Below are 54,693 nucleotides of genomic sequence, written 5' to 3' on the forward strand. Positions count from 1 at the left end.
GGGTGCGGTCCTCCAGCCAGCTGTCGCAGTCCGGCGTCAGGGCTATCGCGGAGGGCGGCGGTACGTCCATCCGGTCGGCCAGCTCCCGCACCAGCCGGTAGAGATCGGGGGCGGCGGCCTCGGGAACGGGCACCGTCGGCGTCACGGCGGGGCCGGCCCGCAGCACCACGGCGGCGAAGATCCCGCCGACCAGCAGCACCAGCGCGGCGACCGCGCACACGGCGAGGGTCACCGCGGGCCAGGGGTCACCGGCCAGCCGGCCCGTCATCCGGGCGGCCACCAGCACCACCGCGAGGGCGGCGGGCAGCAGCCCGACGGCCAGGGCTCTGCTGCGCACGCGCAGCACGGCCAGGGCGCGGGACCGCGCGGACGGCACGCCCGCCTCCATGATCGAACCGGTTCCGGACACGGCCGGACCTCACCCCCTCTGCCCTGCGGCGGCTTTGCTCACTCCCCCACTGTGACACCCGCCACTGACATCGCAATGCCGGTGGGCCAAGTGCCGGAATGCTTGCGCCGCACCCTAGTTGGGGTACGCCCGGCCGTCAGGCGGACCGGGTGACGATCACCCGATGGAATGGCTTTGGGTAAAGCTGGGTGCGTTCGAACAGGGATCGAGGCACTCACGCACGGACACGCCCGCGGGCCCGGGCAGCACCTCGTGCGCACCGGGCCCGCGGATCTGCGGAGTCGCTGGTCAGCGTCCTTCGGCCGCCTTGGCGGCGATGTCCGTGCGGTGCTGCGAGCCGTCCAGCCGGATCCGCGCCACCGCCTTGTACGCCGTCTCGCGGGCCTGCGCCAGATCGGAACCGGTCGCCGTCACCGACAGCACGCGGCCGCCCGCGCTGACGACCGCGTCGCCCTCGCGCCGGGTCCCGGCGTGCAGCACGTACGCGTCGGGTCCGTCCTCGGCGGCCACGTCGGCCAGGCCCTCGATCACGTCGCCGGTGCGCGGGGTCTCGGGGTAGTTGTACGAGGCGATGACCACCGTGACGGCCGCGTCCTCGCGCCAGCTCAGCGGCGGCTCGGCGTCCAGGGTGCCGTTGGCGGCGTTCAGCAGCACGCTCGCGAGCGGGGTGCGCAGCCGGGCCAGGACCACCTGGGTCTCCGGGTCGCCGAAGCGGGCGTTGAACTCGATCACCCGGGTCCCGCGGCTGGTGATGGCGAGGCCCGCGTAGAGCAGCCCGGAGAAGGGGGTGCCGCGGCGGCGCAGCTCGTCCACGGTCGGCTGGAGGACCAGCTCCATGACCTCGTCGACCAGCTTGGGGTCGGCCCAGGGCAGCGGGGAGTACGCGCCCATGCCGCCGGTGTTGGGGCCCTCGTCGCCGTCCAGGGCCCGCTTGAAGTCCTGCGCGGGCTGGAGCGGGACGACGGTGACGCCGTCGGTGATGGCGAAGAGCGAGACCTCGGGACCGTCGAGGTACTCCTCGATGACCACCCGGTCGCAGGCGAGGGCGTGGGCGCGGGCCGCGGCGCGGTCCTCGGTGACCACGACGCCCTTGCCGGCCGCGAGGCCGTCGTCCTTGACGACGTACGGGGCGCCGAAGGCGTCGAGGGCGGCGTCCACCTCTTCCGGGGTGGTGCACACGTAGCTGCGCGCGGTCGGGACCCCGGCCGCGGCCATCACGTCCTTGGCGAAGGCCTTGGAGCCCTCCAGCTGGGCCGCCTCGCCGGACGGGCCGAAGACGGGGATGCCGGCGGCGCGCACGGCGTCGCCGACCCCGGCGACCAGCGGGGCCTCCGGGCCGACGACGACCAGGTCGGCGCCGAGTTCGGTGGCGAGAGCGGTGACGGCGTCGCCGTCGAGGGCGTCGACCGGGCGGAGCTCGGCCACCTCGGCGATGCCGGCGTTGCCGGGAGCGCAGTACAGCGCGGAGACGTCGGGGTCGAGGGACAGAGAGCGGCACAGGGCGTGTTCGCGGGCGCCGCCGCCGATGACGAGGACCTTCACGCTGCTCAGACTAGCCCGGACGGCGCGGCCGGTTTCGTGCGGCCACCCAACTGGGCGGGACTACTCATTCGTGTATTCCTCCACAACGGTGGCTCCGAGCTCGCGCACGATGAGGTCGTGTCCGGTCAGGGCGCTCTCGACGAGGTCGGGATCGTCCTCCTCCGCGAAGTCGTCCTCGGGCGCGACCGGGGGCGCCTGCTGTACGGGGGGCTGCGGGGCGGAGGCCGCCTGCTGGGGCGGCTGCTGCTGGTACTGCGGCTGCTGCGGGGCGGGGGCGGACGGCGCCTGGGGCGGCGGGCTGTAGGCCGGGGCGGGCGCGGCCGGTGCGGCGTACGAGGACGTCTGGAGCGGGGCGGGCGAGCCGCCGCCGACGACGGCGTCGATCTTCCAGTTGACCTGGAACTGCTCGGCCAGGACCGCCTTGAGCACGTCCTCGCTGCCACTGCTCGCGAAGTTGTCGCGGGCGCCGACGTTGGGGAAGCCGAGCTGGAGGGTGGTTCCGTCGAAGCCGGTGACCTGGGCGTTCTGGCTGAGCAGGATCCAGGTGAAGCGGCGGCGGTTCTTGACGGCCTCCAGGACGCCGGGCCACATCGCCTGGACCTGTCCGGCTCCGGCGGCCATGCCGGGGGAGGGCGCGGCGGCGGGAGCCGCGGCGGCCGGGGCCTGCTGGGCGGGGGCGGGCGCCGCCGGGACTCCCTGGCCGGGGGCGGCCGCGCTCGGCCAGGCACCGGCGGCGGGGGTGGCGGGGGCCTGGGCGGCCGGGGCCGGGGCGGCGGCTCCCGGCCAGGCCCCGGGGGCGCCGCTGCCGGGCTGTGCGGCTCCGGGCCAGGCCCCGGGAGCGGAGGCGGCGGGGGCGGGGGCGGGGGCCTCGGGGGCGGGGGCCTCGGCGGGAGCGGCCTGAACCGGCGCCTCCGGCCGCGCGGGAGCCCGTACCGGTTCGGGGGCTGCGACCGGCGCGGCGGCCGGAACCGGCGCGGGGGCCTGTACGGCGGCACGCGCGGCGGCGACGCCCCCGCCGGGACCGGCGGGCGCCATGGCGTGCGCCTCGGGCCCCGGGACGTAGCCCATGGCGGGCGGCGCGGCGAAGGCGGCGGCCCCGCCGCGCTCCAGCCGGTCGAGCCGGGCTTGGAAGGACCGCTCGTCGTCGAAGGCGGCGGGCAGCAGCACGCGGGCGCAGATGAGCTCCAGCTGCAGCCGCGGCGAGGTCGCGCCGCGCATCTCGGTGAGGCCGGTGTTGACGAGATCGGCGGCCCGCGACAGCTCGGCGGCCCCGAACACGGACGCCTGGGCCTGCATCCGCTCCACGACGTCGGTGGGGGCGTCGATCAGCCCCTTCTCCGCGGCGTCGGGCACGGCGGCCAGGATCACCAGGTCGCGCAGCCGCTCCAGCAGGTCTGCGACGAACCGGCGCGGGTCGTTCCCGCCCTCGACGACCCGGTCGACGACCTCGAAGGCGGCGGCCCCGTCACCGGCGGCGAAGGCGTCGATCACGGAGTCGAGCAGCGACCCCTCGGTGTACCCGAGCAACGAGGTGGCCATGGCGTATGTCACACCGTCGTCGGCGGCGCCGGCGAGCAGCTGGTCCATCACGGACATCGAGTCACGCACGGACCCGGCACCGGCGCGCACGACGAGCGGCAGCACGCCGTCCTCGACCTTGGCGCCCTCGCGCCCGCAGACCTCGCCCAGGTAGTCCCGCAGGGTGCCGGGCGGAACCAGCCGGAAGGGGTAGTGGTGCGTCCTGGACCGGATGGTCCCGATCACCTTCTCCGGCTCCGTGGTGGCGAAGATGAACTTGAGGTGCTCCGGCGGCTCCTCGACCACCTTCAGCAGGGCGTTGAAGCCCGCCGAGGTGACCATGTGGGCCTCGTCGATGATGTAGATCTTGTAGCGGCTGGAGGCGGGCCCGAAGAAGGCCTTCTCCCGCAGGTCACGGGCGTCGTCCACACCACCGTGGGAGGCGGCGTCGATCTCGATGACGTCGATGGACCCCGGCCCGTTCCTGGCCAGGTCACGGCAGGACTGGCACTCCCCGCACGGGGTCGGGGTGGGACCCTGCTCACAGTTCAGGCAGCGGGCGAGGATGCGCGCGCTGGTCGTCTTTCCACACCCGCGCGGCCCGCTGAACAGGTACGCGTGATTGACCCGGTTGTTCCGCAGGGCCTGCATCAGCGGGGCAGTGACATGCTCCTGCCCGATGACCTCGGCGAACGACTCGGGGCGATAGCGGCGGTACAGCGCAAGGGACGACACGTCTACGAGGTTATCCGGGCCCGCCGACAACGGCGGCCCGCCGGCGCCACCACGGCCCCTCAGAACGCAAAGCGCCCCCCACGCACCCGCCAGAGCCCACTTACCCTTGCTGCCTTCCGGCCCTGGGGGAGTTGGGTGAGATAGCGCCACGTGAGGGGCTGAGCCCACCCTAGCGGATGGACACCCCTGGAATCGAGCCCGGCCCCGGCCCGGCCTCCCGCGGACGATCACGTTCGCGAGCACCCCTCAACGTCTTGTATTGTTTGCGGCGGAGGATTCGCCTAGTGGCCTAGGGCGCACGCTTGGAAAGCGTGTTGGGGGCAACCCCTCACGAGTTCGAATCTCGTATCCTCCGCCAGTGCCTCACCGGGCACTTGAAGGCCCCGACCGGGAAACCGGCCGGGGCCTTCTGCGTTCCGTGGTCTCAGTTCGAGTCTCATCTATGCGCCTCGCAGCCCGACATTCCGTGCGTTCCGGCCTCGATGGCCTATCCCTCGTACTCCCAAGGGTTCAGCAGGAGTGCGCCTGATCGCGCCAGATGCTTGATGTTGCGACTCACCAGCGTCCAGCCGTTCGCCAGGGCGGTGGCGGCGATCAGCGCATCGGGAGGATCGATGCTGGTTCCGGCACTCTTGAGCCTCCGGTAGAGCGAGGTAGGCGAATGCCTCCCGCTCGCCGACGGCGGCGATCCGGTCACGGTACTGATCGCGGATGTCCGTGAGCGCCCGCTCGAAAGCCGTACGCCGCACCGGATCAGGTGTTCCCTCAATGCCTGCTTCGATCTCCGCGACCGTGATGACGCTCAGGTAGAGGGCAGGAGACGGAACCGAGCGAGCCCAGGCGACGACGGCCGGGGCAGGCTTCGGCCGGGTGGTGATCTCGGCGACCACATTGGTGTCGAGCAGATAGATCACTCGCCGTCCGCCGCATCGTCATAGGACCGCTGCCCGAACTCCAGACCCTCGAACGGGGCCGCCGTAAGTCGCTCAAGGAACCCGTCGCTGCCCAGGGTCGCCCAGCGGTGAAGCATGTTGGGCAAGGCATCGATGTCGGTGTCGGCGAGTTCGGCATCGAAGTGCCCGAGCTGATGCTCGGGCAGGGACTCCCGGATCTCCCGGATCGTCCGTAGCGGATGGGACTGAGGACGGGACTCCTCGGGTCTGCGCGGCGGGAGCGGCAGATTCGGGGCAGTGCTCATGATCGGCTCCTCCACGCTGTGGTCACGGGCTCATGCCTGAAGACCACCCTAGGCCGGGCGGTCCTGGAGAGGGTCGGAAACGACCCGAATCCGAGCTTTGACGGGACCCGTCCGCCGAGTCGCCGCCAGCTGTGCCTGGCAGCCGCCGTCTGCCAGCGACGGCAATCCGAGACTGCTCGGACGGGTCTGGACCGAACGCGCCGCCGCAGGTCAGGACGCCCCTGACCTCCCCCGGACCCCCTTACGAACATGTGGGAAGCGTGTTGGGGGCAACCCCTCACGAGTTCGAATCTCGTAGTCCTCCGCCAGTGCCTCACCGGGCACTTGAAGGCCCCGACCGGGAAACCGGCCGGGGCCTTCTGCGTTCCTTGATCGCGTCTCAGTGGTCCGGGCGGCCCGAGTGGGCGAGCTCGTCCTTGTACGCGCCCTTGTGGGCGTCCTTGTGGGCACCCTTGGAGCGGCGGAAGTCGGGGACCGGGGCCGGCGTGAGTTCCGTCCAGGTCGCTCCGGTGACGGGGGCGAAGTTGGTGCCGCTGATGTCGAGGGCGAGCTGGTACACGCGGCCGTCCACCGTCAGTACCTTGATGAACGCCCTGTTCGCGAATCCCTCGATGGAGATCCCGCAGGCCTCCCCGAGGGGGTAGCCCTCGATGTCGGAGAAGTCCTGCCAGGCCGGCGAGAGACCGGGAGCCGACGCCCGGCCGCCATACGCGTGACCGTCGGTGAGCGCGGCACTGAAGGCCTCGGTGTTGCTGGGCATGTAGCTGTCGACGGCGTTGCACGGGCCGGTCGCACCCGTGGCGCCGGCGGCTCCGGTGCCGCCCGTGGCTCCTGTGGCGCCGGTCTGACCGGTCTGGCCCGTGTCCCCCGTGGCTCCCGTGGCGCCGGTCTGACCCGTGTTCCCCGTCGCCCCCGTCGCCCCCGTCGCACCGGTCTGACCGGTGTTCCCGGTGGCACCTGTGGCACCTGTCTGACCCGTGTCCCCCGTCTCCCCCGTCGCACCGGTCGCGCCCGCCGGACCCGTGTCGCCCTTCGGGCCCCTGGGGCCCGTCGGACCCGTCGGGCCCTGCTTGCCCCGATCGCAGTCGTCGCCGCCACCACCGCGCGGACCGGCCTCGGCCGCCGCTCTCCGGTCGTGGTCCGGCTTCGTGTGCTTCGCCTCGCATTGGTCCCCGCCCGTCGGGGTCGCGGCGTTGACCGTCCCGGCCGCCCGCATGCTCTGGGCCGTGGCGAGCGCCGGGCCGGCGATCCCCGCCATGACCAAGGCAAGCGAAGCGAGGGTTCCGCCGGTCAGCCAGCCGCTCCGCCTCGGTAGCGGGCCGAGTGCTGACCTTTTCCTGTTCTCGGGACTCATGTGCGCCCCTCCTTCTCCGAACCGGATCGAACGATGTGCGATGGAGCCGCTCGGGCCATCTCGGTCATCGTGGGGATCGCGGTCGCGAGCAGGCGCGTGCCTCGCGCAGGCGTCAACGGTTCAGCCCACACTCACCCCACCAACGGGCCTCGGGAGTTGCGGGAACGGTCCGGGCATGGATCAGAAGCCGAGGGCGAGGGCGGCGACGGCCGGGGCGGCGTAGATGAGGGGGAAGGGGATGTGTGCGTACGAGCGGGCCCGGACGACGGTGATGACGGCCCCGGTGTAGTAGAGGGCGAGGCCGATGGCGGCGGCGATGCCGAGGGCGGGGACGAAGAGGCCCGCGACCAGACCTGCGGCTCCGGCGGCCTTGGCCGCGCCGAGCCAGGTCCACCAGGTGCGCGGGACGCCGTACGCGGCGAGGGGCTCGACGACCCACTTGGCGCCGGTGAAGACCGAGACCGCCGAGAAGCCGGTCATGAAGGCGGCGACGAGGGTGACGACAACAGCGGTGGTGGACATGGGATCTGCTCCTCTGGTGGATTCCCTTGCGTGCGTCTCACTCCAATGACCCGCCGCGCCACGGGAGTGTGACCGGCTCGCGAAAAAAGATTTCAGCGCCGCGTACAGACCGATTGGAGCCCGGCCGCCACCGTCCAGCCCCGCGCCCGCCAGGGTCCGGCAGGTACGGCCGCCAGGCGTCGTACGGGGAGCTCTCGGCCTCGATGCCCAGCGAGACCCCCTCGCGCCCGGGTACGGCCACCGCCCGCCCGGCGGGGAGAGCGGGCGCGGACGGCGTACGGGCGACCGTACGGCCGCTTGCGGTGAGCAGGGAGCCACTGGACCCGACAGGTGCGCGCGGGCCCGGTCCAGAGCACGGAGGGTCCGGGTCGGCCGGCGGCTCAGGTCGCCCCAGTGCCGCGGGTATACGCATCGGCCGCTATGCGGTCACGAGCGAGATCTCGGTGGCCTTGATCAGCGCGACCACGGAGGAGCCGACGGACAGGCCGAGCGCCTCGACGGCGTCCTCCGTGATGGCGGCGATGATGTCCTGGCCGCCGTCCAGCCGGACCGTGGCCATGGCCTCGCCGGTGGTGACGGCGGTGACGGTACCGGCGATCTGAGCGGCTCGCCGCTGCGGCTGCCGCTGCGGGGTGTCATGTGTCAGGTGTGCTGGGGCACCTCGGGCTTCAGCAGGCCGCGGAGCGTGTCGCGGAACTCCGGCGTGTCCGCTTCACCGTGCACGGCGACGGCGTGCTGGACGGCCGCGCCCATGACTTCGTCTTCCTCACCAGCGATGGTCAGGGTGCACCCCACCTCACTGGGGTACTCCCTGCAGTCCATGACCTTGCGCATGGTGTGCCTCCCGTCGTGGCTATGGCTACAGGCCACTCCCCACGATCCTCCGCATGCCCCCGGGGCGAAACCCGGGCCGGTCGCGCCCCCACGTGTTGTGGTGCCACTCGTCAGAACCAGCCGACGGAGTCGGTCACGTAGAAAGCCGCCTTCTCGCGTCATGCCCCTGGATCTCGTGGCCTGACAGCGTCCGCCAGGCGCCAGTCTCCTAGGCCTCGCGTGCGTACGAGACGAAGCCCGCCCAGGCCTGGGGGGTGAGGGCGAGCTGGGGCCCGTCGAGGACCTTGGAGTCCCGCACGCGCACGGCCTCGGGACAGGCCGCCACCTCGATGCAGTCGTTGATGTCGCTGCTGCTGCTGTAACTGCTCTTGAACCAGTCCAGCTCGACCTTGTGGATCATGTGTCTCCCAGCAGTTGCTCGATAAAGGCGCGCGACTCCCAGGGCGTCAGAGCCTGGGCCCGGAGCATGCCATACCGCAGGTCAAGGGTCCGGAGCCGCTTCAAGTCGGATACAGGGCGTCCGTTGAATGCTCCTTCGGAGCGTCCCACCGCCGTACTGTCAGCGAACTTCAGCAGCTCGATCCGACCTTCCATCCCCGCGTGGGCCTCACGGTCCATTGGCAGAACCTGAAGAGTCACGTTCCGCAACTCCATCAGTTCCAATAGTCGTTCGAGCTGTCCACGCATGACCATTGTGCCCCCGATCGGACGGCGAAGGCTGGCCTCTTCTTGGACGAACCCGAGCGTCGGCGCAGGCACCCGCCCGAAGATCGACCTGCGGGCCAGGCGCCCGGCGACTCCGCGCTCCACTTCGTCGCGCGAGTAGGCGGGCTGCCTCATCTCGAACAGCGCACGCGCATAGTCCTCGGTCTGCAGGAGACCATGCAGGCCCTGGATGGTGAAGGCGCCGACCTCGACGGCCAGGGCCTCCATCTTCGCGAGCTCCCGGACCTTCTTCGGGTACCGGACCCGCCCCAGGTCCTCCGCCATCGCCCGGATCAGGCCTCCGGCCTTCAGCGCGTCGTCCACCTTGTCCAAGTACTCCGGCTTGGCGATCCGCTTGCCGCCCTCGACCTTGTAGATCAGGGCCTCGCCGTACTGGATCGCCGCCGCCAGGTCGCCGACCCGCATCCCCAGCGCCTCGCGCCGCGCCCGCATCTGGCGGCCGAGCGCCGCGACCACCGCCGCGCCCTGCTCGTCCTCGGGGTCCACGGACCAGCTGTGTCCTTCCGTACCGTCACCGTCCACGCCCATGCGCGCCCACCTCCTCAACGCGCCCTACCCGTCACTCGCGTTGGGGCAGTCTCGACAGCCTTGGACAAAGCCGTGGACATGCGTGCGGGCCGGTCGCGTCAGCGGGTCGCGATGGAACGGGACCCGGTGCGTCACGACCTTTCTTTCTTTGCAAGAACTTCAGGAGAAAGAACTCCGACCCCACCCTTCCAGCCTCCCCGGAGCGCCGCTCACTCACACGGGTGAACCGGGCCAACTCAGCTGGATTTCATGCCGGTTGCCTGGCATATGCTCGCCCCGACAACTCCAGACACAGGACGGCCCCCGCCGGGATTGCACTCCCGACGAGGGCCTGACCACGAGAAGGATCCAACTTCCCGATGGCTTTCCAGCACTTTAACGCGCCCTCGCGCGCCACGTACGGCGTTCAACACGCCAACGTCCGGCAGACCCGCAATTTCACCGTGGTCAGCAACGGCCTGATCCGGCACCCGCACCTGTCGATGAACGCGCGGGCCCTCGCCTCGTACATCCAGTCCGTGCCCCCCGGCACCCCGGTCGGCATCAAAGCCCTGGCCAGGCAGCTGCCGCTCGGGGAGACCGCAATCGGCAAGGCGCTGCGCGAGCTGGAGGCGTACGGGTACCTGCGGCGGCTCCAGGAGCAGCTCCCGGACGGGCGGATCGTCACCCGTACGGTGTTCTACAACGAGCCGAGGGCAGCCACCCACGAGTCCGCAGCGGCCCCCGCGGACCCGGAGCCCGAACCGGACCCAGACCCGGACCCGGAGCCCGAACCGGACCCAGACCCGGAGCCGGAACCCGAACCGGAGCCGGAACCGGACCCCGAACCGGCGCCCTCTGCGTCCCCGAAGCACCGGGCGGCGGCCGTCCCTGCGCCCCGCAACCCGGACAACCCGGCCCGTCGGCAGCTGGCAGAGGAGCTCCTGGCCGAACTCCGCCGGGTCGATCCGCGCCTGCTCCTCGGCGAGCGGGACATCCAACGCCTCGCCGGCGGCGTCGAGGCCTGGCTGGAGCGCGGCGCCACCCATCAGGCGGTGACCAGCGCCCTTGCGGCGAACCTCCCGGACCACCCCCGCAGCCCGGCCGGCCTGATCGCCCACCGCCTGACGACCCAGCTCCCCCCGCTCCTGGCACCCCGGGCCCGCAGAGAGCCCTTCGTCCCGCCGGACCCCTTCCAGACCTGCGAGACGTGCGACCTCGCCTTCCGCAGCCCGGCCCCCGGCACGTGCAACGGCTGCCGGACATACGCGGGAGAAGCGGTCTGAGCGTACGGCTACGCGTCGGACATCTTCGGCATGTCACCCGTCGTCGTCGACATGTCGATCACCGCGAACGCCGCACCCTGCTGGTCCGTCAGCGCGGCGAAGCGGCCGAAGGGGCTGTCCATCGGGCCGAAGTGGAGGTGGCCGCCGTGCTTCTTCGCCTTGGCCACCGCCTCGTCGCAGTCCGGGACCGCGAAGTAGACCTGGATGTACGGGGGGATCTGGGGCGGGAACTCGTCGCCCATGCTCATCCGGCCGAGGACCGGATTCTCCGTGCCGCCGACGCTGAAGATCTTGTAGTCCATCCCGGCCATCTCCGGGTCGTCGGACTCCATCTTCTGGGCGCCGTACGGGAAGACCTTCGGGAGGAACGCATCCACCTTGCCCAGATCACGGGTGAAGAGCTCCGCCCAGGCGTACGCGCCCGCCTCCCCGGTCTTCTCGAAGCCCTTGTGCTCGCCCGGCTGCCAGACGCCGAAGACCGCGCCGCTCGGCTCCTTCGCGATCAGCATCGTGCCGAAGCTGCCGACCTGCATCGGCTCCATCACCACCTCGCCGCCGGCCGACTTGATCTTCTCGGCGGTGGCCGCCGCGTCGGGTGAGGCGAAGTACAGGCACCACTGCGAGGGGGCGTCCGCGCCGGGCATCGGCGGCACCACGGCAGCCACCGCCTTGCCGTCGGAATACGCCTGGGTGTAGTTGCCGTACTCGCTGCTCGCCTCGCCGAAGGTCCAGCCCAGCACATCGCCGTAGAAGCTCTTCGCGGCCTCCACGTCGGCGAACATCGCGTCCGCCCAGCACGGCGCGCCCTCGGTGAACTCAACCATGATCGATCGACTCCTCGACTCGTACCCGTCCTCGTACCTGCCGTCGTACACACGCTAGGCGCGCGGTGCGGCGGCCGCGCGGGGAACGCGTCCGCGCGGCAGGCTGGATCCATGGACAAGGACATCACCATCCGGCTGGCCCAGCAGCCGGAGGCCGACGCGCTGCTCGGCCGGAGCCCGCTCGCCGCGCTCGTCGGAATGCTGCTGGACCAGCAGGTGCCGATGGAGTGGGCGTTCTCGGGGCCCTGGACGGTCGCCCAACGGCTCGGCTCCGACGACCTGGACGCGCACGCCATCGCCGCGTACGACCCGGAGGCCTTCGCCGCGCTGCTGTCGCAGAAGCCCGCCGTCCACCGGTATCCGGGGTCGATGGCGAAGCGGATCCAGCAGCTGTGCGCGTACCTGGTGGAGCACTACGACGGGGACGCCGCCGCCGTCTGGGCCGACGCCACGACCGGGGAGGAGCTGCTGCGGCGCCTCAAGGAGCTGCCGGGATTCGGCGAGCAGAAGGCGCAGATCTTCCTCGCCCTGCTGGGCAAGCGGTTCGGCGTGCGCCCGAAGGGCTGGCGGGAGGCCGCGGGCGGCTACGGACAGGCGAACGTGTACCGCTCGGCGGCCGACATCACGGGGCCCGAGTCCCTGGCCAAGGTCCGGGCGCACAAACAGGAGATGAAGGCCGCGGCCAAGGCGGCGAAGGCCTCCGGCGGCTCGTGAGCCGGCCGGGGCACGGCGGTCCGGCCGACCTGACGGACTCCCCCGAATCTGCGGCACCGGGCCGTCCGTGCCATGAAAAGCTGGGGACATGACAGAGATCGCGACTCGCGCCGCCACCGCCGAAGCCATCTACGACGCCCCCGGCAGCCTCATCACGCTGCTGACGGACACCGCCGAACTCACCTGCAACACGGCCACGTTCGACGAGGGCGCGGCCGGGGCCCCGGTGCACTTCCACACCAAGGCCACCGAGTTCTTCCACGTCACCGCCGGCCGGCTCGACATCCTGGTCGACGAAGAGGTCCAGACCCTCGAAGCCGGCGACTTCATCGCGATCCCGCCGGGCGTCAAGCACGCCTTCGCCCCCGCCGCCGGCCACACGGCCAGCGTCTTCGTCGGCTTCACCCCCGGCATGGGCCGCTTCGACTACTACCGCCTCCTCGGCCGGGTGAACGCGGGCGAGGCCACCGTGCAGGACATCAAGGACAGCTCCTCGACGTACGACAACCACTACGCGGAGAGCGCCGCCTGGAGCGGCCGCCGCCGCAGCGCGGAGCCGTAGGTCACGTCCGCGTCGAGGCGCCGCAGCTCCTCCGAGATCAGCTCGGCGCCGCTGCGGATCTTCAGGGCCACCCTGCGATCGGGGCTCCCCGGCAGCATCAGCGTGGCCAGCGCGCCGGCCGGCCGGTCGATCCGGATCTCGCCGCCCGTGGTCTGCAGCACCACGCGGGTGATCACCGGGCCGTCGCTCGCCACCCGGTCCACCGGCGTGCCGAGCCGGTCCTCCAGCCAGCGGGCCAGCAGCTCGGCGCTCGCGTTGTCGGGCTCGCTCTCCACCCTCGCGCCGGTCACCGGCAGCGGCTTCTGGTCCAGGGCGGCGGCGAGCAGGGCCCGCCACGGCGTCAGCCGGGTCCAGGCCAGGTCGGTGTCGCCGGGCCGGTAGGCGGCGGCCCGCTCGTCGAGCGCGCCGACCGGGTCGGCCGCCTCGGCCGCGTCCGTGATCCTGCGCTGCGCCAGCGCGCCCAGGGAGTCCCCGGCCAGGTCGGCGGGGGCGTCGGCCGGCCACCACGCCACCACGGGCGCGTCCGGCACCAGCAGCGGCAGCACGACCGAGCCGGCCTGCCCGGTCAGGTCCCCGTGCAGGCGCAGCAGCAGGGTCTCCCCGGTGCCGGCGTCCGAGCCGACGCGCAGTTCGGCGTCGAGCCGGGTCGCGCGGAGCTTGTGCGAGCCCCGGGAGGTCCGCTTGATCACCGCGATGATGCGGCACGGGTGTTCGTGCGAGGCCTCGGAGGCCGCCCGTACGGCGTCGTAGGCGTTCTCCTCGTCGGTGACGACCACCAGGGTCAGCACCAGTCCCGTGGTGGGGCTGCCGATGGCCCGGCGGGCCTCGAGCAGGGCCCGGTTGATCTTGCTGGACGTGGTGTCGGTCAGTTCGGTCCGCATGGAACGAGTCTGTCAGCGCGCGCCCCGGTCCGGGCACCCGGTGCGCTCGATTCCGCCTCGAACGGCGTTCCTTGGCCGCTCCTTTGCTCTGTCGGCCGCGCCCGGGCGGGCGGGCGGGCGGCGTCATCTGCGCCGGCGGGCCGTACCGAACACCGAGCGCGAGATCTCGCGGCCCAGCTGTGTCCCGATCGACCGGGCCAGCGAGCGGAACAGCCCGCTCCCGACCACCTGCTCGGCCAGTGAGGGTTCCGGCTCCGGGGCGCCGCGCGCCGCCCTCGCGGCCTCCTTCTCGGCCTCCTTGGCCTGCTTCTCCGTCGCCTTGGCCTGCTTCTCGTCCGCCGCGGCCGCCGCGGCCGCCTCCGCCCGCGCCTCGGCGGCGGCCTGCTCGGCGCTGATCTTCTCGTACGCCGACTCGCGGTCGACCGGCTCCGCGTAGCGCGGCCAGAGCGGCGAGGACTTCACGGCCCGGTCCAGCGCGGCCGCCTCGATCGGCCCCATCAGCGACTGCGGGGCGCGCAACCGGGTCGCCGCGACCGGGGTCGGGGCGCCGTTCTCGCTCAGCACGGTGACGACCGCCTCGCCGGTGCCCAGCTGGGTGAGCAGCTCCTCCAGGTCGTACGCGGAGCGGGGGAAGGTCCTCACGGTCGCCTTCAGCGCCTTCGCGTCGTCGGGCGTGAAGGCGCGCAGCGCGTGCTGCACCCGGTTGCCGAGCTGGCCGAGCACGTCCGACGGCACGTCCTTGGGGGTCTGCGTCACGAAGAAGACGCCCACGCCCTTGGAGCGGATGAGGCGCACCGTCTGGGTGACGGAGTCGAGGAAGGCCTTCGACGCGCCGTTGAAGAGCAGGTGCGCCTCGTCGAAGAAGAAGACGAGCCTCGGCTTCTCCACGTCGCCGACCTCGGGCAGGTCGTTGAAGAGGTCGGCCAGCAGCCACATCAGGAAGGTGGAGAAGAGCTGCGGCTTGTGCGAGGCCGCCGGGAGTTCCAGTACGGAGACCAGTCCGCGCCCGTCCGCGGCCGTCCGCAGGAACTCGGCGGTGTCGAACTCCGGCTCGCCGAAGAACTCCGCGGCCCCCTGCTGCTCGAAGGCGGTCAGCGCCCGGAGGATCACCCCGGCCGTCACCGTGGACAGCCCGCCGATGTCCCTCAGTTCCGGCTTTCCCTTGTCGGTGACGAGGAAGGCGACGACGGCGCGCAGGTCCTTGAGGTCGATCAGCTCCAGGCCCTTGGTGTCGGCGTAGTGGAAGATCAGGCCGAGCGACTGCTCCTGCGTCTGGTTGAGCTGGAGCACCTTCGACAGCAGCACCGGACCGAAGCTCGTCACCGTGGAGCGGATCGGGATGCCGGGGCCGATGCCGCCGAGCGAGTAGAACTCGCTGGGGTATCCCGTGGCCTCCCACCGCTGGGCCACGACCGCGGCCCGCTCCTCGGTCCTCGGGTTCGACGCGCCCGGGACGGAGATTCCCGAGACGTCTCCTTTGACGTCCGCGAGGAAGACCGGGACGCCGTTCGCCGACAGCTGTTCGGCGATGAGCTGGAGGGTCTTGGTCTTGCCCGTGCCGGTGGCGCCCGCGACCAGCCCGTGCCGGCCCAGCATCGTCAGGGGGATGCGGATCTGCCGGTCCGGCAGGCAGGCGCCGTCCCAGAGCAGGGCTCCCAGATCGAGCGCGGGTCCGGTGAAGGCGTACCCGGCGGCGATCTTGTCGGCCGGGTCCGTCTGATTCGCCGAGGCGGCGGCTTCGGTGCTCTCGCTCATGCATCACTCCCGAATTGGCCCCGTACGCCACTTTTGCACCCGCGCTGCGAGGCTGCGCCCGCAGGGCCGGGCCCGGTAGGCTTTCCGTGTGATCTTCAAGCGCATCGGTAACGGAAAGCCGTACCCCGACCACGGCCGGGAAAGCACCCGGCAGTGGGCGGACGTCGCGCCGCGCCCGGTCCGGCTCGACCAGTTGGTGACGACCAAGGGGCAGCTCGACCTCGAAACGCTGCTCGCCGAGGACTCCACGTTCTACGGCGACCTCTTCGCCCACGTCGTCAAGTGGCGGGGCGACCTCTACCTGGAGGACGGACTGCACCGCGCCGTGCGCGCGGCCCTGCAGCAGCGCCAGGTCCTGCACGCCCGCGTCCTCGAAATGGACTGACGCCCCGCCCCCGGAACGGGCGTCGGGGCGGACTCGGGGCAGGCTCGGGACCGACCTCGGAACACCCCCGGGACAGGCCGCCGTTTCGCGTAGATTGCGCCTTTCGGGTCAGTATTGACCTATCAGCAGATCATTTAGTAGGCATCGTCGGCGGGCGGCACTACGCTGCGCCCATGAGCATGCTCACTCCCCCCGGCATGGGCGGAAAGTACCGCGTCACGGGAGCCGCCTACCCCCGCATGAGCCGTAAGCGGAGCCGTCGTCGGATCGTCCTCGCCGTGTGCGGCTCGGTCCTCGCACTGGCCCTGCTCGGCTATGGGGCCCTGCAGCTCATCGACGTGTTCCAGGGCAACAGCCCGAAACGGAATACCGCCGCTGGAGCCAAGGACTGTCCGACCGCGACCGCTGATCCCGCCACCAAGGCCGGCCCCGAAGCCGTCTCCGCCGCCTCCGCGGCGGCCCAACCGGCAGTCGTGCTGCCCAAGCCCGGCGACATCACCGTCAACGTCTACAACGCGACCCCGCGCGCCGGGCTCGCCAAGGCCGTCGGCGACGAGCTGGCCAAACGCGGCTTCGTCATCGGCAACGTCGGCAACGCCCCGCCCACCTTCGACAAGAAGGTCCCCGGCGCCGCGATACTGCTGGGCTCCCCCGCCACCGACAAGGGCGCCTTCTCCGTACTGGGCACCCAGCTCGTCGGCGCCACCCAGCAGACCGACACCCGCGAGACCGCGGACATCGACCTGATCCTGGGCGACGCCTTCAAGGAGCTGAGTACGAAGGAGGACGCGGACAAGGCGCTGGCCCTCCTGGCCAACCCCGTGCCCGCGCCCGCCAAGAAGTGCTGATCGAGCCGGAAGACCGCTCCGCGGAGAACTACTCCGCGGAGCCGTACATGCGGTCGCCCGCGTCCCCCAGGCCCGGGACGATGTAACCGTGCTCGTTGAGCCGCTCGTCCACCGCGGCGGTCACCACCGTCACCGGTGTGCCCGCCAGCTCGCGCTCCATGATCTCGACGCCCTCGGGCGCGGCCAGCAGCACCACGGCCGTGACGTCGTCGGCGCCGCGCTTGATCAGCTCCCGGATCGCCGCGACGAGCGTGCCGCCGGTGGCCAGCATCGGGTCGACGACGTAGACCTGCCGCCCGGAGAGGTCCTCCGGCATGCGCGTCGCGTACGTGGAGGCCTCCAGGGTCTCCTCGTTGCGGACCATGCCCAGGAAGCCCACCTCGGCGGTCGGCAGGAGCCGCACCATGCCGTCGAGCATGCCGAGGCCGGCACGCAGGATCGGCACGACCAGCGGGCGCGGGTGCGAGAGCTTCACACCGGTGGTCGGGGCGACCGGGGTCTCGATGTCGGCCTGCTCGGTGCGCACGTCCCGGGTGGCCTCGTACGCGAGCAGGGTCACCAGCTCGTCGGCGAGCCGCCGGAAGGTGGCGGAGTCGGTGCGCTTGTCGCGCAGGGTGGTGAGTTTGTGCGCCACCAAGGGGTGATCGACGACCTGCAAACGCACAACATCCTCCAAAACTCGGCCTGCGACCTGCAAAAACGGCCGCACGACGCGACCTGCACCCAAAAGGCTACGCGCTGACGCGGCCCCTTCGTGTCCGAAGCCGCAGCCACGCCCGCGACTGCCTGCGGATGCGACCCGCCCGGACGCCCAGCACGCTGGACTGATGAGCAACGCACCGGTGATCGCGGCCGTCGACGGATCCGACCACAGCCTGAGGGCCCTGGAGTGGGCCAGGACCGCGGCGCTGCTGCACGGTTGCGGGCTGCTGATCGCCCACGTACTGCCCGACCACGCCCAGCTGTACGCGGGGCGCCGGACCTCGCTGCACGACGCCTCACAGCCGGAGGAGTTCGCCGACCCGGTGAGCGACCAGATCGTGGCCCTGCTCGGCGGCCGCTCCGGGCTGCCCGAGGGGGTCGAGTACGTGTCGCTGGAGGGCTCCGTCCCCGAGGCGCTGCGGGTCATCGGGGCGGAGGCCCTGATGCTGGTGATGGGCTCCCGAGGGCGCGGCGGCTTCGCCAGCCTGCTGCTCGGCTCCAACAGCCGCGCCGTGGCCGCCACGGCGCCGTGCCCGGTCGTGGTGGTCCCGCACGCGGAGCGGAGCGCGGGGGCGCGGGACGCCGCCGCCGGGCAGTCCGCCGGGCAGTCCGCCGGGCAGGTGGTGCTCGGCCTGCACGCCGCCGAGACGCCCGACGACGTACTGGCCTTCGCGTTCTCGGAAGCGGCCGTGCGGGGGACCACCGTCCAGGTGGTGTCCGCGTACGCCATCCCGCCCGCGCCGACCATGGTGATCGACAGCCCCTTCGTGGTGATCCCGCCGGAAGGGCTGGCCGACGACGGGGACGCCGTGCCCGCCGAGCGGGAGATGCTGCGGTCCCAGACGGAGCGGCTCGCGCCCTTCCGCACCCGGTACCCGGACGTCCGGGTGGAGCAGGCCGCCGTGCCCGGGGACGCGGCCGGCCGGCTGGTCATCGCCTCCGAGTCGGCGGCGCTGGTCGTCGTGGGACGCCACCACCCGCGGCGCTCCGCCATGTCCCTGCAGATCGGCTCGGTGGCGCACGCGGTGCTGCACCACGCGCACGGCCCGGTGGCCGTGGTCCCGACGCTGTCGGACGACGTCTGACCTGCACAGGGGTGGCATCAAACCGCCCGTCCGGGGGAAGCTGGGTGCAGGGGGGAACGACCGACCAGCCCGGGGTGGTGGCCGATGCCCGACACGCAGCCGAGCGACGACGCGCCGGAGACCGCCGCGCAGCGCCGAGCGCGCCGCGCCCAGTTCCTGCGCGATCTGATGGAGGCGCGCGCGCTGCGCGACCGCGTCCAGCCCCGCCGCGCCCGCGCGGCCCGCATGCGCCAGCAGATGCGCATGCGCACCTTCCGCTGGTAACCGCGGCCGGCGCCGCACCCGGGCCCGCGACACGACCGGGCGCGGCGGCCTCCGCGAGGGAGCCGCCCCGGCCCCCGGCGGCGCCCGGCAGCCGTACGGCACCACCGCCGCGCACCCCCCGTCCGGGCCGCGCGGCGCACGGCGCGGGACGACGCAAGCGCGGAAGACCTCTCGCAAAGCCGCTGTTTCTGCCACGATGCCGATTGGGCGGGGTACGGACGGCGAGCACGACAGCCGTTCGACCCCAACCTCCGGCCGGGGGGACCTCCAACCGGCACGCCTAAGACCAGTGGGAGAGTCACGGTGTATTTCGCCGCACTGCTCGCGCGCACCGAAGACGGGTGGGAAGCGAGCGACATGGAACTCGACAACGTCGAGTCCCTCAGTGATCTGATCGATCTCGCCCGTTCCGCCGCTGTCGACGACGACACGGTGGTCGCCCTCATCGAGCAGGAGGACGCCTGGTTCGGCGTCGTCCGCGTGGACGGCGAGGAGGACCCGCGGTACTTCGTATCGAACGCCTCCGCGGCCGCCCGCAGCTCCTACGGCTCGATGCTGACCAAAGAGCTGCTGGGCAGCGACAAGGAGGACGACGAACTCGACGAACTGGACCTGGACGGAACCGAGGACGGCGAGGAGGAAGCACTCGCCTCCTTCACCGACGAGGACGACGACGAGGACGCGGCGGGCGGGAGCGGCTCGGAGCCGGTACCTGCCGGTCCGCTCGGCGACCCCCGGCTGCTGGACGACCTCGGGGTGACCCACAAACAACTGATGACCCTCGACGGGGACGCCCTCTCGGAGATCGCCGACGCGCTCGGCGCCACCGAGGTCCTGGAGGCCGTCCGCTAGTGATCCACACGTACGACGCGCACACCCCCGATCCCGTACGGGATCCCTGGCGGGACTCCATGCGCCTGGCGCTCCAGGAGGCCGCCCGGGCGGTGCCGGCCGGCGATGTGCCGGTCGGCGCCGTCGTGCTCGGCCCGGACGGCGGGATCCTCGCCACCGGGTACAACGAGCGCGAGGCGACCGGCGACCCGACGGCGCACGCCGAGGTGGTGGCGCTGCGCCGGGCCGCCGCCGCAGTCGGGGAATGGCGGCTTCCGGGGTGCACCCTCGTGGTGACCCTGGAGCCGTGCGTGATGTGCGCGGGCGCGCTCGTGCAGTCGCGCGTCGCCCGGGTCGTCTACGGCGCGGACGACGAGAAGGCGGGCGCGGCGGGCTCGCTGTGGGACCTCGTACGGGACCGCAGGCTCAACCACCGGCCCGAAGTGGTCCGCGGCGTCCTGGCGGCGGAGTGCGCGCAGCAGCTGACGGACTTCTTCCGCGACCTGTGACGACGGCCGTCCGACGGGGCCGGCAGCCGACGCGGGATGCCGATTTCGGCGAATGCACCTCCTTAGGCTAGGATCCATCTCGGTAGTGTGTCCGAGTGGCCGAAGGAGCTCGCCTCGAAAGCGAGTATGGGGCAACCCATCGGGGGTTCAAATCCCTCCACTACCGCTCCGATCGAAAGCCCCGCCCCGCAAGGGTCGGGGCTTTCGGCGTTCGTACGGCTCACAGCATGTGGTTCGGCTCCCGACGTTCCCCGCTCCGCTCTCCGGAGTACGGCCGCGTGACCGCCCGCCCCCTCGGCCGTTGTCACGGCATGACCAAGACCCAGCGCATGCTCGCCGCCTTCGCCCTCGCGGGGGCCGCCGCGGGCCTCGCCGCACCCGCCGCCTCCGCCGCACCCATCGCGCCCCTCACCCTCCCGGACCTCCCGACGGCCGCCCCCGGCATGCCCGCCGGGGCCACGCCGTCCTCCATCCAGGAGATCGGCGGGAAGCTCAGCGAAGGAGCCAACCAGCTCAACCAGCTGATGGAGCTGCCGAACCAGCTCTCGCCCGTGATCGCCCCCGTACAGCCCCTCACGGACCTCGCCGGCGGCCTGCAGTAGCCGCAGCGGGCGCCACGGAGCGGGAACCGCGAAGAAGGCCCCGAGCGGAGCCGGGACCTTCCACGTGTGGGACGGGGGAAGTGGCGTCGCGGGGACAAGCCACTTCCCCCGACGAGGACGGAACCTGCCAGTCCGGGCCGCGGTCAGGGGAAAGCGCGCGGCTCGGACCCCGCAGTGAGGTCCTGTCCCTCACCCGCCGGTCTCCTGCCAGAACCGGTGGGCGCACACCAATCGCGCGCCCCCCGCAACCGCCGGCATCCCGGCAAAGGACCCGGAGTACCGGGTCATTGGTCCTTAAAGGGCGGGTGAGTGTCCAAACCTGACCGGTTAGACTCACCCGACTTTGCAGGACCGGTTGGGGAGGCCGTCACCGCTCATGGACACCAAGAAGCTCATCACGGGTGCCCTCACCGTCTTCGTCCTGTTCGTGATCATCACCCAGCCCAAGCGGGCCGCCGAGATGGTGGGAATAGGCTTCCAGGGCATATCCGATGCCGCCTCCGGCATCGGCGAGTTCATGACCGAACTGGTGCGCTGAACCCGTACGCTGAAGCGGCTTCCGGACTTCCCGGCCCCCCACTCCGACGGGTGGGGGGCTTTTTGCATACCCATCACTAGGCACAATGCCCCAATATGCCCAACTTGCCCTCAACACGGTGATATACGGTGCTTGCACACAGTGCACATGTCTTGTGATGCTATGACCGCTTTTGACGGATGAGTTGACTGAAGGGGTGGCGTGACCGTGCCGGCCAGTACAGCGCCTCAGGTGCCACCCCAGCAGGACCCCCAGGTGCCGCCCCAGCACGAACCCCAGTACGAACCCCGACGGGAGTCCCGGCAGGAGACCCGGCAGGAGACCCGGCAGGAAGCGGTCCAGGGGCCCCGGCAGGAAGCGCAGCAGGAGGCCCGGCAGGAGGCGGCCCCGGAGACGGCCCAGGAGAAGCCCCAGGAGGAGCCCCCGCCCGCCCTGGCGCCCCAGAGACCGCCGAGCCGGGGCGCGGACACCCGGGCCCTCACCCAGGTCCTCTTCGGGCAGCTGAAGAACCTGGAACCGGGCACCAGCGAGCACAACCGGGTGCGCGGAGCCCTCATCGAGGCCAACCTCCCGCTCGTGCGGTACGCGGCCGCCCGCTTCCGCAGCCGCAACGAGCCGATGGAGGACGTGGTCCAGGTCGGCACCATCGGCCTGATCAACGCCATCGACCGGTTCGACCCGGACCGCGGTGTGCAGTTCCCGACCTTCGCGATGCCGACCGTCGTGGGCGAGATCAAGCGCTACTTCCGCGACAACGTCCGCACCGTCCACGTGCCGCGCCGCCTCCACGAGCTGTGGGTGCAGGTCAACGCCGCCACCGAGGACCTCACCACCCTCCACGGCCGCACCCCGACGACCCCCGAGATCGCCGAGCGGCTGCGCATCGGCGAGGACGAGGTCCTCTCCTGCATCGAGGCCGGACGGAGCTACCACGCGACCTCGCTGGAAGCCGCCCAGGAGGGCGACGGGATGCCCGGCCTCCTCGACCGCCTCGGCTACGAGGACCCGGAGCTGGCCGGGGTCGAGCACCGCGACCTCGTCCGCCACCTCCTCGTACAACTGCCCGAACGTGAACAAAGGATCCTGCTGCTGCGGTACTACAACAACCTGACGCAGTCGCAGATCAGCGCCGAGCTGGGCGTGTCCCAGATGCACGTCTCCCGGCTCCTCGCCCGGAGCTTCGCCCGATTGAGATCCGCAAACAGGATCGAGGCGTAACCGTAACGAGTGGAGATCATCCACGCGTTTCCTGACAGAACGGGGCTGATCCCCTTCTGACCTCTTCTGTCGCTGGAGATATATGTCGACTTGGCGCTACAGCGTGTTGCCGACATGTGACATTCTGCTTGAACCGCGTTTGCCGCAGCCCCGCCTCCGGTATTCAGGTGGAGGCTGCGTTCCTCTGACGGGCGCGCCGCACGCGACCGTCCGCGACCTCAAGGGGGTGGCATGTCCGTAGACCAGGGCAGCTCCAAGGTGCTCACGCTCGTCAAGAGCGCGACTCCGGCAGTAGCCGACCGCTCGGAAGCCATCGACACCCGCACCCTCTCCCGCTCCCTCTTCCAGCGCCTTGCCGCCCTGGACGCGGACAGCCCCGACCGGGCGTACGTACGCGACACCCTGATCGAGCTGAACCTGCCCCTGGTCCGGTACGCCGCCGCCCGCTTCCGCAGCCGCAACGAGCCGATGGAGGACATCGTCCAGGTCGGCACCATCGGCCTGATCAAGGCGATCGACCGGTTCGACTGCGAACGCGGCGTGGAGTTCCCGACGTTCGCGATGCCGACCGTCGTGGGCGAGATCAAACGGTTCTTTAGGGACACCTCCTGGTCCGTCCGCGTCCCGCGCAGGCTCCAGGAGCTGCGCCTCGCGCTGACCAAGGCCAGCGACGAGCTCGCCCAGAAACTGGACCGCTCGCCGACCGTGCCGGAGCTCGCCGCCGTGCTGGGCGTCTCGGAGGAGGACGTGGTCGACGGTCTCGCCGTCGGCAACGCCTACACCGCCTCCTCGCTCGACTCGCCCTCGCCCGAGGACGAGGGCGGCGAGGGCTCGCTCGCGGACCGCCTCGGTTACGAGGACACCGCGCTCGAAGGCGTCGAATACCGCGAGTCACTGAAGCCCTTGCTCGCCAAACTCCCGCCCCGGGAGCGGCAGATCATCATGCTGCGGTTCTTCGCGAACATGACGCAGTCGCAGATCGGCGAGGAGGTCGGCATCTCCCAGATGCACGTCTCCCGGCTGCTCACCCGTACCCTCGCGCAACTGCGCGTAGGCCTCATCGGCGAGTGACGGGGCGTTGAACCGTCCGCAAGGGCTTTCCAATTGACGGAGCGTCAGTAAAACTGGCGCGATGCGAACGGGATCCCGCAGGGCCGCCCCGGCTGCCCTCCTCGCCCTGTGCTGCACGGCCGTCGCCGGCCTCACCGGCTGCGGCGGCCCGGCACGGGACGGCTATGTCGCCGTGGGCGCCGCGGCCCCGGGTCCCGAACGGGGCGCGGGGGAGAACGTGGCGCCGCAGGGCCAGGTGGAGTTCCAGCAGCTCGGCGGCCCGTCCGCGGCGGGCGGCTCCTCCGTGTCGTCCGGTACGTCGGCCAGTACTCCCGAGTCCCGGACACCCGGCGGCTCCGCCCCGGGCGGAGCGACGACCACCGCCCCCGGCGGCTCCGGAGCCACACCCGGGATCCCGCCCGGTGCGGGCCCGTCCACCACCCCACCCGGCACCCCGGACTCCCCGGGCACGCCGGGCACGCCGGGCGCGCCGTCCGGCCCATCGAGCCCATCGAGCCCGTCCAGCCCGTCCACCAAGCCCGGCACGACCCCGCCGGCGCCCCCGGCGACCCCGGCGAGGCTGACGCTGTCCACCCCGGCCAGGGCGGCCGCGGCCGACCGCTGGTGCGAGCGGGTCACCGTCACCTTCACCAACACCGGCACCACCGCGGCCCGTTCGGGCACGGTCAGCTTCGCGACGCACATCATCGGCGCCCTCGGCGTCGACTGGGCCACGATCACCACCACCCAGCCGCTCCCCGCGCCGATCACGGGCGGAGCCGCCAAGACGCAGACCTACACGGTGTGCGTGGAGGCCTGGCGGGTGCCGCTGGGCATGCACGTGGACACCCAGAAGGTCACCGCCACCTGGAGCTGAACCCGCGCGGGCGCGGCGGTCAGTGCAGGACGACCCACAGGGCGGCGCCGAAGGCGAGCACGAGCGCGATGCCCACCCCGAGCCACGCGCCCTTCTTGGAGCCGGCGGCCTGCTGCCCCTCCTCGCGGCGCTGGCGACGCGAGCCGGTGGGCGTCTGCCGGGCCGGTGCGGCCTCCTCGACGAAGGCGCGGAACATCTGGGTGCTGCCCGCGGGGTCGTAGTTGCCCTCGGGGACCTGTGAGTTGCGGTTGTCAGCCATGGAGCAGGACCCTAGCCGGTTTTCCGATTCCTTTACCGCCCCCTCCCCAGATTCATTTGCCTGTAGCAACCATCCTCTTCTATGGTTGCTCTAAGCAACAAGATGGGGGGTCGGCCGATGACCACGCGGTACGAGGAGCTGGCCCGCCGGCTCACCGGGATCGGCGCGGTCAAGCGCGAGCTGGCCCGCGCCCTGCCTTCGGACTGCCCGCCCGGCGCGGCCGCCGTCCTCACCGTGCTCGAACGGCACGGAGAGATGCGGCTGAGCCGGCTGGCGGAGCTCATGGCCGTCGACATCTCGGTGACCAGCCGGCACGTCACCCACGTCGCCGAGCGCGGCTGGATCGAGCGCGAGACCGACCCGGGGGACGGCCGCTGCCGCATCCTGCGGCTCACCCCGGCCGGACACGCGCTCCTCGCCGAGCTCGGCGCCCGGTACACGGCGGCACTGGAGAAGGCGCTGGCCGACTGGTCCGCCCAGGACATCGACGTACTCAACACCCTGCTGGCCCGACTCCGATCGAGCTTCTAGACAGAAGGAAACACATGGCCACGTCGGAGACGCCGACAGACGGCACGTCCATCACCCCGTCCGTGACCCCGGCCACGGCTCCGTCCATGGCCCCGGCCATGACCCATCCGCAGATCATGAAAGCGCTGTCCGGGCTGATGCTCGGCATGTTCGTGGCGATCCTGTCCTCCACGATCGTCTCCAACGCCCTGCCCCAGATCATCAGCGACCTCGGCGGCACCCAGTCCTCCTACACGTGGGTGGTGACCGCGGCCCTGCTGTCGATGACGGCGGCGACCCCGCTCTGGGGCAAGCTGTCCGACCTCTTCAGCAAGAAGCTGCTGGTCCAGATATCCCTCGTGATCTACGTGCTGGGCTCCGTGGTCGCGGGCATGTCCCAGAACACCGGCATGCTGATCGCCTGCCGCGTGGTCCAGGGCATCGGGGTCGGCGGCCTGTCCGCCCTCGCGCAGATCGTGATGGCCGCGATGATCTCCCCGCGCGAGCGAGGCCGGTACAGCGGCTACCTCGGCGCGGTCTTCGCCGTCGCCACCGTCGGCGGGCCGCTGCTGGGCGGTGTCATCACCGACACCGAGTGGCTGGGCTGGCGCTGGTGCTTCTACGTCGGCGTGCCCTTCGCGGTCATCGCCCTGATCGTGCTCCAGCGCACCCTGCACCTGCCGGTCGTGCGCCGCGACGTCAAGGTCGACTGGCTGGGCGCCTTCCTGATCAGCGGCGCCGTCTCGCTGCTGCTTATCTGGGTCACGCAGGCCGGCGACTCCTATGCGTGGATCTCCTGGCAGACCTGGGCGATGACCGGCGGCGCGGTGGCGCTCGGACTGCTCTTCGTCCTCGTCGAGTCCCGTGCGAGCGACCCGATCATCCCGCTGCGGCTGTTCCGCAACAAGACCATCACCCTGGCCTCGGCGGCCTCGCTGTTCGTGGGCATCGCGATGTTCTCGGGCACGATATTTTTCAGCCAGTTCTTCCAGCTGGCCCGGGGCGAGTCCCCCACGATGTCCGGAGTCCTCACGATTCCGATGATCGGCGGGCTCTTCGTCTCCTCCACGGTTTCCGGTCTGGTGATCACCAAGACCGGCAGGTGGAAGGCCTGGCTCGTCTCCGGCGGTGTGCTGCTGACGGTCGGCCTGGGGCTGCTGGGCACCCTGCGGTACGACACCCCGTACTGGCACATCGCGCTCTACATGGCGCTGACCGGCCTCGGCCTCGGCATGATGATGCAGAACCTGGTCCTCGCCACCCAGAACCAGGTGGCCCCCGAGGACCTGGGCGCGGCCAGCTCGGTCGTCACCTTCTTCCGCTCGCTCGGCGGCGCCATGGGCGTCTCGGCGCTCGGCGCGGTGATGGCGCACCAGGTCACCGGATACGTGAAGGACGGCCTGGCCGCTCTCGGCCCGAAGGCCGCGTCGCTCGGCCACGGCGGCACGGGCGGCGGCGCCATCCCGGACCTCGACAAGCTGCCGGCCCCGTTCCGTACGGTCGTCGAGTCGGCGTACGGGCACGGCGTCGGCGACGTCTTCCTCTACGCGGCCCCCACCGCCCTGCTGGCGCTGCTGCTCTGCCTGTTCATCAAGGAGGTCGCGCTGAAGTCGAAGCCCGCGGCCCACTCCCCGGCGGCGGCGTCCGCCGACGCCTCCGCCCCGGCATCCGCCGGGACCCCTGCCGAGGCCTCCGCCAAGGCCTAGGCGACGCTTAGGCGGCGGCCTTCGCCTCGATGCCCGCGATCAGGACGTCGAGCGCGAGACAGAAGTCGCCCTCGGGCGCCCGCCGGGCCGCGCCCCCGCAGCCGTGCAGGAACTGCGAGACGGCCAGGTGGGCGCCGGTCCGGGCGGAGCCGGCGAGGCCCGTGGCGTCCAACAGCCGCTGGAGGGCGGCGTCGAAGGCCCGGGCGTGCGGGCCGATGTTCGGATAGGCGGCGCCGAGCGGGGCCGCCCAGGGGTGGTCCGCCAGCACCCGCCGGTAGCCCCGGGCCAGCGCACGCAGCCGGCCGGGCCAGCCTTCCGGCACCGGCCCGGCCGACAGGGCCAGCTCGCCCAGGGCGCTGTCCAGGGCGAGTTCGAGCAGATCGTGCTTGGTGTCCACGTACCAGTACAGGGACATCGCGGTGACCCCGAGCCGGGCGGCGAGCCGGCGCATCGAGAACCGGGCCAGCCCCTCGGCGTCGAGCAGCCGCACGGTGGCGGCGGTGATCCGTTCCCGGTCGAGCCCGGAGGGCGCCTCGCTGCGGCGTCTGGCGGGTGCGGCGGGTCTGGCGGCCAGCCACACACTGGACTCGGCCGGGAGCGGATCGCCGGAATCGGCCGCGGTCGCCATGGAGGCACCCTCCTCACACCAGGTGGATCAGCCCGGAATGCCCGGTCCGCCCTCTCGATGCTAGGTCCTGTCGTCGAAGCAGGGCCTTACCGGCGCTCCTTTGACGACCGGGCCTGAGGTTCCGCGTGGTCGGGCCGGATCAGGACGTGGGAGCCGTGAGGTCGTAGACGGTGGCTCCGCCCAGGGTCGACTCCTCGAACGTGGCCTTCACCCAGCTTTCGATCGCGCTGCTGGTGCCGCCGCCCGGACCGCCCTGCCGCATCCCGCCGGCGGCCTCGGCGGACCCGCCTGCCTGGCCACCTGCCTGACCGCCTCCCTGGCTGATGAACCAATGGATCCGGCCGTCCTTCACGTACTGCTTGAACTGCTCCAGCGTGGGCGAGGGGTCACTGCCGTTGAAGCCGCCGACGGGCATCACGGGGACACCCGAGGCCAGTTGGTAGCTCGCCGCGTTCTGGGAGCCGACGGCGGCCGCCGCCCAGGTGTACTTTCCGGCGTCGGCCCGCAGCGCCGCCTTGGCCTCGGCGCCGACCTGGGTGCCGCCCAGCAGGCCGCCGGGCCCGCCCCGGCCGCCGCCGGCGCGCTCCATGCCGCGCCCGCCCTGACCGCCCGGAGCCCCCGCACCGCCCGGTGCTCCCGTACCGCCCGGGGCTCCCTGACCGCCCCCGCCCGGCGGCATGCCGCCCTGCGGCAGGGTGTTCCCGCCCCGCGGGCCGCCCTGCTGCATGCCACCCGGGCCGCCCCGCGGCATCTCACCGGCCGGGAAGGCGCCCCGCATCATGCCGCCGGGTCCGCCCCGGCCGCCCGCCACCGCCGGTCCGGCGGTCACGATCGAGCCCGCGTGCCCGGTCTGCACGGTGGTCAGGCAGTACGCGAGCGGGCCCGCCAGCGCAGCACCCACCCCCAGCGCCGCGGTGGCCAGCAGCACCCGGCGCCCGGCCGCCGCGACGAACGGCAGCGCGGCCGCGGCGAGCAGGCCCCCCACCAGGACCGCCCAGCGCAGCCACGGAAGGTAGCCGGTGGCCCGGCCGAGCAGGACGTACGACCAGACGGCGGTCAGTGCCAGCGTCCCGGACAGGGCGAACAGCGCGGCCCGGGAGCCCCGCTCCTCCCACAGCACGGCGACGCCCATGCCGATCAGCGCGGCGACGAACGGCGCCAGCGCCACGGTGTAGTACTCGTGGAAGATGCCCTGCATGTAGCTGAAGACGACCGCGGTGATCAGCAGCGAACCGCCCCAGGCCAGGAAGGCCGCGCGGGCCATGCCCTCCAGCGAGTCGGTGGCCCGGCGGGCGCGCCAGGTGACCACCAGTCCGGCCACGAGCAGGACCAGGGCGGCGGGCAGCAGCCAGGAGATCTGACCGCCGATGTTGGCCGAGAAGAGCCGGTCGATGCCCGTCTCACCCCAGCCGCCGCCGGGGCCGCCGCCACCGGCGCGTCCGCCGCCGCCGACGCTGCCCGTCTCGTTGCCGTTGATCCGCCCCAGGCCGTTGTAGCCGAGCGTCAGCTCCAGGAAGGAGTTGTTCTGCGAGCCGCCGATGTAGGGGCGGGAGGAGGCGGGCCACAGTTCCACGACGGCCACCCACCAGCCGCCGGCCACCACCATCGCGAGCCCGGCGAGCAGCAGCTGGCCCAGACGCCTGCGCAGCGGGGTGGGCGCGCAGACGGCGTACAGCACGGCGAGCGGCGGCAGGATCACGAAGGCCTGGAGGGTCTTGGTGAGGAAGGCGAAGCCGACCGCGACACCGGCCCACAGCAGCCAGTCGGTGCGTGCCCCGTCGAGGGCGCGCAGGACGCAGTACACGGTGACCGTGAGCAGCAGGGTCAGCAGCGCGTCGGGGTTGTTGAAGCGGAACATCAGCGCGGCGACGGGCGTGAGCGCGAAGGCGGCGCCGCTCAGCAGCGCGGCCCCCGGACCGAACTGGCGCCGTACGGCGGCGTACAGCACAGCGGTCGTCGCGACGCCCATCAGGGCCTGCGGGACGAGGATCTGCCAGGAGCCGAGCCCGAACAGGCGGACCGACAGCATCATCGGCCACAGGGCGGCCGGGGGCTTGTCGACGGTGATGGAGTTCCCGGCGTCGGAGGAGCCGAAGAAGAAGGCCTTCCAGCTCTCGCTGCCCGCCTGCACGGCGGCGGAGTAGAAGGAGTTGGCGTAGCCGGAGGACCCCAGGTCCCAGAGCAGCAGGACGGCCGTGGCGATCAGCAGCCCGGCGAAGGCGGGCCGTTCCCAGCGGGGCCGGTCGGTGGCGTGCCGGCCGGTACGGGTCCGGGCTTCGGGGACCGGGAAGAGCGGGGTTGCTGCGGTGGTCATCGGATGACGTCCTTCACGGGAGTGTCGCGCCGCTCGGGGAAGACCCAGGCGCGGAAGAGCAGGAACCGCAGCACGGTGGCGGCGAGGTTGGCGGTGATCAGGACGGCCAGCTCGGTGCTGTGCGCGGGGGCGGCCGCGGCCGCTCCGAGGGCGGCGAGGGAGCCGCTGGTCAGGGCGAGGCCGATGGCGAACACCACCAGCCCCTGGGCCTGGTGGCGTACGGCCCGGTCCCGGCCGCGCACCCCGAAGGTGAGCCGGCGGTTGGCGGCCGTGTTGGCGACGGCCGAGAGCAGCAGGGCGGCGCCGTTGGCGACCTGCGGGCCCGCTCCGGTGCGGAAGGCGGAGTACAGCAGCAGGTAGAGCAGGGTGGACAGGGCCCCGACGGCGCAGAAGCCGAGGAGCTGGCGGGCCAGTCCGCGGTCCACGCCGGGCAGCGCGGTGCGGTCGCGCGGGTCGTCGCCGAAGGGGCGGGCGAGCCGGTCGAGCGGGAGCGCGCCGACCGCCAGGGCCCGGCCCACCCGCCAGACGCCCTTGAGGTCCTCGGTGGCGGTCTTCACGATGTGGACGGTGGAATCGGGGTCGTCGACCCAGTCCACCGGCACCTCGTGGATCCGCAGCCCGGCCCGCTCGGCGAGCACGAGCATTTCGGTGTCGAAGAACCAGCCGGTGTCCTCCACCAGGGGCAGCAGACGCTCGGCGACCTCCCGCCGGATGGCTTTGAACCCGCACTGGGCGTCGCTGAAGCGGGCGGCGAGCGAGGAGCGCAGGAGGAGGTTGTAGGCGCGGGAGACGAACTCCCGCTTCGCTCCCCGCACCACCCGGGAGGACCGGGCGAGGCGGGTGCCGATGGCGAGGTCGGAGTGGCCGGAGATCAGCGGGGCGACCAGGGGCAGCAGGGCGTTGAGGTCGGTGGAGAGGTCCACGTCCATGTACGCCAGTACCGGTGCGTCGGAGCCGGACCAGACGGTGCGCAGGGCCCTGCCCCGGCCCTTCTCCTCCAGCCGCGTGCTGCGTACCCCGTCCAGGGCCGCGGCGAGCTCGCCCGCGACCTCGGGGGTGCGGTCGGTGCTCGCGTTGTCGGCGACGGTGATCCGGAAGGGATAGGGGAAGGTGCGGGTGAGGTGCTCGTGCAGCCTGCGCACGCACGGTCCGAGGTCTTTCTCCTCGTTGAAGACCGGGATCACCACGTCGAGGACGGGCTCGCCGGGCAGGGGCGCGAGTGGAGCCCGTGCCGGAAGGGCCCCGGGAGAGGCGTCGATTGGCATGTGACGACACTCGCCGGGCGGCCTGTCACCGCTGTGTGATGAGCCTGTGCCCCGTCTGTGAGTCCGTGTGCGAGTCCGTCCGTGAGTCCGTCCGTGCGTCCGGATCCGTGTGCGCGTGCGCGTGCGCGTGCGGCAGCAGGACCTCGAAGCAGGTCCGCCCGGGCTCGCTGCGCACGCCGACCCGGCCACCGTGCGCGGTGACCACGGCCTGGACGATGGCGAGCCCCAGTCCGGTGGAACCCGCCGCACGGGATCGGGACGCGTCGCCGCGGGCGAAGCGCTCGAAGACGTGGGGGAGCAGGTCGGGCGGGATGCCGGGCCCGTCGTCCTCGATCAGCAGCCGGACGGCGGACGTCTCTCCCCCGGCTGCCGCAGCGCGTGCCGCAGCGGGCGCCACAGCGGGCGCCGCGAGCGAAACGTGCGCGGTGACGGTGGTGCCGGGCGGGGTGTGCGTACGGGCATTGGCGAGGAGGTTGACCAGGACCTGCTGGATACGGGCCGGGTCGACGCGGACGGGCACGGGTTCGTCGGGCAGGCGCAGCCGCCAGTGGTGCTCGGGGCCGGCGGCCCTGGCATCGCTGACGGCGTCGACGACGAGCGGGGCCAGGTCGGTGTCGGTGTCGCCGGTGGACAGGGGCCGGCCCGCGTCGAGCCGGGCCAGCAGCAGCAGGTCCTCGACCAGGCCGGTCATGCGGGTGGCCTCGGACTCGATCCGGCCCAGGGCGTGCCGGGTGTCGGGGCCCGGCTCCTCCCGCCCCCGGCGGGTCAGCTCGGCGTATCCGCGGATGGAGGCCAGCGGGGTGCGCAGTTCGTGGCTGGCGTCGGCGACGAACTGCCGGACCCGCATCTCGCTCTGCTGGCGGGCCGTGAGCGCGGAGGAGACGTGGCCGAGCATCCGGTTGAGGGCCGCGCCGACCTGGCCCACCTCGGTGCGGGGGTCCGCCTCGGCAGCCCGGACCCGTTCGTGCAGCGCGGGCTCGCCGCTGTGCAGGGGCAGTTCGGAGACCCGGGTGGCGGTGGCGGCCACCCGGCGCAGCGGGCGCAGGGCGACCCCGACCAGTGCCTGGCCGGCGAGGGAGGCCGCGATCAGCCCGGCGAGGGTGACGCAGACCTCCACAGCGACCAGGGTGTTCACGGTGGAGTCGACCTCGTGGAGCGGGAAGCCGAGAACGAGGCTTCCGTCGGGCGCGGGCAGCACCCGGTACGACCCGAGCCCGGGCAGGCTCAGGTTCACGGGTGCGCTGCGGCCCTGCTCGGCCGTGCGGGCAGCCTTGGCGAGGACCGCGGTCTGGGCCTCGGTGAGGGGCTGGCTACGGCGTTCGGGGTCTTCGTCGCGCACGCTGCGGTAGGCCCCGAGCACCTTGCCGTCGGAGTCGATGCGGAATCCGACGGCGCCGAGCGGTGTGCCCGGGCCGAGGACGGACCGCCCCTCCCTGATCGCCTTCTGCACGCCGGGGGGCGAGGAGGCCATGCCGACCGAGATCCGCAGCTGGTCGTCGAGGTTGTTGACCAGGTACAAGCGCAGGGCGAGGGTGGTGACGGTCCCGATGGCCGCGCCCACGACGGCGATCAGCGCCACCGCCGAGACGACGAGCCGGGTCCGCAGGGACCAGGGGCGGCCCGGCCGCTTCGGGCGGAGGCGGACGGCCACTAGTCGGCCGGCTTGATCAGGTAGCCGGCGCCCCGCCGGGTGTGGATCATCGGCGCCATTCCCGGCCCGCTCTCCAGCTTCCGCCGCAGGTAGGAGATGTACAGCTCGACCACATTGGCCTGGCCGCCGAAGTCGTAGGACCACACCCTGTCCAGGATCTGGGCCTTGCTCAGCACGCGGCGCGGGTTGCGCATCAGGTAGCGCAGCAGCTCGAACTCGGTGGCGGTCAGGTGGATCTCCCGGCCGCCGCGGACCACCTCGTGGCTGTCCTCGTCGAGGTGCAGGTCACCGACGGCGAGCACCGAGCCGCCGCGCGCGGCCTGCGCCGCGCCCGAGCGCCGGACCAGGCCGCGCAGCCGGGCCACGACCTCCTCCAGGCTGAACGGCTTGGTGACGTAGTCGTCGCCCCCCGCCGTCAGGCCCGCGATGCGGTCCTCGACGGAGTCCTTGGCGGTCAGGAAGAGCACGGGGACCTGGGGGATCTCCCGGCGCAGCTGCCCCAGGACGGCGAGCCCGTCCATGTCGGGGAGCATGATGTCGAGGACCACGACGTCCGGCCGGAACTCGCGGGCCGCCCGCACCGCGCCCGCCCCGTCACCGGCGCTGCGGACCTCGCAGCCCTCGTAGCGCAGGGCCATGGACAGCAGCTCGGAGAGTGAGGCCTCGTCGTCGACGACGAGGACCCGGCAGGCTCCGCCGTCGGGCCGTGTCAGGGCCGTCGGGCTGTTCGTGGACGTGGACGCGTGGGATGTGGTCGTCGCAGTCATACGACCACGCTGTCCGGCGCCCCTGAGAGCGTTCTTGTCCCTATCTGTGAATTTCCTGAGAAACGCCGCTCAGCCGTCGAGCCGGAACAGGCGGGCGGCGTTGTCGTGGCAGACGGCACGCAGCCAGTCGTCGCCGAGGCCGAGACGTTCGAGGGCGGCGAGCTGGTGTTCGTAGGGGTAGGGGATGTTCGGGAAGTCGGTGCCGAGCAGGATCCGGTCGCCGAGGTCGGCGAGCCGCCCGAGGTCCCCGGGCGGGAAGGCGCTGAGCTGCTCGGAGAAGTCGGTGAACGCCATGGTGGTGTCGAGGCGCACCTCGGTGTACCGGTCGGCGAGGTCGAGGAAGTCGGCGTACTCGGGCATGCCCATGTGGGCGACGATCAACGGCAGTCGTGGGTGGCGGGCCAGCAGCCGGGCGATCGGCTCGGGGCCGGTGTGCTTGCCCGGCGCGGGCCCGGACCCGCAGTGGATCACGGTCGGGACGCCGGACTCGGCGAGCAGTCCCCAGACGGGGTCGAGCCGGTCGTCGTTCGGGTCGTAGCCACCGACCTGGAGGTGCGACTTGAAGACCCGGGCCCCAATGTCGAGGGCCCGGCGGACGTACTCCGCCACGCCCTCCTCCGGAAAGAAGGTCGCGGTGTGCAGGCAGTCCGGGGTCCGGGCGGCGAAGTCGGCGGACCAGGCGTTGAGCCATGCGGCCATCGCCGGCTTGTGCGGGTACAGCATGGCGGTGAAGGCCCGGACCCCGAACTCCCTCAGGAGCGCGACCCGCTGCTCCTCCTCGTGCCGGTAGGTGATGGGCCACTCGACACCGGTCAGCGGGCCGATCGCGTCGAAGTAGTCCCAGACCTTGTCCAGGACCCGCTCGGGCATGAAGTGCGTGTGGACGTCCACCAGTCCGGGCAGCCCGAGCCGCTCCCGGAAGGCACGGACCGCCTCATCCGTTGCGGGCAAAGCCGTGGCTCCGCTCGACGGTCGCGACGTGCAGGGTGTAGCTCTCGTACCAGTCCTCGCGGCCCTGCTTCATGGCCGCCTGGTGCTCCAGGTCCCCCCGCCACGCGGCGAGGGACTCGTGGTCGCGGAAGTAGGCGACCGTGATGCCGAGGCCTCCCGGGGTACGGGCGGACTCGTAGCCGAGGAACCCGGGATTCTCCGCGACGATCTCGTTCATCCGGGCGAGGGTCTCGGGGTATCCGCTGTCGTCGGCGGAGCGGACATTGCTGAAAACGGCCATGACATACGGCGGTTCGAAGGCCTGTACGGGCTGGATGCTCATGCCCACCACCCTCCGCGGCGCGCCGCCGGCATGTCCACCGGAATCTGCCCCGGAAGGCCAAAGGGATCCAAGTTTTGACCATCCCCGGCCAGGGCGTCCGCAGGAGGCGCTCCTCAGAACAGCCCGTCCTGCTCGGCGGGCGGCCGCGCGGCCGCGGGCGGGATCACCGCCACCGGCAGGGTCGTCACGGCCTCGCCCTCCGGGGCGGCGAGTTCCCACCCGGCCAGCAGCCGGGTGTCCACCACCAGCCCGTCCGCGAGGTGCAGATCGGGGCCGGCCGCGCCCACCAGCCGGCCCGCGACGGCCCCGCCGGGCACCATCTCGGTGATCACCCCCACGGGTGCGGGCAGTCCGTCCAGCCCGAACGGCTCCGCGTGGTCGGCGACTTCGCACTTCACCCGCTCCAGCGACTCCGGCCACCCGGGCAGCGCGGCGGCCCGGGCATGCAGCTCGGCGACCTCCCGGGCCCGGTCGGACGCGGCCGGCAGATGCGCCCGTACGGCCCGCTTGCGGGCGTACGCGATCCGGTCCGGCACCCCGAGGGCGGCCCGCAGCAGCTCCTCCGTGCGCCGGGTGGCCATGAGCGGCCCCCGGCCGAGCCAGGTCCAGGCCACGGCGCCCTGCTCCAGCAGCCGGGCCGAGCCGCGCTCCTCGGCGGTGATGCCGACCTTGACCATCCCGGGCCCGAACCACGCCAGATAGACGCGGTAGGTGCGCGGATCGGCGGCATTGGTGTCGGCGGCCACCGAGAACGACCGGTCGAGGCGCGCGCATTCGGGGCACTGCGCGTTCCCGGCGCGGCCGGGCACGGTCGCGCCGGTGGGGCAGGGCGTCCGTTTCCCGGCCCGCCGGACGCCGAGGCAGCGCCGCTCCGTCCGGGCGACGAAGGCCAGCCGCTGCCCGTACGCGAGCACGCTCGCCCGCTCGCCGCGCCCCTCCCCGTACCAGCCGATGGCGGGGCGGCCGTCGTTCCACCGGATCCCGGTGCACCACCAGCTCACAGCGGGAGCGGCCGCTCGAAGAAGGTGTCCAGGACGACGGTGGCGTGCGTACCGCTGACCCCGTCGATCGCGTAGAGCCGGCGCAGGACGTCCTGCAACTGCCCGGTCGAGGCCGTGCGCACCTTGACCATGACGGACGCGCTGCCCGCGATGATGTGCGCCTCCTGGATCTCGGGGATCGCGGCGAAGGCGGCGGCGGACTCACCCATCCAGGCGTTGGAGTCGACCATCACATAGGCGAGTACCCCACTGCCGACGGCCGCCGGGTCGACCTCGACGGTGGTCCGCCGGATCACCCCGCGCTCGCGCAGCTTGCGGACCCGTTCGTGGGTGGCCCCGGCAGAGAGCCCCACGGCCGCGCCGAGAGCGGCGTACGACTGGCCGGCGTCCTCCTGCAGGCGCAGAACGAGCGCCCGGTCTATGTCGTCCACTCGGTCTTCCTCCCATGGGCCCGTCGGCCCTTGCGAAGACGGTACCTGATCCTGCAATCTCACCATCGAACCGAACAACATTCGGCAATACTTGCTCAGGGGGAATCATGTCTGCCATAGCCGACCTCACCTTGTACGAGATCCTGGACGAACGCTTCAAGACCGGCCGCTGCGCCAACGGCGACGCGCGCCTGGACCGGCTCTACGACGACTGCCGCTGGGCGGAAGGCCCGCTGTACCTGCCGGCCTGGCGGCAACTGGTGTGGAGCGACATCCCCAACGACCGGATGCTTCGCTGGGACGAGACGACCGGCGCGGTCTCCGTCTTCCGCTCCCCGGCCGGACACCCCAACGGCAACACCCTGGACCGCGAAGGCCGCCTGATCACCTGTGAGCAGGGCGGCCGGCGCGTCACCCGCACCGAACCCGACGGCAGCATCACCGTCATCGCCGACCGCTTCGAGGGAAAGCGGCTCAACAGCCCCAATGACGCCGTGGTCCGCTCGGACGGCTCGATCTGGTTCTCCGACCCGGACTTCGGCATCACCAGCGACTACGAAGGCCACCGCGCGCCCAGCGAGATCGGCGCCTGCAACCTCTACCGGGCCGACCCCGCGACCGGTGAGGTCCGCATGGTCGCCGACGGCTTCCTCGGCCCCAACGGGCTGGTGTTCTCCCCCGACGAGAACGAACTGTTCGCGGCGGACACCCGCGGGGGCCACATCAGGGCCTTCAAGGTCACCGACGACGGCACCCTCACCGGCGACCGGGTCTTCACCGCCTGCCCCGGGGTCGACAACATCCGCTTCGACGACGAGGGCAGGCTGTGGGCGGCCGCGATGGAGAACGGCGTCCGGTGCTACGCCGCGGACGGCACCCTGATCGGCCGCCTACGCGTCCCCGAACCCGTCTCGAACATCGCCTTCGGCGGCCCCAAGAACAACCGCCTCTTCATCACCGCCACCACCTCCCTCTACTCCCTGGTGATGTCCGTGACCGGTCTCCCCCGGGTCCGCTGAGGACCCGGGGGAGCCCCGCTAGCGGGCGACGAACTGCGTCAGGATCGCCTGCACCTCGTAGATGTCGACACCCTTGGTGAAGGTCTTCTCGATCGGCGCCGAGCTCCCGGATATCCAGATCTTGAGCTCGGCGTCGAGATCGAAGTGGCCGGCGGTCTCCACGGAGAAGTGCGTGATGCTCCGGTACGGGACGGAGTGGTACTCCACCTTCTTGCCCGTGAGCCCCTGCTTGTCGACGAGCACCAGCCTGCGATCGGTGAACAGGATCGTGTCCCGGATCAGCAGATAGGCGGCGTGCACCTGCTCGCCATGCCCCAGCAGTCGCGCGTAGTCCCGCTGCGCCGATGCCGGGTCGACGCTGTGCGCGTTTCCGAACAGTCCCATGAGAGCCCCCGATTTCTAGTTCGAACGATCTTCAGAACCGTACCGAGGGCCGGACGTAACCCGCGTCCCCCGCCAGAGCCATCTCACCCCCGACTACTCCCGGGGTACCCCCTCCCCACGAAGGAGGAGACCGGGCGTGTCAGGGCATACGACGAAGGCCCCCAGGATTTCTCCTGGGGCCTTCGCCCTGCTGTGCACTCGGCAGGATTCGAGCCTGCGACCTTCCGATCCGTAGCTCGGAGTAGATCGGCCACCCAATGCCATTACGGCTACTGTCGGGCATACCAGCAGCGCGGGCATTGCGAGCTCCATGATCACATCACGGGCACGTGCGTGCGAGCCTCTGACCAATACGGCCGCCACGTTTCCCGGGCTGCCGAAAGTCCCCGCGTGGGGAGCTCGGCAAAGGCGCTGCGATCACAGGCATGACCCTCGCCATCATCGCGCTGACGCACATGACAGCGCCCTTCACCCGTCTCGGCTGGTGGCCATAAGCAGCGAAGGCTTATGGACGGCACGCGCCCTTGGCTTGGGAAACGCCGGCGATCGGGCACCGGCCAGCTGCTGAACGCCAACCGCACCGGCCGGACCGTGACAGCCGTGCACACCCTCCTGACCTGCCAATATTTAGGATGAAAGAGGCTCATTCGGTATGCGCTCACAGCCTTTCAGTTGCACGCGGTTGACTCGGTCCAGGGCGTGATCCTATTGTCCGCCTTGCGTGCGGTTGCAGCCGAAGGCGACAAAAGCTGACCGATTCCTGATTGATACTGCGATCTGAGCAAGTGAGGGACAGTCGTGGGGTTGCTGCTTTCGTACCTGCTCATCTTCCTCGTCGAATGCGGCTTGATGGCGCTGCAGATAGTTGGTGCATTCTTCTTTCTGCTGAGTGTGGCTTTGTTTATCCGGCGCTTCACCACTGCGCGTAAGCGTCGGACCGACGGCTACTTGCGGAAAGTGGTGGCGGTTGCACCATACGTGTTTGGCGGCGTCGGCTTTTTCTTGCTGGTTTCTGCTTCAGCAGCGCTCTCCATCGGGAAGGAATGGGGCATTTTCGAAACCTGGGTGATATAGGCCCAAACCCTTTACCCGTGTGAGCCCACCTGCTGACCGACGGCAACGATGTACGGCGCGAGTCACCGTGGGTTCAAATCCCACACCCACCGCAGGTGAGCAGCCTCTGACAGCCAACTCGGTCAGAGGCTATTCGCGTTCGGTGACCGCCTCAGCCCGCGATTAAGCCCTACGCCCCGGCCTTACGGGCATGGAAGGGCACGGGGCGCTGTTCCTGATCATCCTCAACAGCACCACGCTCGATGTGCTGAGACCACCGGAGCAACCGACAATCCCGTGCACTGCCGCACGTGTCAGGGAAGCGGCCGCTCCGACGGCTACCACCGCCCCGCTCCGCACTGAGCCTCTGCTCCCGCTGCCACGGAACCGGCCTCGGCGAAGACCTCGCCCGGTTACCCGTCTCCGAGCACGCCCGCCGCCTCGTGGAGGCCTGCGCCGCCCTGCAATCCCTCTACCCGGATCGCGCGCTCACCCGCTGGACTCACACGCTCCGCTTCCGAGGCCACTTCTCCACCAAGTCCCGCCGGTACTCGACCACGCCCGGCGAATCCGTCCTCGCCGCCACCATCGCCCGCGACATCCAGCTCAACCGCCAGACCGCCCGCGAGGCCTTGCACGACCAACTCGCCCTCCAAGGAGCGGTGTCTTGACGACCAGCGTCATCCAACCGAAGTGGCACACCACCGCCGAGGTCGCCGTCATGCTCGGCTTCGGCCCGTCCAAGACGAAGATGCTCGTGCTCACCGGTGAGATCCGGTCCGTGAAGGTCGGACGCAACCGGAAGATCCTGCCCTCGTCCATCCGAAGGTGGCACAGCGGATCCTGCGGCACTCGCAGATCGCCATGACGATGGAGGTGTACGCCGAGGCGAGCGAAGAGGCACGGGCCGCGATCGGCAAGCTGTCCGAAGCGATGGGCGGCGTCGGCGGCTGAGGTGGTTGCCGTACTTCGCTGCTGTATGACCGAAACGACAGAGGCCCCGGATTTTCATCCGGGGCCTTCGTCCTGCTGTGCACTCGGCAGGATTCGAACCTGCAACCTTCTGATCCGTAGTCAGATGCTCTATCCGTTAAGCTACGAGTGCTTGGGCTTCCCGGGGTTTTGCGCCCCGTTGGCCTTGCGAGAACAACAATACATGGACCTCGGCGGGACGCGAAATCCATTACCCAAACCGCCGCTGACCTGCGGAAACGAGCCGGATGGAGATCGTCCGGATGGGTTCGCACAGAGGTCGGGGCGGACCGGATTGCCCCGGAACGCATGGAGCCCCGGAACGCATCGAAGCCCCGGTCCGTCAGGACCGGGGCTTCGATGAGGTGCGGAGGCGGAGGGATTTGAACCCTCGATGGACCGTAAAGCCCAAACCGCATTAGCAGTGCGGCGCCATAGACCGGACTAGGCGACGCCTCCAGCACACCCCCGCGTACGAAGGTGCGTGCAGATGATGACACAGGCGCAGGGCCCCTCACCAATCCGCTCCCACGGTACTAGGAGGGACGGTCGGAGGGCAAAGCCTTAAAGCCCCCTCGGTACGCAACGTCGGCGGGCCCGCGTCGTTGGTCAGGCGTACGACGTACGGACGACCTGGAGTGCCCCATGCTGCGTCTCGCGGCCTTCGCCGTCACCTCCGCCCTGACCGCCGCCGCCGCGGGGCCGCTGCCCCCGCTGCCCCTGGGCCGGCTGCTGGCGACACCCGACCGCCTCACCATCGCCATGACCGACACCGGCACGCGCCAGCTGGACCGCGAGTTCCGGCTCGAATGCGACCCCGTGGGCGGCGACCACCCCTGGAAGGAGCAGTCCTGCGCCCGTCTGGACCAGCTCTCCAAGGAGGGGAAGGACCCGTTCGCGCCCGTCTCCCAGCGGCAGATCTGCTCGCTGCAGTACGGGGGCCCCGCGACCGCCCGGATCACCGGTACCTGGCACGGGCAGCGGGTGGACGCGACCTTCCGCCGGACGAACGGGTGCGAAATCAGCCGTTGGGACGAGATGGAACCTCTGCTTCCACCCGGGCGTTCCTGACCTGGGAGGATGCGCGGGATGAGTGGTATCCACCTCACATCGGCCACCCCGGCGGGGGACTGTGGCCTTAGACTCCTCCCGTGACATGCCGGTAGTTGTGGTCAGGGAGGAAGCTCGTCGTGAGCAGCAGGCCATCCCGAGGCGCTGCTCGCCTCGCAGCAATACTCGACGCTCTTCCCGACGCGCTGTTGCTCGTCAACGCCAACGGCACTGTCGTCAACGCCAATTCGATCGCTCTTGAGGTCATGGAGAGCCCCGGCACCGGGCTCGTCGGCCGCGGCGTGCTCGATCTCCTGCCCGAATTCGACTCCAAACTGATCCCCGGCTCCATGCGCCGGCCCGGCGAGGACGACGGCGGCCGAACCAAGCCCACGCGGATGATCGCGCGCCGCACCGACGGCAGCGAGTTCCCCGTCGAGGTCACCAGCGCCCATCTCGACGGCCGCGACGCCTACCGCGAGCCTCAGCCCTACACCGGTGACGAGCTGCTGATGCTCGTCGTACGGGACCTCTCGCAGACGGTGGACACCGAGGCCGAGCTGGCCCGCTCCCAGCGGCAGACCGAGATGATCCTGCGGGCCGCCGCCGAGGGCGTCGTGGGGACGGACACCGAGGGACGGGTGGTGCTGGTCAATCCGGCCGCCGCCCAGATCCTCGGGTACCGCGCCACCGACCTCGGCAACCGCGAACTGCACGGCCTGGTCCTGCACTCGCGCGCCGACGGCTCGCCGTTCCCCTTCGAGGAGTCCCCGCTCGCCGACACCCTGCGCAGCGGGCGCAAGCACCGCGTCCGCGGGCAGGTGCTGTGGAACAAGGCCGGCCAGCCGGTCGCCGTCGACCTGACGACCTCGCCCGTACGGGATGGGGAGCAGCTCGTCGGCGCCGTCATGACCTTCACCGACCGGCGGCCCTACGACGCCCTCGCCGCGCGCCACGCGCAGTTGCTGGCCGTCCTCGGCGACTCGCTGCGCGGCCCGCTGGACGAGCTGCGCGGGGAGCTGGCCACGCTGGCCGCCGACGACGCGGGCCAGCTGTGGCCCGAGGCCAACCAGCTGCTGCACCATCTGGCCGCCGGCTACTCCCGGATGACCACGCTCGTGGACAACGTGCTCGGCTTCCAGCGCCTGGACGCCGGCACCGACCGGCTCACGAAGAAGAAGGCTCTGATCAACGGCGTGGTCACGGCCGGCGTCGACGGCGCGATCGAGCTGATCGGCCCGGGCCGCGCGCAGTTCGCCGTCCACGCGCCGACGATCGAGGCCGAGGTGGACGCGGGCCGGATCGCGACCGCGCTCGCGCACCTGATCGCGGATGTGGCCGGGGTGGACGCCACGGGCAAGACCCGCCAGGGCAGCGGGTACAGCGACTCGACGATCGTGGTGGCTGCCGCCCAGCGCGGCGATGTCGTACGGATCGAGGTGCGCGGGCCGTACGAGGGCGGCGACCCGGTCCACGAGCCGATCGTCCGGGGGATCGTGGCCGCGCACGGAGGCGTGCTGCAGACGGTGGAGGTCCCGGGCGCGCCCGGCGGCGCGTACGTCCTGGAGCTGCCGCTCGGCGCGGGCGCGGGGACGGTCACCCTGCCCGAGCCGGCGGAGGAGCCCCCGGCCGACACGGGCGCCGCGGGCCGGGTATCCGGTGGACGGCGGGCCCGGCGCGGGGTGGACGCCTTCCTGGAGGACGAGGTCGGTTCCGGTGCGCCCGGGGCCGAGAAGGCAGCCGAGGGCGGCGGTGCGCTGGCCCTGCCGTCGGGGCGACGGCGCGCGGGCGAGGCCGGTGGCGAAGGTGAGACGGGGCCGGAGCTCGCGCAGTCCCCGGTGAACCCCGCGGGGCTCGGGACCGGGCGACGCCGTGGCCGCGACGGTGACGGCAGCGGCGAAGGCGGTGCGGGCGGCGCCGGGCAGCCCGTGCCCCCGCAGGGCACCGCCATGCCCGCGCTCGCGCCCGTAGCCGCGGTGCCCCCTGTTCCAGTGACGGAGCATCCCGCAGGGCGGCGGCGGGCACTGGCTCCGGCCGGGCCCGCGCAGACCGGCGGTCCCGTACCGGCGACCGGGCTCGGGCCTGCGCCCGCCCAGGCTCCCGCACGGCCCATCGCTCCCGAGGGCGGCTTCGCGCTGCCCGCCGGCCCGACCCCGGCGCCCTCGGCCCCTTCCGCTCCGCAGGCCCCCGCGATGGCCGGTTCGGCCTCCGCTCCCGCCGAGTCCGAAGCCGACGCCCCCGGCGGGCGGCGTGGCCGCCGGGTGCTGAGCGCGCCCGTCGCCGAGGCCGAAGCCCCCGCCGAGCAGTCGGCCGCGGCCGAAGGTGACCCCGTACATCCCACCGGGCGGCGTCGTGCGCTGCCCGCCACCCCGGCATGGCCGGTTCCGGCGGCCCGGACCGCTCCCGAGGCCGACGAGGCCTCCGGCCCGGTTCCGGTGCCCGGGGCCAGGCAGCCGCAGGACACCCCGGCGGAGGGCCAGGCCGCGCAGCCGATCAGCGTGCGCGCCCTCGGCACCCTCGGCCAGGGCATCTCCGTGGACCCCACCGGTTCCGGTTCCGGTTCCGGATCCGGCCGCCGACGCCGGCTCTCCGAGCCCGCCCCCCAGGGCCGGGCCTTCGCGATAGAGGCCCCCGAGGCGGGCTCCGACGAGGGTCCCGAGCCGCTGGACGGCCCCGGTGGCGCCGTCGAGGTCGTCAACCGTCCCGTGCCACGGCCGGTCGACGACGAGCTCCCGCCGGAGCCGCTGGACAACCCGCGGCGGCTCCTGGTGTGGCCCGCGCCCGACGTACAGACGCAGCAGGCCCTGAGCGACCGTGGATACCGGCCGGTGATCGTGCACTCCCGCGAGGAGGTGGACGCGCAGATCGCCGCGTTCCCCGCCGCGCTGTTCGTGGACCCGCTGACCGGACCGATCACCCGGACCGCCCTGCAGTCCCTGCGCCAGGCAGCGGTGGCCGCAGAGGTGCCCGTGCTGGTCACGGCCGGCCTCGGGCACGCCACGCGCGAAGCGGCGTACGGCGCCGATCCGGCCGTCCTGCTGAAGGCGCTCGCTCCGCGCGACAGCGAGCAGCACCCCTCACGGGTGCTGCTGATCGAGGAGCACGACGAGATCGCGACCGCCCTGACCGCCGCCCTGGAGCGGCGTGGCCTCCAGGTCGCCCGGGCGGGCGCCGACACCGACGCCGTAGAACTCGCGACGCGGATGCGGCCCAACCTGGTCGTCATGGACCTGATGCTGGTGCGCCGCCGGCGGGCCGGGATCGTGGACTGGCTGCGCGCCAACGGGCAGCTGAACCGCACCCCGCTGGTCGTCTACACGACGGCCGGCATCGACTCGTCCGAACTGCCGCGGCTGGCCTCGGGGGAGAGCGTGCTCTTCCTCGCCGAGCGGGCCACGACGGCGGACGTACAGGGCCGCATCGTGGACCTGCTGGCCAAGATCGGCACCAACTAGCGATCCTGGCCCGATGGCCACCATCAACACCACCGAGCAGACCGTCCCCGCCGACAACGGGGAGGTGAACCTGCTGATCGCGCGACAGGTGGAGCCGGGGCACGAGGAGACGTTCGAGGCCTGGGCCCACGGGATCCTGGAGACGGCGGCGAGCTTCCCGGACCACCTCGGATACGGGCTCTTCCGCCCGGCGGTCGAGGGCGGGCCGTGGTTCCTGGTGCACCGCTTCCGCAACCAGGCGGCGTTCCAGCGCTGGCAGGACTCCGCGGAGCGGGCCCAGTGGTTCTCCAACTGCCTCGGCCACCACCACACGGAGATAGCCCGCCGGGAACTGCACGGCATGGAGACGTGGTTCGCCAAGCCGGGTACGACCCGGCCCGCGCCGCCGCGGTGGAAGATGGCGATCAGCTCGGGGCTGGCCATCTTCCCGATCTCGCTGATCGGCAACGCGGTGCTCGGGCCGTACCTGGTGGATCTGCACTTCGTGGTGCGGACGGCGGCCTTCGCCGTCGTCTTCAGCACCCTGATGACCTACGTGGCCATGCCCACCGTCAGCAAGCTGCTGCGGCCATGGCTCACGCGCGGCTAGTCGAGCTTCGTGACGTCCAGCGCGCCGTCCGCGTACTGCTTGCGGATCACCTTCTTGTCGAACTTGCCGACGCTGGTCTTCGGCACCTCCTTGAGGACCGTCCAGCGCTCCGGCAGCTGCCACTTGGCTATCGACTGGCCGAGGAACACGCGCAGTCCCGCGTAGTCCACGGCCGCGCCTTCCTTGAGGACCACGGTGGCCAGCGGGCGCTCGCCCCACTTGTCGTCGGGGACGGCGACGACCGCTGCCTCGGCGACCTCGGGGTGCGCCATCAGCGCGTTCTCCAGCTCCACGCTGGAGATCCACTCGCCGCCGGACTTGATGACGTCCTTGGCGCGGTCGGTGAGGGTGAGGTAGCCGTCGGGACTGATGACGCCGACGTCCCCGGTCTTGAGCCAGCCGTCCGCGCTGAACTTGTCCTCGGGGCGGAAGGGTTCGCCGGACGCGCCGCCGTAGTAGGCGCCCGCGATCCAGTTGCCACGCACCTCCAGTTCGCCCGCCGACTCGCCGTCCCAGGGCAGGTGGTCACCGCCGGGGCCGACCAGGCGGGCCTCGACGCCGGCCGGGAAGCGGCCCTGGGTGAGCCGGTAGGGCCACTCCTCCTCGGCGCTCAGGCCGGCCGGCGGGTGCGCCATCGTGCCCAGCGGGGAGGTCTCGGTCATGCCCCAGGCGTGGCAGACGCGGACGCCGAGCCTGTCGTAGGCCTCCATCAGGGAGGGCGGACAGGCCGAGCCTCCGATGGTGACGTGCTTCATCGAACTCAGGTCGCGCGGGTTGGCGGTGACCTCGGCCAGCAGCCCCTGCCAGATGGTGGGAACGGCCGCGGCGTGCGAGGGCTTCTCCCGCTCGATCATCTCCGCGAGCGGGCCGGGCTGCAGGAAGCGGTCCGGCATCAGCATGTTGATGCCGGTCATGAAGGTGGCGTGCGGCAGCCCCCAGGCGTTCACGTGGAACTGCGGGACCACGACGAGGGAGGTGTCCCTGTCGGTCAGTCCCATCGACTCGGCCATGTTGACCTGCATGGAGTGCAGGTAGATCGAGCGGTGGGAGTAGACGACGCCCTTGGGGTCCCCGGTGGTGCCGGAGGTGTAGCACATGGCGGCGGCCTGGCGCTCGTCCAGCTCGGGCCAGTCGTAGCTGTCGGGACGGCCCGCGAGGAGCTCTTCGTACTCGTGCACGCGCACGTCGAGGCCGTCGAGCGCGGAGCGGTCGCCGATGCCGGAGACCACGACGTGCTCGATGGTCGGCAGGTGCGGCAGCAGCGGCGCCAGCAGGGGCAGGAGCGTGCCGTTGACCAGGACCACCCGGTCGGCGGCGTGGTTGACGATGAAGACCAGCTGCTCGGGAGGGAGCCTCAGGTTCAGCGTGTGCAGGACCGCGCCCATGGAGGGGATCGCGAAGTACGCCTCGACGTGCTCGGCGTTGTTCCACATGAGCGTGGCGACCCGGTCGTCCTGTTGGACACCGAGCTCGTCGCGCAAGGCGTTCGCGAGGCGGGTGGCGCGGATACCGATCTCGGCGAAGCTGCGGCGGTGCGGCTCGGCCTCCCCGGTCCAGGTCGTGACCTGGGACTTCCCGTGGATGGTCATCCCGTGTCGGAGTATGCGGGTGACGAGGAGCGGTACGTCCTGCATGGTGCTCAGCAAAGCGTCCTCCCGGTGAGCGCTGCGGCGCTGCGGCGGCTACGGATGCAGCAGATTCTGCGCACGTACCGGTCGGCATGTCACTACCCGGGGGTAGAAACCTGGGCGGTGTTTCACGTGAAACATCGTCTGGTTTCACGTGAAACACCTTCCGGCTCACCTGACGGGAGTGAGCTCCGGGTCCTCGCGAAGCTTGACCAGCGCGCGGGAGACGGCGCTCTTGACCGTGCCGATCGAGACCCCCAGCAGTTCGGCGGTCTGCGCCTCGCTGAGGTCCTCGTAGTACCGCAGGACGACCATGGCTCGCTGCCGGTCGGGCAGCCGGGTCACCGCACGCCACATCGCGTCGCGCAGGGCCTGCGCCTCCGCGGGGTCGGCGGCGGGGTACTCCTCGCTCTCCGGGAGCTCGTCGCAGGCGAACTCGTCGACCTTGCGCTTGCGCCACTGGGAGGTGCGGGTGTTGACCAGGGCCCGCCGGACGTAGCCGTCGAGGGCCCGGTGGTCCTCGATGCGGTCCCAGGCCATGTACGTCTTCGCGAGGGCCGTCTGGAGCAGGTCCTCGGCGTCGCACGGGTTGGCGGTCAGGGAGCGCGCAGTGCGCATGAGGACCGTGCCGCGGGTCCTGACGTACGCCGAGAACGACGGGTACGGCGTCGGGTTCGAGGCGAGCGTGCACACAGGCGTGGTCATGGCTCCACGCTAGGAGCGCACGCTCCTCCTGGGATCGGCCGCAAGTGCCGAAGGGGGGTCCACCTCAGGTTGTAGGGCCGGGACGGGCTCCACCTCCTGAAGGTGGAGGAGGCGGAACCCGGCGGCTTACGGGATCTCAGCCGTCGGCGCCGAGGATCAGCCCGGACGTCGGCACCCCGGTGCCCGCTGTGACGAGTACGTGCTCGGCCCCCGCGGCCTGGTTGACGGAGGTTCCGCGCAGCTGACGGACGGCCTCCGCGATGCCGTTCATGCCGTGCAGGTACGCCTCCCCGAGCTGGCCGCCATGAGTGTTCAGCGGCAGTGCGTCCGCGGCCACGAACTCGGCGGCCTCGCCGGGCCCGCAGAAGCCGAACTCCTCCAGCTGCATGAGCACGAAGGGGGTGAAGTGGTCGTAGAGGATGCCGACGTCGATGTCCGAGGGCCGCAGCCCGCTGGTCCGCCACAACTGGCGCGCGACCACGTCCATCTCCGGCAGCCCGGTGAGGTCGTCCCGGTAGAAGGAGGTCATGCCCTCCTGGCGCCGGCCGGCGCCCTGCGCGGCAGCGGCGATCACGGCGGGCGCGTGCCTCAGGTCGCGTGCCCGCTCGGCCGTGGTGACGACGAGGGCCTGACCGCCGTCGGTCTCCTGGCAGCAGTCCAGCAGCCGCAGCGGTTCCACGATCCAGCGCGAGGCGGCATGGTCGGCGAGCGTGATGGGCTTGCCGTGGAAGTACGCGGCCGGGTTGTTCGCGGCGTTCCGGCGGTCGGTGACCGCGACGTGTCCGAACGCCTCGGGGGTGAGGTTGTACGTGTGCAGGTAGCGCTGGGCGGTCATGGCCACCCAGGAGGCGGGTGTCAGCAGCCCCCAGGGCAGCGACCAGCCGAGCGCCGCGCCCTCCGCCGAGGGCTCCCGCTGCTGGACTCCGGAGCCGAAGCGGCGCCCGGAGCGCTCGTTGAAGGCGCGGTAGCAGACCACGACCTCCGCGACCCCGGTGGCGACGGCGAGGGCGGCCTGCTGGACGGTGGCGCAAGCCGCGCCGCCGCCGTAATGGATGCGGGAGAAGAAGGACAGGTCCCCGATGCCGGCCGCCTGGGCGACGGTGATCTCGGGGCTGGTGTCCATCGTGAAGGTGACCATGCCGTCGACGTCGGCGGGGGTGAGCCCGCCGTCGTCGAGAGCGGCGTGCACGGCCTCGACGGCAAGCTTGAGCTCGCTGCGGCCGGAGTCCTTGGAGAACTCGGTCGCTCCGATGCCGACGATGGCGGCGCGGCCACCGAGCTCGTCCCGGGTGCGGACGCTCATGCCGGCACCTCCGCGGTGACCGTCCCCGTGACGTGGTGGCCGACCCCGTTCGCGCCGACGACACGGATCTCGACGGTGTTGCCGGCCACCGCGGCGACGGTGCCGGTCAGGGTCATCGTGTCGCCCGGGTAGTTGGGGGCGCCGAGGCGGATGGCCACCTTGCGCAGGACGGCCTGCGGCCCGAGGTGATCCGTGATGTACCGGCCCACCAGGCCGTTCGTGGTGAGGATGTTCATGAAGATGTCCGGGGAGCCCTTCTCCCGCGCGAGCGAGGCGTCGTGGTGCACGTCCTGGTAGTCGCGGGAGGCGATCGCGCCCGCGACGATCAGGGTGCGGGTCACCGGTATCTCCAGCGGCGGGAGCTCCTCGCCGACTCTCAACGCGCCGACCATGACTCAGCCCTCCTGCGCCAGTACGGCGCCCAGTTCGGCCAGCAGCTCGCTGCCGCAGCCCAGATACGCGTCCAGCTGGCGCCCCCACAGGAAGTGCCGGTGCACGGGATGGTCCAGATCGGCTCCCATGCCGCCGTGCAGGTGCTGGCCCGCGTGCACGACCCGCTTGCCCGCCTCCGAGGCCCACCAGGCCGCCGTCAGCGCGTGTTCTCGCGCCGCGAGTCCCTGGTCGATGCGCCAGGCCGCCTCGTACGCCGTCACCCGGATCGCCTCGGTGTCCATGTAGGCGTCGGCCGCGCGCAGCATGACCCCCTGGTTGGTGGAGAGCGGCCGGCCGAACTGCTCGCGGGTGGACGTGTACTCCACGGCCCGGGCGAGCGAGCCTGCGCAGACGCCCGCCTGGAGCCCGGCGAAGGCGGTGCGGGCGGCGGCGAGCGTGTCCTCGTAGGCGTCCTGGTGGGCTCCGGCGGCCCCGACGCGTTCGGCCTCGGCTCCGGTCAGCGTCAGCCGGCCCGCCGACCAGGGGGCGGTGGTCTCCACCGGGGAGGTCCGTACGCCCGGCGCGTCCGTCCGTACGAGCCACAGCACGCGGTCCGCGTCCGGGACCAGTACGTGTGTGGCCTCGCGCAGCCAGGGCACCGCGGGGGCGATGCCGGTGAGCCGGCCGTGCTCGGCGGTGATCCGGCCGCGGGCCGGGAAGACCCCGGTGGCCACCGCCTCGCCGGTGCCGAGTGCGGGCAGCAGGCGGGCGCGCTGCTCGTCGCTGCCGTGCGCGGCCAGGGGGAGCACGCCGTACGCGCAGGTGGCGGCGTAGGGGACCTGTGCGGTGGTGCGGCCCTGTTCTTCCAGCAGCAGGACCAGGCCGAGCAGGCCGATGTCGTGGACGGCGGCGATCAGTCCGGAGGTGGCGAGAGCCTTCCACAGCTCGGCGTCGCTGCCGGTGCCCGCGGCGGCCAGGCGTTCGTGGGTGGCGAGGTCGCCGAAGATCTGGGCGGCGAGGCCGGCCGCGGCGGCCTGCTCCTCGGTGGGGTGGAAGTCCATCAGCCCTCGTTCCCGCGGAAGACGGGGAGTTCGAGGTCGTCGTCGACGCGCAGGAACTCCAGCTGGACGGGCAGGCCTATGCGCACCTTGTCGTAGGGGACGCCGGTGATGTTGCTGATCATCCGGACGCCCTCCGCGAGCTCGACGAGCGCGACCGCGTATGGAGGGTCGAAGGCCGGGAAAGGCGGGTGGTGCATGACGACGTAGCTGAACACCGTGCCGGCGCCCGACGCCTCGACCGTGTCCCAGTCGGGCGAGGAGCAGGCATTGCAGCCGGGCAGCCACGGGAAGCGGAGGGTGGCGCAGGATGTGCAGCGCTGGATCAGCAACCTGTGGTCCCGGACCCCGTCCCAGAAGCCCTGGTTGTCGCGGTTGACCACGGGACGGGGCCGCCGGACGGTGGGTTTGTCCCGTCGGGCCGCGGGCGCGTACTTGAGGATCCGGAAGCGGTGGGTGCCGGCGAGCTCGCCGTCCACGCGGACGTCCGTGCGGGTGGTCACGAAGTGGCCGGTGCCCAGCTTGGTCGTCTTGCGCGGGGAGACGGACTCGATGACGGCGTCGAAGGTGACGGCGTCGCCGGGCCGCAGCGGGCGCAGGTACTCCTGCTCGCAGTCGGTTGCGACCACGGAGGTACAGCCCGCGCCGTCGAGGAGCGCGAACAGCTCGTCGTAGGCGGACGACCGGTCGGTGTGGCCGGAGAGACCGCCCATCGTCCAGGCCTGGAGCATGGTGGGCGGGGCGATAGCGTCCGGACCGCTGTAGGCGGGGTTCGCATCGCCCATCGCCTCGCACCAGTGGCGGATCATCGGCTCGTTGACCGCGTCCTTGCCCCGGCCGGCGGTCGCGGCGGGCTGCCCCTCGAATGACGTGAGCAGCTCGTGGAAACGGGCCGCTTCCTCGGCTGTGCCGGTTGCGTACGCCGTCATCGCTTCCTCCCCTTCATGCCGAGCCGCATCATGGCGACGATCTCCCGCTGGACCTCGCTGACCCCACCGCCGAAGGTGTTGATCTGCGCGGCCCGGTTCATCCGCTCCAGCTCGCCGTCCGCGAAGGCCGCGGGCCCCCGGATCAGGGCCTCCTCGCCCACCACCTCCTGGCACATCCGGTACACCTCGACGGTGGATTCGGTGCCGAGGAACTTGACGCCGCTGGCATCTCCGGGGGCCAGGGTGCCGCCGCCCACGTCCTGGACGAGGCGCCAGTTCAGGAGGCGTACGGCGGCCAGCCTGGCGTGGGCCTCCGCGAGCCGGGACCGCACCCAGGGCAGGTCAGCGGGGCGGTCGCCGGTGACCGGGTCGCAGGTGCGGGCGTGGGCGAGGGCGGCTTCGTAGAAGTCCTCGGCCTGCATGCCGATGGCGGCGAGGGCCACGCGCTCGTGATTGAGCTGGTTGGTGATCAGGCCCCAGCCGCCGTGCTCGGGGCCGACGAGGTTGCCGGCCGGCACGCGGACGGAGTCGTAGTACGTCGCCGTGGTGGTGAGCCCTCCGACGGTGTCGATCGGGGTCCAGGAGAAACCGGCGGCGTCGGTGGGCACCAGGATGATCGAGATGCCCTTGTGCTTGGGGGCCTGCGGGTCGGTGCGGCAGGCGAGCCAGATCCAGTCCGCGTTCTGGGCGTTGGAGGTGAAGATCTTCTGCCCGTCGATCAGCCAGTCGCCGCCCTCCCCGTTGTCGCCGCCCTCGCTGCTGTTTCCGCCCTCGCCCCCTTCGTCGCGCTGTCGGACGGCGCGCGTGCGCAGCGAGGCGAGGTCGGTACCGGCCTCGGGCTCGGAGTAGCCGATGGCGAAGATGATGTCGCCCTTGAGGATCCGGGGCAGGAAGTAGTCCTTCTGCTCCTGGGTCCCGTACTTCATCAAGGTCGGACCGACGGTGTTGAGCGTGACCATGGAGACGGGGGCTCCGGCCCGGTACGCCTCGTCGAAGAAGACGAACTGCTCGTCGGGGCCACGGCCTTGGCCGCCGTACTCGACGGGCCAGCCGAGGCCGAGCAGGTCGTCCGCGCCGATGCGGCGCAGCAGTTCGCGCTGGCGGGCCGGGTCCTCGGGGAGACCGTCCGGCATGAGTTCCTGGAAGTACTCCCGCAGTTCGGCGCGCAGCCGCAACTGACCTTCGGTCGGGGCGAGGTGCACGGCGCTGGCCTCCCGGCATCGCATCATCGAGTCGGACCTGACTGTCCGTCAGATTCACCCGCGGTGTCAAGGTCGGGTGGCGGAGGACGACGACGCGGATCGGGCCCGGGCATGCGCGAGGGCGCCTGCGCTACCGGACCCCAGCCGGTCCGGTCGCACAGGCGCCCTCAACAGTCGGAGCAGCTCAGGCCTCCACTACCACCAGGGGTGGAAGTTGACCGCCACGTTCGCGTTGGACTGGTCGATCGCGGTGAGGGCCGAGCCGTTGACCTGCGCGTTGTTGTTCTGGTTGGAGGCGCCGGAGCCGGTCGCCACCTGCTGCGACGTGGAGGAGTTGCCTTGGTTGTCGCCCCCAACGCCGCTGCCGATGACGCTGGCGACGCTCGCATTCGATCCGTCGTTCGCGAAGGCGCCGTTGTCGGCCGATGCCGCCCCGCCGAAGAAGGCGACGGCGAGGGGCAGCGCGGCGACTGCGGCGATGACGCGGGCGGTACGGATGCTTGCCATGTCTGAATCCTCCAGAAAACCGAAGTGGGAATCGCTCCGAGGCAGTTGGCCGACCGCCTCTGTCCTTCCGTGTGGTGACGACGTCGCGACACCAGGGTTGCCCACCGAATTCCCGGCGAACCACCCCTGACCGAACGATTCCCCCGCAAGCATGACCAACCTGGGATAAACCCCAATCACGCCCCCTGAGCCCCAGGTCAGACACCCAGAACCCTCTGAAACTCCTGCCTCACCGACGATGAACCGTTTCACCGGATTGCCGTGACCCGGACATGCCGAAAGGGGCCGCGCCGTCCGGGGAACCCCACCGTCTCCCGGGCCTGCGGCCCTGCAATGCCAAGCTTTGCGCCCCCTGCGCGCCCCGGCGCCCGCCGGGGCAATTCATCCGCGCCCCGCTCCGGAGGCACGCGGCGCGATCCGCGGTCACGCATGACCGGGCTCCAGCGCCTCTTCCCACTCCTGGTCCTGCTCGCGTACGTGTTTCTGTCCGGTGGCGGCGCGTGCGCCGGCGAAACCGGGTCCTGCGACTGCGGTACGGGCCTAGGCGGCGAGCGCGAGCCCGTCCCGGGCGGCTCCGGCGGAGGCTGCGGCGAGGACTCCGGTCGCGGCTGCGGTCGTGCCTCCGGTGGTGGCTCCCGTCGTGGCAGCGACCTGGGATCCGGCCGTGGATCGGGCCGCGGATCCGACAAGGGTCAGGGCCTGGTCAGTGGTTCCCTGACCGGCGCCCATGGCCGCGGCGGTGGTGGACCGGCGGACGGACGGGGTCTTGCCGTGCGCCTCGGCGCGGATCCGCTGCTTGATGGTCGGCGGGAGCGAACCTCCCCGCATCATCGCCCGCCAGGTCCGCCGGGCCGTGAAGGCCGGGCGACGCACCACGGCGGCCGGGCCGGCGGGGGCCGCGGCAGAGGCGGCGGCCGGAGCGGCCTTACCGGCGAGACCGAGGGAGGAGAGGACCGCCACGAGCGCGGCGAGGACGGAAGTCCAGATCGACAGGAGGATGCTGCGGTGAGCCATGACGGGTGCCTCGTTTCAGGATGTTCCGACGGGCGGATCTGAATACATTCGTCATGATGTGGCCGCAACCGCACCGCCCCCACGACCCGCGCCGATCTTCCGACAAACACCACCCGGAAGGCCCAAGGACCGCCAACGGAGAAGGGGTGTCCGCAGATGGGAACACCCCTTGCGGCCTGCGCCGCTGCCGCCCTGCGAGGCGGTCGTTGCAGCGCGCTCACCTCGCTGACCTGCGGAAAGCCCTTCGACGACGCTGATCGCCGGAACCCGGGCTACCTCTGGGGGACAAGCCCCGGCGTGGGCACTCCGCCAAGCACGCTCGGGGCATGCAGGCAAGCGGAAAATCCCGTCGCACGCCTTACCTCGACGGAGAACACTTCCGGACACGGGAACGGACATCCACGGGTTCATCGAGTGCCGCTGCGATCGCCGGCTGGACGAGGAAGACCGCAGCTGGCACGGGGCCATCGACCTCACTCATCTCTACAACGGGCGCTCCTACGCCGCCCTCGGTTGCCTGTTCGGCGTGCGCGACACCCTCGACCGCTTTGCCGATCTCGCGGGCCTCACTGACCCCCACGCTCTCTACCGCGCGGGCCGCACCTACCCCGAGCGCACCGAGTGGCCCGACGGCGATCGCCTCTTCCGCATCGGCCGCCTCCGACGGAAGGACGTCGTGCCCGACAGCGACTGGGGTGCCGTCTGGTCGGTGATGCGCACTCTGACCGGCCTGCACGGCGACGAGGGCGTACGCCTGGTCGTCTGGTTCGAGCTGACTCCGCCCGTCACGGCGCGCGGCCGAGTGGGAATCCATGCTGCTCGCGCGGGAAAGCGTCAGGTCGTTCGAAACAGAAGGGGTGCCACCGGATCGGTGGCACCCCTTCTGAGCTGGGCCTTGGCCCTGCCTGGCGGTGGGTGTGGGATTTGAACCCACGGTGACTCGCGCCACGACGGTTTTCAAGACCGTTCCCTTAGGCCGCTCGGGCAACCCACCTGGCCGGTACAGAGTACCGGCCAGGTGGGGATGGCGGGGGAAGGTACGGGTCAGGCGGTCTGAGCCTTGTCGTAGGCCGCCTTGGCTTCGTTGCCGAAGTACGGGCCGTACATCCGGTTCGGCAGGAAGTTGTAGCCGAAGCTGTTCACCGAGACCTGGGTGCCGAGGCCGGTGGCCTCGTTGAAGTCCTGGAACCAGGGCCCGCCGCTGGAGCCACCGGTCATGTTGCAAGCCAGGCTGTGGTCCTTGGTCAACAGGAAGTCCTTGCCGCTGTTGCCGCTGCAGTAGACGAGCTTGGTGCCGTCGTACGGGGCCGCCGCCGGGAAGCCGAAGGAGTACATCTTCTTGCTGTATCCACCGTTGAAGAGGATGCCCTGG

59 protein-coding genes, 5 tRNA genes, 1 other RNA gene and 2 pseudogenes (2 of these 67 only partly in view) are annotated in these 54,693 nt (G+C 71.6%); 27 read left to right on the forward strand and 40 right to left on the reverse strand.

Annotated features, from left to right (window positions below; translation table 11 throughout):
- From OG737_RS13750 to ffs, 4 genes are all read right to left on the reverse strand, one after another.
- Positions 1-409 carry the 5' portion of a hypothetical protein gene (locus OG737_RS13750; protein WP_405921564.1) on the reverse strand. It extends 1,253 nt beyond the left edge of the window, so only the first 409 of its 1,662 coding nucleotides appear in the window; it begins with the start codon at positions 407-409; its stop codon lies off the left edge, out of view.
- 288 nt (positions 410-697) lie between these two features.
- Positions 698-1,951: a phosphoribosylamine--glycine ligase gene (gene purD, locus OG737_RS13755; protein WP_405921565.1), complete on the reverse strand. Its 1,254-nt coding sequence runs from the start codon at positions 1,949-1,951 to the stop codon at positions 698-700.
- Positions 1,952-2,011: 60 nt separating this feature from the next.
- Positions 2,012-4,204, reverse strand: coding sequence for a DNA polymerase III subunit gamma and tau (locus OG737_RS13760; RefSeq protein WP_328926467.1), 2,193 nt, complete (start codon positions 4,202-4,204; stop codon positions 2,012-2,014).
- A gap of 64 nt (positions 4,205-4,268) precedes the next feature.
- Positions 4,269-4,367: signal recognition particle sRNA small type (gene ffs, locus OG737_RS13765), an RNA gene on the reverse strand.
- Positions 4,368-4,474: 107 nt separating this feature from the next.
- Here ffs and OG737_RS13770 point away from each other — a divergent pair.
- A tRNA-Ser gene (locus OG737_RS13770) sits at positions 4,475-4,562 on the forward strand.
- A gap of 82 nt (positions 4,563-4,644) precedes the next feature.
- Here OG737_RS13770 and OG737_RS13775 read toward each other — a convergent pair.
- From OG737_RS13775 to OG737_RS13810, 8 genes are all read right to left on the reverse strand, one after another.
- A complete protein-coding gene (locus tag OG737_RS13775) occupies positions 4,645-5,118 on the reverse strand; it encodes a PIN domain-containing protein (RefSeq protein ID WP_405921566.1) in 474 nt (157 codons plus the stop codon).
- On the reverse strand, positions 5,115-5,402 hold the full coding sequence (locus OG737_RS13780) for a hypothetical protein (RefSeq protein WP_405921567.1): 288 nt from the start codon (positions 5,400-5,402) through the stop codon (positions 5,115-5,117). The genes OG737_RS13775 and OG737_RS13780 overlap by 4 nt, the downstream gene beginning before the upstream one ends.
- A gap of 379 nt (positions 5,403-5,781) precedes the next feature.
- The gene (locus OG737_RS13785) at positions 5,782-6,660 is read right to left on the reverse strand and encodes a hypothetical protein (RefSeq protein ID WP_405921568.1); all 879 of its coding nucleotides are present in this window, start codon (positions 6,658-6,660) and stop codon (positions 5,782-5,784) included.
- Between the two features lie 276 nt (positions 6,661-6,936).
- Entirely contained in the window at positions 6,937-7,278 is a 342-nt protein-coding gene (locus OG737_RS13790) for a DoxX family protein (RefSeq protein ID WP_328926471.1), read from the reverse strand.
- Positions 7,279-7,696: 418 nt separating this feature from the next.
- Positions 7,697-7,924, reverse strand: coding sequence for a TOBE domain-containing protein (locus OG737_RS13795; RefSeq protein WP_328930339.1), 228 nt, complete (start codon positions 7,922-7,924; stop codon positions 7,697-7,699).
- Positions 7,921-8,112: a DUF1059 domain-containing protein gene (locus OG737_RS13800; protein ID WP_328926472.1), complete on the reverse strand. Its 192-nt coding sequence runs from the start codon at positions 8,110-8,112 to the stop codon at positions 7,921-7,923. Before OG737_RS13800 ends, OG737_RS13795 begins: the two co-directional genes overlap by 4 nt.
- A gap of 208 nt (positions 8,113-8,320) precedes the next feature.
- The gene (locus tag OG737_RS13805) at positions 8,321-8,512 is read right to left on the reverse strand and encodes a DUF397 domain-containing protein (RefSeq protein ID WP_328926473.1); all 192 of its coding nucleotides are present in this window, start codon (positions 8,510-8,512) and stop codon (positions 8,321-8,323) included.
- Positions 8,509-9,366 carry a helix-turn-helix transcriptional regulator gene (locus OG737_RS13810; RefSeq protein ID WP_328926474.1) on the reverse strand — a complete coding sequence of 286 codons (858 nt, stop codon included), beginning with the start codon at positions 9,364-9,366 and terminating at the stop codon, positions 8,509-8,511. The genes OG737_RS13805 and OG737_RS13810 overlap by 4 nt, the downstream gene beginning before the upstream one ends.
- Positions 9,367-9,725: 359 nt before the next feature.
- On the opposite strand from OG737_RS13810, the gene OG737_RS13815 reads away from it, so the two are divergent.
- Positions 9,726-10,631, forward strand: coding sequence for a helix-turn-helix domain-containing protein (locus OG737_RS13815; protein WP_405921569.1), 906 nt, complete (start codon positions 9,726-9,728; stop codon positions 10,629-10,631).
- 8 nt (positions 10,632-10,639) lie between these two features.
- Here OG737_RS13815 and OG737_RS13820 read toward each other — a convergent pair whose 3' ends face one another.
- Entirely contained in the window at positions 10,640-11,455 is an 816-nt protein-coding gene (locus OG737_RS13820) for a VOC family protein (RefSeq protein ID WP_328926476.1), read from the reverse strand.
- 111 nt (positions 11,456-11,566) lie between these two features.
- On the opposite strand from OG737_RS13820, the gene OG737_RS13825 reads away from it, so the two are divergent.
- Both OG737_RS13825 and OG737_RS13830 read left to right on the forward strand, forming a co-directional pair.
- Entirely contained in the window at positions 11,567-12,169 is a 603-nt protein-coding gene (locus OG737_RS13825) for an HhH-GPD-type base excision DNA repair protein (RefSeq protein WP_328926477.1), read from the forward strand.
- A gap of 88 nt (positions 12,170-12,257) precedes the next feature.
- Complete coding sequence (locus OG737_RS13830) at positions 12,258-12,731, forward strand: cupin domain-containing protein (protein ID WP_328926478.1); 474 nt, start codon at positions 12,258-12,260, stop codon at positions 12,729-12,731.
- Here OG737_RS13830 and opcA read toward each other — a convergent pair.
- Complete coding sequence (gene opcA / locus OG737_RS13835; RefSeq protein ID WP_328926479.1) at positions 12,680-13,612, reverse strand: glucose-6-phosphate dehydrogenase assembly protein OpcA; 933 nt, start codon at positions 13,610-13,612, stop codon at positions 12,680-12,682. The genes OG737_RS13830 and opcA overlap by 52 nt on opposite strands.
- 123 nt (positions 13,613-13,735) lie before the next feature.
- Positions 13,736-15,367 carry a helicase HerA-like domain-containing protein gene (locus tag OG737_RS13840; protein WP_328926480.1) on the reverse strand — a complete coding sequence of 544 codons (1,632 nt, stop codon included), beginning with the start codon at positions 15,365-15,367 and terminating at the stop codon, positions 13,736-13,738.
- 88 nt (positions 15,368-15,455) lie between these two features.
- On the opposite strand from OG737_RS13840, the gene OG737_RS13845 reads away from it, so the two are divergent.
- Entirely contained in the window at positions 15,456-15,752 is a 297-nt protein-coding gene (locus OG737_RS13845) for a type II toxin-antitoxin system VapB family antitoxin (protein WP_017240525.1), read from the forward strand.
- A 173-nt stretch (positions 15,753-15,925) separates the two neighbouring features.
- Positions 15,926-16,600 (forward strand): LytR C-terminal domain-containing protein, encoded by a 675-nt coding sequence (locus OG737_RS13850; protein WP_328926481.1) that lies wholly within the window; start codon positions 15,926-15,928, stop codon positions 16,598-16,600.
- Between the two features lie 28 nt (positions 16,601-16,628).
- Here OG737_RS13850 and upp read toward each other — a convergent pair whose 3' ends face one another.
- On the reverse strand, positions 16,629-17,264 hold the full coding sequence (gene upp / locus OG737_RS13855) for a uracil phosphoribosyltransferase (protein ID WP_328926482.1): 636 nt from the start codon (positions 17,262-17,264) through the stop codon (positions 16,629-16,631).
- A 163-nt stretch (positions 17,265-17,427) separates the two neighbouring features.
- Here upp and OG737_RS13860 point away from each other — a divergent pair, with 163 nt between their 5' ends.
- The 10 genes from OG737_RS13860 to OG737_RS13905 all read left to right on the forward strand — a co-directional run bounded on the left by OG737_RS13860 (position 17,428) and on the right by OG737_RS13905 (position 24,276).
- Positions 17,428-18,387 (forward strand): universal stress protein, encoded by a 960-nt coding sequence (locus OG737_RS13860; protein WP_405921570.1) that lies wholly within the window; start codon positions 17,428-17,430, stop codon positions 18,385-18,387.
- An 84-nt stretch (positions 18,388-18,471) separates the two neighbouring features.
- The gene (locus OG737_RS13865; RefSeq protein ID WP_030027564.1) at positions 18,472-18,651 is read left to right on the forward strand and encodes a hypothetical protein; all 180 of its coding nucleotides are present in this window, start codon (positions 18,472-18,474) and stop codon (positions 18,649-18,651) included.
- 303 nt (positions 18,652-18,954) lie between these two features.
- Positions 18,955-19,503, forward strand: coding sequence for a hypothetical protein (locus OG737_RS13870; protein ID WP_328926484.1), 549 nt, complete (start codon positions 18,955-18,957; stop codon positions 19,501-19,503).
- Between the two features lie 59 nt (positions 19,504-19,562).
- Positions 19,563-19,991: a tRNA adenosine(34) deaminase TadA gene (tadA, locus tag OG737_RS13875; RefSeq protein ID WP_328930340.1), complete on the forward strand. Its 429-nt coding sequence runs from the start codon at positions 19,563-19,565 to the stop codon at positions 19,989-19,991.
- An 81-nt stretch (positions 19,992-20,072) separates the two neighbouring features.
- Positions 20,073-20,157, forward strand: a tRNA-Ser gene (locus OG737_RS13880).
- A 145-nt stretch (positions 20,158-20,302) separates the two neighbouring features.
- A complete protein-coding gene (locus OG737_RS13885) occupies positions 20,303-20,593 on the forward strand; it encodes a hypothetical protein (RefSeq protein WP_328926485.1) in 291 nt (96 codons plus the stop codon).
- A 376-nt stretch (positions 20,594-20,969) separates the two neighbouring features.
- Positions 20,970-21,131, forward strand: a complete 162-nt coding sequence (locus OG737_RS13890; RefSeq protein WP_215014193.1) for a hypothetical protein — start codon at positions 20,970-20,972, stop codon at positions 21,129-21,131.
- 207 nt (positions 21,132-21,338) lie between these two features.
- Positions 21,339-22,349, forward strand: a complete 1,011-nt coding sequence (locus tag OG737_RS13895) for a SigB/SigF/SigG family RNA polymerase sigma factor (RefSeq protein WP_405921571.1) — start codon at positions 21,339-21,341, stop codon at positions 22,347-22,349.
- Positions 22,350-22,580: 231 nt separating this feature from the next.
- The gene (locus OG737_RS13900; protein ID WP_328926486.1) at positions 22,581-23,420 is read left to right on the forward strand and encodes an RNA polymerase sigma factor SigF; all 840 of its coding nucleotides are present in this window, start codon (positions 22,581-22,583) and stop codon (positions 23,418-23,420) included.
- Between the two features lie 61 nt (positions 23,421-23,481).
- Positions 23,482-24,276 (forward strand): hypothetical protein, encoded by a 795-nt coding sequence (locus OG737_RS13905; RefSeq protein WP_405921572.1) that lies wholly within the window; start codon positions 23,482-23,484, stop codon positions 24,274-24,276.
- A 19-nt stretch (positions 24,277-24,295) separates the two neighbouring features.
- On the opposite strand, the gene OG737_RS13910 is transcribed toward OG737_RS13905, so the two are convergent.
- Positions 24,296-24,535 carry a hypothetical protein gene (locus tag OG737_RS13910; RefSeq protein ID WP_405921573.1) on the reverse strand — a complete coding sequence of 80 codons (240 nt, stop codon included), beginning with the start codon at positions 24,533-24,535 and terminating at the stop codon, positions 24,296-24,298.
- A 117-nt stretch (positions 24,536-24,652) separates the two neighbouring features.
- On the opposite strand from OG737_RS13910, the gene OG737_RS13915 reads away from it, so the two are divergent.
- Positions 24,653-25,066: a MarR family winged helix-turn-helix transcriptional regulator gene (locus OG737_RS13915; protein WP_405679520.1), complete on the forward strand. Its 414-nt coding sequence runs from the start codon at positions 24,653-24,655 to the stop codon at positions 25,064-25,066.
- Positions 25,067-25,152: 86 nt separating this feature from the next.
- Entirely contained in the window at positions 25,153-26,751 is a 1,599-nt protein-coding gene (locus tag OG737_RS13920) for an MDR family MFS transporter (RefSeq protein WP_405922420.1), read from the forward strand.
- 7 nt (positions 26,752-26,758) lie between these two features.
- Here the strand turns inward: OG737_RS13920 and OG737_RS13925 are convergent, their stop codons facing one another.
- The 9 genes from OG737_RS13925 to OG737_RS13965 form a co-directional block, all read right to left on the reverse strand.
- A complete protein-coding gene (locus tag OG737_RS13925; protein WP_405921574.1) occupies positions 26,759-27,379 on the reverse strand; it encodes a TetR/AcrR family transcriptional regulator in 621 nt (206 codons plus the stop codon).
- Between the two features lie 139 nt (positions 27,380-27,518).
- Positions 27,519-29,693: an ArnT family glycosyltransferase gene (locus tag OG737_RS13930; RefSeq protein ID WP_405921575.1), complete on the reverse strand. Its 2,175-nt coding sequence runs from the start codon at positions 29,691-29,693 to the stop codon at positions 27,519-27,521.
- A complete protein-coding gene (locus OG737_RS13935; RefSeq protein WP_328926492.1) occupies positions 29,690-30,958 on the reverse strand; it encodes a bifunctional glycosyltransferase family 2/GtrA family protein in 1,269 nt (422 codons plus the stop codon). The genes OG737_RS13930 and OG737_RS13935 overlap by 4 nt, the downstream gene beginning before the upstream one ends.
- Before the next feature lie 25 nt (positions 30,959-30,983).
- Positions 30,984-32,609 (reverse strand): sensor histidine kinase, encoded by a 1,626-nt coding sequence (locus tag OG737_RS13940; RefSeq protein WP_405921576.1) that lies wholly within the window; start codon positions 32,607-32,609, stop codon positions 30,984-30,986.
- Positions 32,609-33,376, reverse strand: coding sequence for a response regulator transcription factor (locus OG737_RS13945; RefSeq protein WP_328926494.1), 768 nt, complete (start codon positions 33,374-33,376; stop codon positions 32,609-32,611). Before OG737_RS13945 ends, OG737_RS13940 begins: the two co-directional genes overlap by 1 nt.
- A 69-nt stretch (positions 33,377-33,445) precedes the next feature.
- Complete coding sequence (locus OG737_RS13950; RefSeq protein ID WP_405921577.1) at positions 33,446-34,327, reverse strand: amidohydrolase family protein; 882 nt, start codon at positions 34,325-34,327, stop codon at positions 33,446-33,448.
- Positions 34,311-34,649, reverse strand: coding sequence for an antibiotic biosynthesis monooxygenase family protein (locus OG737_RS13955; protein WP_405921578.1), 339 nt, complete (start codon positions 34,647-34,649; stop codon positions 34,311-34,313). The genes OG737_RS13950 and OG737_RS13955 overlap by 17 nt, the downstream gene beginning before the upstream one ends.
- A 113-nt stretch (positions 34,650-34,762) precedes the next feature.
- A complete protein-coding gene (locus tag OG737_RS13960) occupies positions 34,763-35,650 on the reverse strand; it encodes a DUF2797 domain-containing protein (RefSeq protein ID WP_405921579.1) in 888 nt (295 codons plus the stop codon).
- Positions 35,647-36,081: an Lrp/AsnC family transcriptional regulator gene (locus OG737_RS13965; protein ID WP_328926498.1), complete on the reverse strand. Its 435-nt coding sequence runs from the start codon at positions 36,079-36,081 to the stop codon at positions 35,647-35,649. The genes OG737_RS13960 and OG737_RS13965 overlap by 4 nt, the downstream gene beginning before the upstream one ends.
- A 107-nt stretch (positions 36,082-36,188) precedes the next feature.
- On the opposite strand from OG737_RS13965, the gene OG737_RS13970 reads away from it, so the two are divergent.
- Entirely contained in the window at positions 36,189-37,100 is a 912-nt protein-coding gene (locus OG737_RS13970) for an SMP-30/gluconolactonase/LRE family protein (protein ID WP_405679515.1), read from the forward strand.
- Between the two features lie 18 nt (positions 37,101-37,118).
- On the opposite strand, the gene OG737_RS13975 is transcribed toward OG737_RS13970, so the two are convergent.
- A complete protein-coding gene (locus OG737_RS13975; protein ID WP_376677907.1) occupies positions 37,119-37,484 on the reverse strand; it encodes a PH domain-containing protein in 366 nt (121 codons plus the stop codon).
- A gap of 798 nt (positions 37,485-38,282) precedes the next feature.
- Here OG737_RS13975 and OG737_RS13980 point away from each other — a divergent pair.
- The 4 genes and pseudogenes from OG737_RS13980 to OG737_RS13995 all read left to right on the forward strand — a co-directional run.
- A complete protein-coding gene (locus tag OG737_RS13980; RefSeq protein ID WP_328926501.1) occupies positions 38,283-38,558 on the forward strand; it encodes a hypothetical protein in 276 nt (91 codons plus the stop codon).
- Positions 38,559-38,938: 380 nt separating this feature from the next.
- Positions 38,939-39,208: pseudogene (locus OG737_RS13985) on the forward strand (replication initiator); the annotation flags it as partial.
- On the forward strand, positions 39,205-39,405 hold the full coding sequence (locus tag OG737_RS13990) for a helix-turn-helix domain-containing protein (RefSeq protein ID WP_328926502.1): 201 nt from the start codon (positions 39,205-39,207) through the stop codon (positions 39,403-39,405). The pseudogene OG737_RS13985 and the gene OG737_RS13990, both read left to right, overlap by 4 nt.
- Positions 39,354-39,491 (forward strand): annotated as a pseudogene (locus OG737_RS13995) (site-specific integrase); the annotation flags it as partial. The gene OG737_RS13990 and the pseudogene OG737_RS13995, both read left to right, overlap by 52 nt.
- Positions 39,492-39,569: 78 nt before the next feature.
- Here the strand turns inward: OG737_RS13995 and OG737_RS14000 are convergent.
- Both OG737_RS14000 and OG737_RS14005 read right to left on the reverse strand, forming a co-directional pair.
- Positions 39,570-39,642: transfer RNA gene (locus OG737_RS14000), tRNA-Arg, on the reverse strand.
- A 235-nt stretch (positions 39,643-39,877) separates the two neighbouring features.
- A tRNA-Ser gene (locus OG737_RS14005) sits at positions 39,878-39,968 on the reverse strand.
- Between the two features lie 186 nt (positions 39,969-40,154).
- Here OG737_RS14005 and OG737_RS14010 point away from each other — a divergent pair.
- The 3 genes from OG737_RS14010 to OG737_RS14020 all read left to right on the forward strand — a co-directional run bounded on the left by OG737_RS14010 (position 40,155) and on the right by OG737_RS14020 (position 44,603).
- A complete protein-coding gene (locus tag OG737_RS14010) occupies positions 40,155-40,580 on the forward strand; it encodes an SSI family serine proteinase inhibitor (protein WP_328926503.1) in 426 nt (141 codons plus the stop codon).
- 119 nt (positions 40,581-40,699) lie between these two features.
- Complete coding sequence (locus tag OG737_RS14015) at positions 40,700-44,014, forward strand: PAS domain-containing protein (RefSeq protein WP_405679512.1); 3,315 nt, start codon at positions 40,700-40,702, stop codon at positions 44,012-44,014.
- 13 nt (positions 44,015-44,027) lie between these two features.
- Complete coding sequence (locus tag OG737_RS14020) at positions 44,028-44,603, forward strand: antibiotic biosynthesis monooxygenase (protein WP_328926505.1); 576 nt, start codon at positions 44,028-44,030, stop codon at positions 44,601-44,603.
- On the opposite strand, the gene OG737_RS14025 is transcribed toward OG737_RS14020, so the two are convergent.
- The 9 genes from OG737_RS14025 to OG737_RS14065 form a co-directional block, all read right to left on the reverse strand.
- Complete coding sequence (locus OG737_RS14025; RefSeq protein ID WP_405921580.1) at positions 44,600-46,249, reverse strand: long-chain fatty acid--CoA ligase; 1,650 nt, start codon at positions 46,247-46,249, stop codon at positions 44,600-44,602. The genes OG737_RS14020 and OG737_RS14025 overlap by 4 nt on opposite strands.
- A 153-nt stretch (positions 46,250-46,402) precedes the next feature.
- On the reverse strand, positions 46,403-46,936 hold the full coding sequence (locus OG737_RS14030) for a SigE family RNA polymerase sigma factor (RefSeq protein WP_328926507.1): 534 nt from the start codon (positions 46,934-46,936) through the stop codon (positions 46,403-46,405).
- A 136-nt stretch (positions 46,937-47,072) separates the two neighbouring features.
- The gene (locus OG737_RS14035; protein WP_405679506.1) at positions 47,073-48,239 is read right to left on the reverse strand and encodes a lipid-transfer protein; all 1,167 of its coding nucleotides are present in this window, start codon (positions 48,237-48,239) and stop codon (positions 47,073-47,075) included.
- On the reverse strand, positions 48,236-48,619 hold the full coding sequence (locus tag OG737_RS14040; RefSeq protein WP_328930343.1) for a MaoC family dehydratase: 384 nt from the start codon (positions 48,617-48,619) through the stop codon (positions 48,236-48,238). The genes OG737_RS14035 and OG737_RS14040 overlap by 4 nt, the downstream gene beginning before the upstream one ends.
- Positions 48,620-48,634: 15 nt before the next feature.
- Positions 48,635-49,672 carry an acyl-CoA dehydrogenase family protein gene (locus tag OG737_RS14045; RefSeq protein ID WP_328926509.1) on the reverse strand — a complete coding sequence of 346 codons (1,038 nt, stop codon included), beginning with the start codon at positions 49,670-49,672 and terminating at the stop codon, positions 48,635-48,637.
- Complete coding sequence (locus tag OG737_RS14050; RefSeq protein ID WP_405679504.1) at positions 49,672-50,598, reverse strand: bifunctional MaoC family dehydratase N-terminal/OB-fold nucleic acid binding domain-containing protein; 927 nt, start codon at positions 50,596-50,598, stop codon at positions 49,672-49,674. Before OG737_RS14050 ends, OG737_RS14045 begins: the two co-directional genes overlap by 1 nt.
- Complete coding sequence (locus tag OG737_RS14055) at positions 50,595-51,800, reverse strand: acyl-CoA dehydrogenase family protein (protein ID WP_328926511.1); 1,206 nt, start codon at positions 51,798-51,800, stop codon at positions 50,595-50,597. The genes OG737_RS14050 and OG737_RS14055 overlap by 4 nt, the downstream gene beginning before the upstream one ends.
- 195 nt (positions 51,801-51,995) lie before the next feature.
- Positions 51,996-52,307: a hypothetical protein gene (locus OG737_RS14060; RefSeq protein ID WP_328926512.1), complete on the reverse strand. Its 312-nt coding sequence runs from the start codon at positions 52,305-52,307 to the stop codon at positions 51,996-51,998.
- Positions 52,308-52,847: 540 nt separating this feature from the next.
- A complete protein-coding gene (locus tag OG737_RS14065; protein WP_405679501.1) occupies positions 52,848-53,321 on the reverse strand; it encodes a DUF6344 domain-containing protein in 474 nt (157 codons plus the stop codon).
- Positions 53,322-53,847: 526 nt separating this feature from the next.
- On the opposite strand from OG737_RS14065, the gene OG737_RS14070 reads away from it, so the two are divergent.
- Positions 53,848-54,249: a hypothetical protein gene (locus OG737_RS14070; protein ID WP_405679499.1), complete on the forward strand. Its 402-nt coding sequence runs from the start codon at positions 53,848-53,850 to the stop codon at positions 54,247-54,249.
- Here OG737_RS14070 and OG737_RS14075 read toward each other — a convergent pair.
- Together OG737_RS14075 and OG737_RS14080 are read right to left on the reverse strand one after the other, a co-directional pair.
- A tRNA-Ser gene (locus OG737_RS14075) sits at positions 54,228-54,315 on the reverse strand. The two genes, OG737_RS14070 and OG737_RS14075, sit on opposite strands and share 22 nt — an antisense overlap.
- A 50-nt stretch (positions 54,316-54,365) precedes the next feature.
- A protein-coding gene (locus tag OG737_RS14080; protein WP_405921581.1) for a trypsin-like serine peptidase crosses the window boundary here: on the reverse strand, positions 54,366-54,693 show its final stretch. Its footprint extends 635 nt past the window's final position; the window shows 328 of its 963 coding nt (coding positions 636-963); its start codon lies off the right edge, out of view; it ends in the stop codon at positions 54,366-54,368.

It is taken from the genome of Streptomyces sp. NBC_00122 (assembly GCF_045160845.1).
GTDB lineage: Bacteria > Actinomycetota > Actinomycetes > Streptomycetales > Streptomycetaceae > Streptomyces.

Coding starts and splice junctions, on each gene's coding strand:
- OG737_RS13780 (WP_405921567.1), bottom strand. CDS start 5,402: ATGAGCACTGCCCCGAATCTGCCGCTCCCGCCGCGCAGACCCGAGGAG.
- OG737_RS13785 (WP_405921568.1), bottom strand. CDS start 6,660: ATGGCGGGGATCGCCGGCCCGGCGCTCGCCACGGCCCAGAGCATGCGG.
- OG737_RS13790 (WP_328926471.1), bottom strand. CDS start 7,278: ATGTCCACCACCGCTGTTGTCGTCACCCTCGTCGCCGCCTTCATGACC.
- OG737_RS13800 (WP_328926472.1), bottom strand. CDS start 8,112: ATGCGCAAGGTCATGGACTGCAGGGAGTACCCCAGTGAGGTGGGGTGC.
- OG737_RS13805 (WP_328926473.1), bottom strand. CDS start 8,512: ATGATCCACAAGGTCGAGCTGGACTGGTTCAAGAGCAGTTACAGCAGC.
- OG737_RS13810 (WP_328926474.1), bottom strand. CDS start 9,366: ATGGGCGTGGACGGTGACGGTACGGAAGGACACAGCTGGTCCGTGGAC.
- OG737_RS13815 (WP_405921569.1), top strand. CDS start 9,726: ATGGCTTTCCAGCACTTTAACGCGCCCTCGCGCGCCACGTACGGCGTT.
- OG737_RS13820 (WP_328926476.1), bottom strand. CDS start 11,455: ATGGTTGAGTTCACCGAGGGCGCGCCGTGCTGGGCGGACGCGATGTTC.
- OG737_RS13825 (WP_328926477.1), top strand. CDS start 11,567: ATGGACAAGGACATCACCATCCGGCTGGCCCAGCAGCCGGAGGCCGAC.
- OG737_RS13830 (WP_328926478.1), top strand. CDS start 12,258: ATGACAGAGATCGCGACTCGCGCCGCCACCGCCGAAGCCATCTACGAC.
- opcA (WP_328926479.1), bottom strand. CDS start 13,612: ATGCGGACCGAACTGACCGACACCACGTCCAGCAAGATCAACCGGGCC.
- OG737_RS13840 (WP_328926480.1), bottom strand. CDS start 15,367: ATGAGCGAGAGCACCGAAGCCGCCGCCTCGGCGAATCAGACGGACCCG.
- OG737_RS13850 (WP_328926481.1), top strand. CDS start 15,926: ATGAGCATGCTCACTCCCCCCGGCATGGGCGGAAAGTACCGCGTCACG.
- OG737_RS13860 (WP_405921570.1), top strand. CDS start 17,428: ATGAGCAACGCACCGGTGATCGCGGCCGTCGACGGATCCGACCACAGC.
- OG737_RS13865 (WP_030027564.1), top strand. CDS start 18,472: ATGCCCGACACGCAGCCGAGCGACGACGCGCCGGAGACCGCCGCGCAG.
- tadA (WP_328930340.1), top strand. CDS start 19,563: ATGCGCCTGGCGCTCCAGGAGGCCGCCCGGGCGGTGCCGGCCGGCGAT.
- OG737_RS13885 (WP_328926485.1), top strand. CDS start 20,303: ATGACCAAGACCCAGCGCATGCTCGCCGCCTTCGCCCTCGCGGGGGCC.
- OG737_RS13890 (WP_215014193.1), top strand. CDS start 20,970: ATGGACACCAAGAAGCTCATCACGGGTGCCCTCACCGTCTTCGTCCTG.
- OG737_RS13900 (WP_328926486.1), top strand. CDS start 22,581: ATGTCCGTAGACCAGGGCAGCTCCAAGGTGCTCACGCTCGTCAAGAGC.
- OG737_RS13905 (WP_405921572.1), top strand. CDS start 23,482: ATGCGAACGGGATCCCGCAGGGCCGCCCCGGCTGCCCTCCTCGCCCTG.
- OG737_RS13910 (WP_405921573.1), bottom strand. CDS start 24,535: ATGGCTGACAACCGCAACTCACAGGTCCCCGAGGGCAACTACGACCCC.
- OG737_RS13915 (WP_405679520.1), top strand. CDS start 24,653: ATGACCACGCGGTACGAGGAGCTGGCCCGCCGGCTCACCGGGATCGGC.
- OG737_RS13920 (WP_405922420.1), top strand. CDS start 25,153: ATGGCCCCGGCCATGACCCATCCGCAGATCATGAAAGCGCTGTCCGGG.
- OG737_RS13925 (WP_405921574.1), bottom strand. CDS start 27,379: ATGGCGACCGCGGCCGATTCCGGCGATCCGCTCCCGGCCGAGTCCAGT.
- OG737_RS13930 (WP_405921575.1), bottom strand. CDS start 29,693: ATGACCACCGCAGCAACCCCGCTCTTCCCGGTCCCCGAAGCCCGGACC.
- OG737_RS13935 (WP_328926492.1), bottom strand. CDS start 30,958: ATGCCAATCGACGCCTCTCCCGGGGCCCTTCCGGCACGGGCTCCACTC.
- OG737_RS13945 (WP_328926494.1), bottom strand. CDS start 33,376: ATGACTGCGACGACCACATCCCACGCGTCCACGTCCACGAACAGCCCG.
- OG737_RS13955 (WP_405921578.1), bottom strand. CDS start 34,649: ATGAGCATCCAGCCCGTACAGGCCTTCGAACCGCCGTATGTCATGGCC.
- OG737_RS13970 (WP_405679515.1), top strand. CDS start 36,189: ATGTCTGCCATAGCCGACCTCACCTTGTACGAGATCCTGGACGAACGC.
- OG737_RS13975 (WP_376677907.1), bottom strand. CDS start 37,484: ATGGGACTGTTCGGAAACGCGCACAGCGTCGACCCGGCATCGGCGCAG.
- OG737_RS14010 (WP_328926503.1), top strand. CDS start 40,155: ATGCTGCGTCTCGCGGCCTTCGCCGTCACCTCCGCCCTGACCGCCGCC.
- OG737_RS14020 (WP_328926505.1), top strand. CDS start 44,028: ATGGCCACCATCAACACCACCGAGCAGACCGTCCCCGCCGACAACGGG.
- OG737_RS14030 (WP_328926507.1), bottom strand. CDS start 46,936: ATGACCACGCCTGTGTGCACGCTCGCCTCGAACCCGACGCCGTACCCG.
- OG737_RS14035 (WP_405679506.1), bottom strand. CDS start 48,239: ATGAGCGTCCGCACCCGGGACGAGCTCGGTGGCCGCGCCGCCATCGTC.
- OG737_RS14045 (WP_328926509.1), bottom strand. CDS start 49,672: ATGGACTTCCACCCCACCGAGGAGCAGGCCGCCGCGGCCGGCCTCGCC.
- OG737_RS14050 (WP_405679504.1), bottom strand. CDS start 50,598: ATGACGGCGTACGCAACCGGCACAGCCGAGGAAGCGGCCCGTTTCCAC.
- OG737_RS14060 (WP_328926512.1), bottom strand. CDS start 52,307: ATGGCAAGCATCCGTACCGCCCGCGTCATCGCCGCAGTCGCCGCGCTG.
- OG737_RS14065 (WP_405679501.1), bottom strand. CDS start 53,321: ATGGCTCACCGCAGCATCCTCCTGTCGATCTGGACTTCCGTCCTCGCC.